63 protein-coding genes, 3 pseudogenes, 1 CRISPR repeat array and 1 riboswitch (1 of these 68 only partly in view) are annotated in these 54,630 nt (G+C 50.2%); of the genes and pseudogenes, 32 read left to right on the top strand and 34 right to left on the bottom strand.

What is annotated here, in order from left to right:
* Positions 1–189 carry the 3' portion of a hypothetical protein gene (locus ABWQ15_RS05240; protein WP_353907749.1) on the top strand. 33 nt of this gene lie to the left of the window's left edge, so 189 of the gene's 222 nt are visible here — the last part of the coding sequence; its start codon lies beyond the left edge, outside the window; its stop codon occupies positions 187–189.
* Positions 126–602 (top strand): nucleotidyl transferase AbiEii/AbiGii toxin family protein, encoded by a 477-nt coding sequence (locus ABWQ15_RS05235; protein WP_353907748.1) that lies wholly within the window; start codon positions 126–128, stop codon positions 600–602. Before ABWQ15_RS05240 ends, ABWQ15_RS05235 begins: the two co-directional genes overlap by 64 nt.
* A gap of 302 nt (positions 603–904) precedes the next feature.
* Here ABWQ15_RS05235 and ABWQ15_RS05230 read toward each other — a convergent pair whose 3' ends face one another.
* The 3 genes from ABWQ15_RS05230 to ABWQ15_RS05220 are packed head-to-tail and all read right to left on the bottom strand — an operon-like array spanning position 905 to position 2,060.
* Complete coding sequence (locus tag ABWQ15_RS05230; RefSeq protein WP_353907747.1) at positions 905–1,354, bottom strand: hypothetical protein; 450 nt, start codon at positions 1,352–1,354, stop codon at positions 905–907.
* Positions 1,338–1,571, bottom strand: coding sequence for a helix-turn-helix domain-containing protein (locus ABWQ15_RS05225; RefSeq protein WP_353907746.1), 234 nt, complete (start codon positions 1,569–1,571; stop codon positions 1,338–1,340). The genes ABWQ15_RS05230 and ABWQ15_RS05225 overlap by 17 nt, the downstream gene beginning before the upstream one ends.
* A gap of 9 nt (positions 1,572–1,580) precedes the next feature.
* The gene (locus ABWQ15_RS05220; protein WP_353907745.1) at positions 1,581–2,060 is read right to left on the bottom strand and encodes a DUF2975 domain-containing protein; all 480 of its coding nucleotides are present in this window, start codon (positions 2,058–2,060) and stop codon (positions 1,581–1,583) included.
* A 159-nt stretch (positions 2,061–2,219) separates the two neighbouring features.
* On the opposite strand from ABWQ15_RS05220, the gene ABWQ15_RS05215 reads away from it, so the two are divergent.
* The gene (locus tag ABWQ15_RS05215; RefSeq protein ID WP_353907744.1) at positions 2,220–4,037 is read left to right on the top strand and encodes a VirD4-like conjugal transfer protein, CD1115 family; all 1,818 of its coding nucleotides are present in this window, start codon (positions 2,220–2,222) and stop codon (positions 4,035–4,037) included.
* 14 nt (positions 4,038–4,051) lie between these two features.
* Positions 4,052–4,321, top strand: coding sequence for a helix-turn-helix domain-containing protein (locus ABWQ15_RS05210; RefSeq protein ID WP_353907743.1), 270 nt, complete (start codon positions 4,052–4,054; stop codon positions 4,319–4,321).
* Between the two features lie 172 nt (positions 4,322–4,493).
* Here the strand turns inward: ABWQ15_RS05210 and ABWQ15_RS05205 are convergent, their stop codons facing one another.
* The 7 genes from ABWQ15_RS05205 to ABWQ15_RS05175 all read right to left on the bottom strand — a co-directional run bounded on the left by ABWQ15_RS05205 (position 4,494) and on the right by ABWQ15_RS05175 (position 9,558).
* A complete protein-coding gene (locus ABWQ15_RS05205; RefSeq protein WP_353907742.1) occupies positions 4,494–4,817 on the bottom strand; it encodes a helix-turn-helix domain-containing protein in 324 nt (107 codons plus the stop codon).
* A gap of 243 nt (positions 4,818–5,060) precedes the next feature.
* Positions 5,061–5,375: a hypothetical protein gene (locus tag ABWQ15_RS05200; RefSeq protein ID WP_353907741.1), complete on the bottom strand. Its 315-nt coding sequence runs from the start codon at positions 5,373–5,375 to the stop codon at positions 5,061–5,063.
* A gap of 169 nt (positions 5,376–5,544) precedes the next feature.
* Complete coding sequence (locus ABWQ15_RS05195; RefSeq protein WP_353907740.1) at positions 5,545–6,204, bottom strand: Crp/Fnr family transcriptional regulator; 660 nt, start codon at positions 6,202–6,204, stop codon at positions 5,545–5,547.
* A gap of 39 nt (positions 6,205–6,243) precedes the next feature.
* A complete protein-coding gene (locus tag ABWQ15_RS05190) occupies positions 6,244–6,540 on the bottom strand; it encodes a hypothetical protein (protein ID WP_353907739.1) in 297 nt (98 codons plus the stop codon).
* 25 nt (positions 6,541–6,565) lie between these two features.
* Positions 6,566–6,781: a heavy-metal-associated domain-containing protein gene (locus ABWQ15_RS05185; RefSeq protein WP_275717844.1), complete on the bottom strand. Its 216-nt coding sequence runs from the start codon at positions 6,779–6,781 to the stop codon at positions 6,566–6,568.
* A gap of 126 nt (positions 6,782–6,907) precedes the next feature.
* The gene (locus ABWQ15_RS05180) at positions 6,908–8,788 is read right to left on the bottom strand and encodes a heavy metal translocating P-type ATPase (protein ID WP_275717845.1); all 1,881 of its coding nucleotides are present in this window, start codon (positions 8,786–8,788) and stop codon (positions 6,908–6,910) included.
* An 86-nt stretch (positions 8,789–8,874) separates the two neighbouring features.
* Positions 8,875–9,558, bottom strand: coding sequence for a Crp/Fnr family transcriptional regulator (locus ABWQ15_RS05175; protein ID WP_275717846.1), 684 nt, complete (start codon positions 9,556–9,558; stop codon positions 8,875–8,877).
* 102 nt (positions 9,559–9,660) lie between these two features.
* On the opposite strand from ABWQ15_RS05175, the gene ABWQ15_RS05170 reads away from it, so the two are divergent.
* From ABWQ15_RS05170 to ABWQ15_RS05120, 11 genes are all read left to right on the top strand, one after another.
* A complete protein-coding gene (locus ABWQ15_RS05170) occupies positions 9,661–10,839 on the top strand; it encodes a 2-hydroxyacyl-CoA dehydratase family protein (protein ID WP_275717847.1) in 1,179 nt (392 codons plus the stop codon).
* Positions 10,840–10,888: 49 nt separating this feature from the next.
* Positions 10,889–11,287, top strand: coding sequence for a hypothetical protein (locus tag ABWQ15_RS05165; protein WP_275717848.1), 399 nt, complete (start codon positions 10,889–10,891; stop codon positions 11,285–11,287).
* Positions 11,284–11,997 carry a 4Fe-4S binding protein gene (locus ABWQ15_RS05160; RefSeq protein WP_275717849.1) on the top strand — a complete coding sequence of 238 codons (714 nt, stop codon included), beginning with the start codon at positions 11,284–11,286 and terminating at the stop codon, positions 11,995–11,997. The genes ABWQ15_RS05165 and ABWQ15_RS05160 overlap by 4 nt, the downstream gene beginning before the upstream one ends.
* A complete protein-coding gene (locus tag ABWQ15_RS05155) occupies positions 11,997–13,229 on the top strand; it encodes a 2-hydroxyacyl-CoA dehydratase subunit D (RefSeq protein WP_275717850.1) in 1,233 nt (410 codons plus the stop codon). Before ABWQ15_RS05160 ends, ABWQ15_RS05155 begins: the two co-directional genes overlap by 1 nt.
* Positions 13,230–13,233: 4 nt before the next feature.
* On the top strand, positions 13,234–14,088 hold the full coding sequence (locus tag ABWQ15_RS05150) for an acyl-CoA dehydratase activase (protein ID WP_275717851.1): 855 nt from the start codon (positions 13,234–13,236) through the stop codon (positions 14,086–14,088).
* Positions 14,089–14,152: 64 nt separating this feature from the next.
* Positions 14,153–14,242, top strand: a riboswitch (cyclic di-GMP riboswitch).
* 504 nt (positions 14,243–14,746) lie between these two features.
* Positions 14,747–15,196 carry a sigma factor-like helix-turn-helix DNA-binding protein gene (locus tag ABWQ15_RS05145; protein WP_275717852.1) on the top strand — a complete coding sequence of 150 codons (450 nt, stop codon included), beginning with the start codon at positions 14,747–14,749 and terminating at the stop codon, positions 15,194–15,196.
* Positions 15,197–15,386: 190 nt separating this feature from the next.
* Positions 15,387–15,632: a helix-turn-helix domain-containing protein gene (locus tag ABWQ15_RS05140; RefSeq protein ID WP_187035190.1), complete on the top strand. Its 246-nt coding sequence runs from the start codon at positions 15,387–15,389 to the stop codon at positions 15,630–15,632.
* Entirely contained in the window at positions 15,613–17,598 is a 1,986-nt protein-coding gene (locus tag ABWQ15_RS05135) for a TerB N-terminal domain-containing protein (RefSeq protein ID WP_353907738.1), read from the top strand. Before ABWQ15_RS05140 ends, ABWQ15_RS05135 begins: the two co-directional genes overlap by 20 nt.
* Before the next feature lie 13 nt (positions 17,599–17,611).
* The gene (locus tag ABWQ15_RS05130; RefSeq protein ID WP_353907737.1) at positions 17,612–18,949 is read left to right on the top strand and encodes an ATP-binding protein; all 1,338 of its coding nucleotides are present in this window, start codon (positions 17,612–17,614) and stop codon (positions 18,947–18,949) included.
* Positions 18,946–21,126: a DEAD/DEAH box helicase gene (locus tag ABWQ15_RS05125; protein WP_275717856.1), complete on the top strand. Its 2,181-nt coding sequence runs from the start codon at positions 18,946–18,948 to the stop codon at positions 21,124–21,126. Before ABWQ15_RS05130 ends, ABWQ15_RS05125 begins: the two co-directional genes overlap by 4 nt.
* Before the next feature lie 21 nt (positions 21,127–21,147).
* Entirely contained in the window at positions 21,148–21,453 is a 306-nt protein-coding gene (locus ABWQ15_RS05120) for a hypothetical protein (protein ID WP_275717857.1), read from the top strand.
* A 71-nt stretch (positions 21,454–21,524) separates the two neighbouring features.
* Here ABWQ15_RS05120 and ABWQ15_RS05115 read toward each other — a convergent pair whose 3' ends face one another.
* The 14 genes from ABWQ15_RS05115 to ABWQ15_RS05050 form a co-directional block, all read right to left on the bottom strand.
* Complete coding sequence (locus ABWQ15_RS05115) at positions 21,525–21,884, bottom strand: NifB/NifX family molybdenum-iron cluster-binding protein (RefSeq protein WP_275717872.1); 360 nt, start codon at positions 21,882–21,884, stop codon at positions 21,525–21,527.
* A gap of 61 nt (positions 21,885–21,945) precedes the next feature.
* Complete coding sequence (locus tag ABWQ15_RS05110; protein ID WP_275717858.1) at positions 21,946–22,278, bottom strand: CGGC domain-containing protein; 333 nt, start codon at positions 22,276–22,278, stop codon at positions 21,946–21,948.
* Between the two features lie 24 nt (positions 22,279–22,302).
* Positions 22,303–23,139 carry a P-loop NTPase gene (locus tag ABWQ15_RS05105; protein WP_353907723.1) on the bottom strand — a complete coding sequence of 279 codons (837 nt, stop codon included), beginning with the start codon at positions 23,137–23,139 and terminating at the stop codon, positions 22,303–22,305.
* A 12-nt stretch (positions 23,140–23,151) separates the two neighbouring features.
* Complete coding sequence (locus tag ABWQ15_RS05100) at positions 23,152–23,982, bottom strand: MBL fold metallo-hydrolase (protein ID WP_353907736.1); 831 nt, start codon at positions 23,980–23,982, stop codon at positions 23,152–23,154.
* Positions 23,939–24,856 (bottom strand): ATP-binding protein, encoded by a 918-nt coding sequence (locus ABWQ15_RS05095; protein WP_353907735.1) that lies wholly within the window; start codon positions 24,854–24,856, stop codon positions 23,939–23,941. The genes ABWQ15_RS05100 and ABWQ15_RS05095 overlap by 44 nt, the downstream gene beginning before the upstream one ends.
* Positions 24,834–25,709 (bottom strand): nucleotide-binding protein, encoded by an 876-nt coding sequence (locus ABWQ15_RS05090; protein ID WP_353907734.1) that lies wholly within the window; start codon positions 25,707–25,709, stop codon positions 24,834–24,836. Before ABWQ15_RS05090 ends, ABWQ15_RS05095 begins: the two co-directional genes overlap by 23 nt.
* A complete protein-coding gene (locus tag ABWQ15_RS05085) occupies positions 25,699–26,064 on the bottom strand; it encodes a NifB/NifX family molybdenum-iron cluster-binding protein (RefSeq protein ID WP_353907719.1) in 366 nt (121 codons plus the stop codon). The genes ABWQ15_RS05090 and ABWQ15_RS05085 overlap by 11 nt, the downstream gene beginning before the upstream one ends.
* Positions 26,039–26,443, bottom strand: a complete 405-nt coding sequence (locus ABWQ15_RS05080) for a DUF134 domain-containing protein (RefSeq protein WP_353907718.1) — start codon at positions 26,441–26,443, stop codon at positions 26,039–26,041. Before ABWQ15_RS05080 ends, ABWQ15_RS05085 begins: the two co-directional genes overlap by 26 nt.
* Before the next feature lie 60 nt (positions 26,444–26,503).
* Entirely contained in the window at positions 26,504–26,776 is a 273-nt protein-coding gene (locus ABWQ15_RS05075) for a DUF5320 domain-containing protein (RefSeq protein ID WP_275717865.1), read from the bottom strand.
* Between the two features lie 462 nt (positions 26,777–27,238).
* Positions 27,239–27,634 (bottom strand): arsenate reductase ArsC, encoded by a 396-nt coding sequence (locus ABWQ15_RS05070; RefSeq protein WP_275717866.1) that lies wholly within the window; start codon positions 27,632–27,634, stop codon positions 27,239–27,241.
* Between the two features lie 21 nt (positions 27,635–27,655).
* Positions 27,656–28,000: a thioredoxin family protein gene (locus tag ABWQ15_RS05065; RefSeq protein ID WP_275717867.1), complete on the bottom strand. Its 345-nt coding sequence runs from the start codon at positions 27,998–28,000 to the stop codon at positions 27,656–27,658.
* Positions 28,001–28,035: 35 nt separating this feature from the next.
* Positions 28,036–28,797 (bottom strand): DUF2703 domain-containing protein, encoded by a 762-nt coding sequence (locus tag ABWQ15_RS05060; RefSeq protein WP_275717868.1) that lies wholly within the window; start codon positions 28,795–28,797, stop codon positions 28,036–28,038.
* Positions 28,798–28,810: 13 nt separating this feature from the next.
* Positions 28,811–29,818: a permease gene (locus tag ABWQ15_RS05055; protein ID WP_442868024.1), complete on the bottom strand. Its 1,008-nt coding sequence runs from the start codon at positions 29,816–29,818 to the stop codon at positions 28,811–28,813.
* An 84-nt stretch (positions 29,819–29,902) separates the two neighbouring features.
* Positions 29,903–30,229, bottom strand: a complete 327-nt coding sequence (locus ABWQ15_RS05050; RefSeq protein ID WP_275717870.1) for an ArsR/SmtB family transcription factor — start codon at positions 30,227–30,229, stop codon at positions 29,903–29,905.
* A gap of 390 nt (positions 30,230–30,619) precedes the next feature.
* Between ABWQ15_RS05050 and ABWQ15_RS05045 the strand changes: the two genes are divergently transcribed.
* Positions 30,620–31,060, top strand: a complete 441-nt coding sequence (locus tag ABWQ15_RS05045; RefSeq protein ID WP_275717871.1) for a thiamine diphosphokinase — start codon at positions 30,620–30,622, stop codon at positions 31,058–31,060.
* A gap of 106 nt (positions 31,061–31,166) precedes the next feature.
* Here the strand turns inward: ABWQ15_RS05045 and ABWQ15_RS05040 are convergent.
* Positions 31,167–31,967 (bottom strand): annotated as a pseudogene (locus ABWQ15_RS05040) (IS110 family transposase); the annotation flags it as partial.
* Here ABWQ15_RS05040 and ABWQ15_RS05035 point away from each other — a divergent pair.
* The 12 genes and pseudogenes from ABWQ15_RS05035 to ABWQ15_RS04980 all read left to right on the top strand — a co-directional run.
* A pseudogene (locus tag ABWQ15_RS05035) lies at positions 31,897–32,388 on the top strand (type IV secretory system conjugative DNA transfer family protein); the annotation flags it as partial. The pseudogenes ABWQ15_RS05040 and ABWQ15_RS05035 overlap by 71 nt on opposite strands.
* A gap of 8 nt (positions 32,389–32,396) precedes the next feature.
* On the top strand, positions 32,397–33,371 hold the full coding sequence (locus ABWQ15_RS05030; protein WP_353907733.1) for an MFS transporter: 975 nt from the start codon (positions 32,397–32,399) through the stop codon (positions 33,369–33,371).
* A 584-nt stretch (positions 33,372–33,955) separates the two neighbouring features.
* Positions 33,956–34,405 carry an RNA polymerase sigma factor gene (locus tag ABWQ15_RS05025; protein ID WP_353907732.1) on the top strand — a complete coding sequence of 150 codons (450 nt, stop codon included), beginning with the start codon at positions 33,956–33,958 and terminating at the stop codon, positions 34,403–34,405.
* A gap of 364 nt (positions 34,406–34,769) precedes the next feature.
* Positions 34,770–35,222: a MarR family winged helix-turn-helix transcriptional regulator gene (locus ABWQ15_RS05020; RefSeq protein ID WP_353907731.1), complete on the top strand. Its 453-nt coding sequence runs from the start codon at positions 34,770–34,772 to the stop codon at positions 35,220–35,222.
* Positions 35,223–35,251: 29 nt separating this feature from the next.
* Complete coding sequence (locus tag ABWQ15_RS05015) at positions 35,252–36,637, top strand: MATE family efflux transporter (protein ID WP_353907730.1); 1,386 nt, start codon at positions 35,252–35,254, stop codon at positions 36,635–36,637.
* Between the two features lie 551 nt (positions 36,638–37,188).
* Complete coding sequence (locus ABWQ15_RS05010; protein WP_353907729.1) at positions 37,189–37,452, top strand: hypothetical protein; 264 nt, start codon at positions 37,189–37,191, stop codon at positions 37,450–37,452.
* The gene (locus ABWQ15_RS05005) at positions 37,425–37,637 is read left to right on the top strand and encodes a sigma factor-like helix-turn-helix DNA-binding protein (RefSeq protein WP_353907728.1); all 213 of its coding nucleotides are present in this window, start codon (positions 37,425–37,427) and stop codon (positions 37,635–37,637) included. The genes ABWQ15_RS05010 and ABWQ15_RS05005 overlap by 28 nt, the downstream gene beginning before the upstream one ends.
* A 187-nt stretch (positions 37,638–37,824) precedes the next feature.
* Positions 37,825–38,070, top strand: a complete 246-nt coding sequence (locus ABWQ15_RS05000) for a helix-turn-helix domain-containing protein (protein WP_187035190.1) — start codon at positions 37,825–37,827, stop codon at positions 38,068–38,070.
* Positions 38,051–40,036, top strand: a complete 1,986-nt coding sequence (locus tag ABWQ15_RS04995; RefSeq protein ID WP_353907727.1) for a TerB N-terminal domain-containing protein — start codon at positions 38,051–38,053, stop codon at positions 40,034–40,036. Before ABWQ15_RS05000 ends, ABWQ15_RS04995 begins: the two co-directional genes overlap by 20 nt.
* 13 nt (positions 40,037–40,049) lie before the next feature.
* Positions 40,050–41,387: an ATP-binding protein gene (locus ABWQ15_RS04990; RefSeq protein WP_353907726.1), complete on the top strand. Its 1,338-nt coding sequence runs from the start codon at positions 40,050–40,052 to the stop codon at positions 41,385–41,387.
* Positions 41,384–43,564 (top strand): DEAD/DEAH box helicase, encoded by a 2,181-nt coding sequence (locus tag ABWQ15_RS04985; protein WP_353907725.1) that lies wholly within the window; start codon positions 41,384–41,386, stop codon positions 43,562–43,564. Before ABWQ15_RS04990 ends, ABWQ15_RS04985 begins: the two co-directional genes overlap by 4 nt.
* Before the next feature lie 21 nt (positions 43,565–43,585).
* The gene (locus ABWQ15_RS04980) at positions 43,586–43,885 is read left to right on the top strand and encodes a hypothetical protein (RefSeq protein WP_353907724.1); all 300 of its coding nucleotides are present in this window, start codon (positions 43,586–43,588) and stop codon (positions 43,883–43,885) included.
* Between the two features lie 75 nt (positions 43,886–43,960).
* On the opposite strand, the gene ABWQ15_RS04975 is transcribed toward ABWQ15_RS04980, so the two are convergent.
* The 9 genes from ABWQ15_RS04975 to ABWQ15_RS04935 form a co-directional block, all read right to left on the bottom strand.
* The gene (locus ABWQ15_RS04975; RefSeq protein WP_353907830.1) at positions 43,961–44,320 is read right to left on the bottom strand and encodes a NifB/NifX family molybdenum-iron cluster-binding protein; all 360 of its coding nucleotides are present in this window, start codon (positions 44,318–44,320) and stop codon (positions 43,961–43,963) included.
* 61 nt (positions 44,321–44,381) lie between these two features.
* On the bottom strand, positions 44,382–44,714 hold the full coding sequence (locus ABWQ15_RS04970) for a CGGC domain-containing protein (protein ID WP_275717858.1): 333 nt from the start codon (positions 44,712–44,714) through the stop codon (positions 44,382–44,384).
* Between the two features lie 24 nt (positions 44,715–44,738).
* Positions 44,739–45,575: a P-loop NTPase gene (locus ABWQ15_RS04965; RefSeq protein ID WP_353907723.1), complete on the bottom strand. Its 837-nt coding sequence runs from the start codon at positions 45,573–45,575 to the stop codon at positions 44,739–44,741.
* 12 nt (positions 45,576–45,587) lie between these two features.
* Positions 45,588–46,418 (bottom strand): MBL fold metallo-hydrolase, encoded by an 831-nt coding sequence (locus ABWQ15_RS04960; protein WP_353907722.1) that lies wholly within the window; start codon positions 46,416–46,418, stop codon positions 45,588–45,590.
* Positions 46,375–47,292 (bottom strand): ATP-binding protein, encoded by a 918-nt coding sequence (locus tag ABWQ15_RS04955; RefSeq protein WP_353907721.1) that lies wholly within the window; start codon positions 47,290–47,292, stop codon positions 46,375–46,377. Before ABWQ15_RS04955 ends, ABWQ15_RS04960 begins: the two co-directional genes overlap by 44 nt.
* Complete coding sequence (locus tag ABWQ15_RS04950; protein ID WP_353907720.1) at positions 47,264–48,145, bottom strand: nucleotide-binding protein; 882 nt, start codon at positions 48,143–48,145, stop codon at positions 47,264–47,266. Before ABWQ15_RS04950 ends, ABWQ15_RS04955 begins: the two co-directional genes overlap by 29 nt.
* On the bottom strand, positions 48,135–48,500 hold the full coding sequence (locus tag ABWQ15_RS04945) for a NifB/NifX family molybdenum-iron cluster-binding protein (RefSeq protein WP_353907719.1): 366 nt from the start codon (positions 48,498–48,500) through the stop codon (positions 48,135–48,137). Before ABWQ15_RS04945 ends, ABWQ15_RS04950 begins: the two co-directional genes overlap by 11 nt.
* On the bottom strand, positions 48,475–48,879 hold the full coding sequence (locus ABWQ15_RS04940) for a DUF134 domain-containing protein (RefSeq protein ID WP_353907718.1): 405 nt from the start codon (positions 48,877–48,879) through the stop codon (positions 48,475–48,477). Before ABWQ15_RS04940 ends, ABWQ15_RS04945 begins: the two co-directional genes overlap by 26 nt.
* 60 nt (positions 48,880–48,939) lie before the next feature.
* On the bottom strand, positions 48,940–49,215 hold the full coding sequence (locus ABWQ15_RS04935) for a DUF5320 domain-containing protein (RefSeq protein ID WP_353907717.1): 276 nt from the start codon (positions 49,213–49,215) through the stop codon (positions 48,940–48,942).
* 876 nt (positions 49,216–50,091) lie between these two features.
* Between ABWQ15_RS04935 and ABWQ15_RS04925 the strand changes: the two genes are divergently transcribed.
* The 4 genes and pseudogenes from ABWQ15_RS04925 to ABWQ15_RS04910 all read left to right on the top strand — a co-directional run.
* Positions 50,092–50,478, top strand: a complete 387-nt coding sequence (locus tag ABWQ15_RS04925) for a recombinase family protein (RefSeq protein WP_353907716.1) — start codon at positions 50,092–50,094, stop codon at positions 50,476–50,478.
* 11 nt (positions 50,479–50,489) lie between these two features.
* The gene (locus ABWQ15_RS04920; protein WP_353907715.1) at positions 50,490–50,645 is read left to right on the top strand and encodes a hypothetical protein; all 156 of its coding nucleotides are present in this window, start codon (positions 50,490–50,492) and stop codon (positions 50,643–50,645) included.
* A 192-nt stretch (positions 50,646–50,837) separates the two neighbouring features.
* The gene (locus ABWQ15_RS04915; protein WP_353907714.1) at positions 50,838–52,466 is read left to right on the top strand and encodes a recombinase family protein; all 1,629 of its coding nucleotides are present in this window, start codon (positions 50,838–50,840) and stop codon (positions 52,464–52,466) included.
* 424 nt (positions 52,467–52,890) lie between these two features.
* Positions 52,891–53,013, top strand: a pseudogene (locus ABWQ15_RS04910) (sigma factor-like helix-turn-helix DNA-binding protein); the annotation flags it as partial.
* Positions 53,014–53,415: 402 nt separating this feature from the next.
* Positions 53,416–54,587: a CRISPR direct-repeat array (repeat unit 33 nt; unit sequence ATTTCAATCCACGTCCCTCGCGAGAGGGACGAC).
* Between the last annotated feature and the right edge of the window lie 43 nt (positions 54,588–54,630).

The raw sequence follows: 54,630 nt of genomic DNA, 5'->3' as shown, positions 1-54,630 counted from the left end.
CGGAACATGGCGAAAGACAAAAGCATCAATGCGCAGATCATTCTCCGGAACTTCATGCTGGAGCGTCTGCTGGAACGGATTTCTCTGTCCCCTTACCGGGAGAACCTGATCCTGAAGGGCGCGGCATGCTGGTCGCGGCCATGGTGGGACTGGACACCCGTGCTACCATGGACATGGACACCACGCTGAAGGGATACCCACTGACTGAGGAATCCGTCCGCTCCGTTTTTACGGATATTCTCGCCGTCCCGGTTGAGGATCACGTGACCCTCACGCTGAAAAAGCTGGAGGAAATCCACGACGAAGCGGAATATTCCGGCATTCGCGTCATGCTGGAAATGCTCCTGGACGAAACAAGGCAGACCCTCAAGGTTGACATTACAACCGGCGACCCCATCACACCGGCCGCGGTCGATTATTCCTTTAGGCTGCTGTTCGAAGATCGGAGCATTCAAATCAAGGCATACAATCTGGAAACAGTGCTTGCAGAAAAGCTGGAAACCATCTTCTCCAGAAGTACCGCCAACACCCGCATGAGAGATTTTATGACGTGTACGTTTTATGGCACACGCGAAGAAGCGATATCAGTCTTCCTGTCCTGAAAGAAGCGTTTGAGCGAACGGTCAGGAAAAGAGGAAGCGATTTTCTACTACGTGGCGGCATTCGGGAAGGGACGGAGGCGCTGTCCGGCAGCAAGGAAATGCAGGAGCTATGGACACGCTATCAGAAAAAGTATTCCTATGCCGACGACATTGCCTAGGAGGATGCCGTTGCCGCGGCAAAGGAACTGTATGAGAACGCCATGGCTGTGACAGAAAAGTAAGAAACAGAAATTATACATAAGGAAACCGCCGAAGAGCCTGAAAAAACTCTCCGGCGGTTTTCTTATGGACATACAGGCTTTCTAAGGTCTCCATCCTACGAAAACGCAGGTGATTTTATTATCCTTGTCCGCGTCCGAGTAAAAAAGCACGGTGTATTGCTTGGTATAGACGTAATAATGGGAGAGCTTCGAGTCCGTCAAATCCGTATACCACTCGTCGCCGAAGGTATGGTCCTTCGCGTCCTCCGACCAGCCGTCACCGATCATGCCGTCAAAATCGGCGGCATCCACAGTAAACAGCATATGAACGCTGAAATCCTGCCCCGGCTCGTAATACCCCTTCAGGTAGGCTGCGGATTTCGGAATGGTGATGCTGTACTCATCGTTTAGGGTCTTGAGCCATTTATCGCTGAACCCATCCTTGATCTCGGACGGAGAGAATGCTTTATCGATAATGTCTGTGCAGCCGCAGAGCGAGAAAAGGATACCTGCGCTCAGTATCATAACCAATATTTTAGTCAGTCTTTTCATCGCACCCGTTCCTCCTGTATTCCAAAATGTCTCCGGGCTGGCAGTCAAGCGCGGCGCACAACTTTACCAGAGTTGAAATCTTCAACGCCTTTGCTTTTCCGTTTTTAAGAATGGAAATATTAGTGATCGTGATGCCGACACGGTCCGCCAGCTCCGTAACGCTCATTTTTCGCTTGGCAAGCATGACGTCGATATTGAAAATGATCTCGTCCTCCATGTGCCCTCCTTATATCGTCAGGTCGCTTTCTTCCTGAAGGTCCGCGGCTTTTCTTACGAGATGGGACAGAGCGGCCGAAACAGCGGAAATGGCGATTCCGATGACCAGTACGATCAGGGACATCAGCACGATTCCCGGATGGTTCATATCAAGGAGCCAATACACGATGTTCATGACAAAGAAAAAACCGGTGTCTGCCACAGTTAATACCGCGATCCGTTTCAGCAATTTAGCGTTTTCTACGGAAAAAGAGCGATTTCTCCCAATGTTCCCGGCAATCCTCCATCCGAAAGCCAGCACGATATAGCAGGGAATGCCCGTAACCCATATCAAAATCATCCAGGACAGATAGCAATGCGCAAATTCGGGATAGCTTGCCACCAGTGACTGCCCAAGGGACGGGATTACCCATGCGTAAACAAGCAAACCGCATAAGCCGACGACGATAATAATGCATTTCAACCATTTTGACAAAGAGGACTGATTCACAGGTAATACCTTCTTTCCGACGCTTCCTTGTACTGATATCCACAATTATAGTCATCCATTATTCGCATGTCAACCATTATTTGTCGTAACACGATAAATAATGGTATGGATTCTCACTTTACAATTTAGGCTTTTATAAAAAATACGGAGGTGATCTCATTGCAAGCATCCCAAATTATCACCCTGATCGCAGCCGGACTCACCATGTTCGGCGTGATCGGCTTTTTATCCTTTCTGGCCCATTACTACACCCTGAACGGCATCAAGTCCAAGACCGTGGGCGACGGCCAGCACGGTACGGCGCGCTGGGCAACCAAACAGGAAATTAAAAAGACCTATACGGAAGTCAGATTTGAGCCGGAAAAATGGCGCAAGGGAGAAAACCGGCCCACAGCGCAGGGATTGGTGGTCGGCTGGCGAAAAGCGTCCCTGTTCGATAAAACGGCTCCCCATGGCTACGCGCTGGTGGATGACGATGATATCCACTGTCTGATGATCGGTGCGGCAGGTGTCGGCAAGACCGCGAATTTCCTCTATCCGAACCTCGAATACGCCTGTGCCTGCGGCATGTCTTTCATCACCACCGATACGAAAGGCGACCTCTACCGCAATTACGCGGGAATCGCAAAGGATGATTACGGTTACCATGTGGCGGTCATCGACCTGCGCAACCCCACCCGCTCGGACGGCAACAATCTGCTCCATCTGGTCAACCGGTACATGGATCTGTATCTTAAAAACCCGGAGAACTTGGCGTATAAAGCCAGAGCGGAGAAATATGCCAAAATCACAGCAAAGACTATCATCAACTCCGGAGGTTTCGACACTGCTTCGGCCGGACAGAACGCTTTCTTCTACGATGCGGCCGAGGGGCTTCTGACCTCTGTCATCCTGCTGATTGCCGAATACTGCGAGCCGAAGCAGCGGCACATCGTGTCGGTGTTCAAGCTCATTCAGGATCTGCTGGCGCCTAGCGGCGTGAAGGGCCGGACGCTTTTCCAGATGCTTCTGGCGCATCTGCCCGACGAGCACAAGACCAAATGGTTCGCCGGCGCCGCGCTCAACACGGCGGAGCAGGCCATGCAGAGCGTCCTGTCCACGGCGCTCTCCCGGCTTAACGCTTTTCTGGATTCCGAGCTGGAGCAGGTGCTGTGCTTCGACACCGCCATTGACGCGGAAAAATTCTGCACGGAGAAAAGCGCCGTCTTCCTCGTCATGCCGGAGGAAGACAACACGAAGTATTTCATCATTTCGCTGATCGTTCAGCAGCTCTATCGGGAAATTCTTTCGGTGGCCGACGAGTACGGCGGCAAGCTGCCGAACCGGGTGATGATGTTCCTCGACGAGATAGGAACCATCCCAAAAATTGAGTCGGCCGAGATGATGTTCTCCGCCAGCCGGTCGCGCCGCGTGTCTATCGTCGCCATCATCCAGAGCTTTGCGCAGCTGGAGAAAAATTACGGCAAAGAGGGCGCCTCCATAATAATTGACAACTGCCAGGACACCGTGTTCGGCGGCTTCGCCCCCAACAGCGAGTCGGCGCAGATTCTCTCGAAAGCCCTTGGTAATCAGACCGTCATGAGCGGCTCCATCAGCCGCGGGAAGAACGATCCCAGCCAGTCCCTGCAGATGATCGAGCGGCCGCTGATGACGCCCGACGAGCTGAAATCCATGCCCAAGGGCCGGTTTATCGTCACAAAGACAGGGGTTTACCCGATGCGTACCCGGCTGAAGCTGTTCCTCGAATGGGGCATCACCTTCGGCAAACCATATGAGATCGCGGAGCAATCCGCCCGAAAGGTGGAGTACGCGAACCGGCACTCACTTGAGGAAGAAATCATCCGGCGCAACGCCGCGTGCGAAGCCGATCCGGAGGAAAAGGTGGAACCCGATTCTTCTGCCTCCGCCGGTATCCAGCATACCCCCGCACTGGAGCATAAGGTGCCGGAGCAGCAAAAGCCCTCGATACGGATATAGCGGGAGGCGATTCAATGAGCTATTTTTCCTCGCTTTATTCCTCGGTGCTGCCCCACCGGGCAAGGGCGGTGTATATGTATCTGCGCGATCGGGCCGACCAGGACGGCAAATGCTATCCGGCGATTGGTACCATCGCCAGGGAACTGAAGCTGTCCCGCAGCACCGTTAAACGCGCGATTGCCGACCTTGAAAAAAGCGGTTACCTGCGCAGGGAGCAGCGCTGGCGGGAAAACGGCGGCAAGAGCAGCAACATGTTTTATCTGACGAAGGCTGATTCCAGTTAGCGCCGAAAAACGGACGTTCCTCCAAGGGGGAGGTCTGTCCATACGCTGGACTGTGGTACGGTTCATGGTGAACCGTCAGTGAAGGTCCCACTCTAACAGAAAGCTAACGTCAGAGAAAAACAATCTACTCTACGGGAAAGGGCCATCTCCCCGTAAGAAGATGACCCTTTGCTCATTTCGTGTCCAGCAACGCCTTGACGGTTGCTGTAACAACCTGAAGATCCCGCTCGTCACACAGCTGAATCATGTGAATGATGTGTTCCTTTTTCTTATCTGTGTGTTTAATTTCAGGATAGAAGATGGTATCCGCGGATATTTTCAAGGCGCGAATGAGCTTAAACAGCACTTTTACTCTCGGCAATTTATTCTCATTTTCAATTGCCATGATATACCGCGTCGTGATCCCGGTTTGTTCGGCAAGAGCGTCCTGTGTCATTCCAGTAGCCAGTCTTGCGTCTTTGATCGTCTGGCCAAAGTTATTCAGTAGTTCCTCCACTGTCAGTTCACCTCCAAGGAAATTTTACCGTGGAGGAAGAAAAAAGAGAACGAACTGATGATGACGGTTATGGCGAATTATTTATCAAGGACTTGCTTCCCTTTGCTCTCCCGCACATACTTAATGGGAGTATTTATTGCAGCTAGACCATGTGTATGAGCGATTCCATGTCTTACCGACATTGTGTACCTTTGATGTTGCTTTTTAACTTTATAAAATCGTAATAGCAAAAGCTTTAGGCCATTACACCGCTGACAATATCGCATCAATCTGCGACAGAGCCTTATAGGCGTTCTTATATGCTGGGCAAGCATCTGATGGAATTGCATAGTTTCTTGTGAGGCTTCTGAGTTTTTCCAATAAGGCCGTTGCTCTGCCAGTATCCATACCATCTTCAAGTACGGCCTGCAGTTCGTCTGTTACCTGTTTAACTTCCATCAACTCCGGATGTTTCGCCCCATGTATTTTCTGCACTTTCGGTAGAAACATATTCAGTGTCTTAAACGATTTCTGTACAGATTTCGAGCAGTTCTTTAAATGATTTGATCTTCCAAACATCTATTGTCCTTCTTTTCCTTTTTTCTCATTATACTGGAGACTTTCGCCGCTTACCTTGATTTATATCAAGTTTATAATTTTTAAAAGAAGAGGCAGAAGCCATAAACATTCGTGGCTTCTGCCTCGAAACCATGTTGCTCCTGTTTGCCAGATAGGTATAATCCGCCTATTATAAGACGTTTTCCAATGCATCTTTCTGTAAGAGGCGTATGTTTTTCCCCGACCGTCCCAGAAATCCATCATCTTCAAACTGTCGCATTCGTCTTGAAAGGGTCTCGGGTGTGGTAGCTAAAAATGCTGCTAACTCCTTCATAGACAGTGGAAGTACAAATGTATCCGCCCCGGCGACCTTTGACAGGTCAATTAGGTAGGAAGCTAGTCTTAACGCGACACTTTCCGTCGCTGTGCGGGTAGTCAACTGGTCCGCCTCTGCCAGCTTGCGGCTGTATTCTTCCAGCAGCTTGACACTGATAGCAGGATATTGTATGAGCAGCTCCATGAATTCCTCACGCCCTATGACACACGCCTCAATATCTGTCAGTGCTTCCCCAAAACTGTTCGGATTGCTGGAGCCAAATAAGGTGTCTTCTCCTATAACACTTCCAGGCTCCAGTACACGAAGCAACTGTTCCTTCCCAGAACCCGAAAGCTGATAAACTTTGATCCTGCCTTTTGCAAGGATAAATAATCCACATGATTTATTGGGAGAATAGATAATTTCTCCTTTTGCATAACAGCGGTGTTGCATGATTCCGCTGATTTTCTCCAGGTTTTCGTGACTTAAGTGATTGAAAATCGGCACATTCTCTGCACATACGTGTCCTGACATTTTTTCCCTCCATTCCGAAAACGTTTTGGCGAGGTTCTTTTAAGCAGCTTTGCTTATATTTTCTGTAAGCTTTGCCAAAAGCTCATAGGTTCTACAAAAAGTAGCACATGCATCTGCGGGAACCATAAAACTTCCTGTTATGGATTTCAGTTCATCTAACAGCTTAGCCATTTCTTCACTGCTTTTACCGGATTTTGCGCCTTTAAGAATGTCTGAATAAATTTCTCCCACTCTGGAAAGCTCCGGATGGTTTCCAGAGTGAACGCGCTGTACGACTGGTAAGATCTTGTTTAATTCCTTTACATCGCTGCTATTTACAATTTCCTGATATGTCATGTTAACTCTCTCTTATCTTTTATTCTTATGAAAGTTTCAATACTTCATAGCCGATACTTCTGACAACCTCGGCGAGCTTTTCAGGTTCCGTTGTCTGTTCATCGTACTGCACCTTGGCTTTACTGGAGTTGAACAAGATGGACACGGAATCCACTCCCGGAGCATTCTTCAGTACGGCCTCGATTTTCTGTGCACACATAGGACAGACCAGTTCGCCCAACTGCATGGTACATTTTTTCATATTAAATTCGCTCCTTTTTCATTGATATCATGATTTTAACATGGGTTGCTTATCAAATACTTGATGCAGATCAACTTTTTACAATCCATGATTTAAACTGCGCTTTTTCCATGGACTCATAACCCTTCATGATTTCTTTGTTCTATGAAGAAGCCGCATAGCATTCAGGATGACCACCAGGATACTTGCTTCATGTATAAACATGCCGCTTGCCATGCGGATATATCCGGCAAAAAGTCCCGCTAAAAGCAACAGCACCGTACCGACGGCAATCACGATATTCTGTTGCAGGACACTGACTGTTCTTTTTGCCAGCTTTATCGCCACCGGGATGCTCTCAAGGTTGGAGCGCATCAGAACCACATCCGAGGTTTCCACAGCCACATCTGTTCCGCCTCCCATGGCAATTCCTGTGTCAGCTGCAGCAAGTGCCGGGCTGTCATTAACGCCGTCCCCTACGAATGCAACGATTCTGCCTTCTCTTTGCATCTTCTGTATTACAGAAAGCTTGTTCTCCGGCAGAAGTTCTGCCTGCACTTCATCTATTCCAATCTCTGCTGCAACTGCTTCTGCTGTCTTACGATTATCTCCCGTGAGCATCACTGTCTTTTTGATGCCCAGACGCTTTAGATTTGCAATCGTTTCTGCTGCGCCATCCTTAATCTTGTCAGAAATAGCAAACAATAATAAAATCTTTTCATTCTCAGAAATCAGAACTGTGGATGCGCCATTCCTTTGTGCCTCTTGTAAATCTCGCTGCTGTTCCTTTGTCAGGGTGATTCCCTGTTCCGTCATCATCCGTTTGCTGCCTGCTATTATGACATTTCCATCTATGTCAGCACGAACTCCAAATCCTTTCAATGTCTCACTGGCAACCGCTTTTTCCACTGTAACATCCTGCTTCTTTACATAATTCACAATTGCCTTTGCCAGCGGATGATCGCTTGTACTTTCTAAGGCTGCCGCCAACTTCATAGCACCTGGAATATCTTCTGTGTAGCTGTAAACATTTGTCACATCAGGATGACCTGTAGTAAGTGTTCCTGTCTTATCAAACAGGAAGGTATCCACCTTGGCGAAGGTTGTCACGCTGTCACCGCCTTTTAACAACACACTGTCTCTCGCACCGCGGCCGATACCAGCCACGTTGGCTACCGGTGCCCCAATGACCAGGGCTCCCGGACATGCAAGGACAAGAACGGTGATCGCTGTATCCAGGTTACGGGTAATGAGCAGAACAAGTGCTGCAATTACAACGACTGCGGGTGTATACCATTTGGCAAACCTGTCAATAAATCGTTCCACCGGGGATTTCGCATCCTGTGCCTCCTCCACCAGTGCAATAATCTTGGAAAAGGTGGTATCCTCCCCCACACGGGTTGCACGCATCTGTAAGATTCCACTGTCAAGGATGGTTCCGGCATAGACCTGATCTCCAACCACCTTATGAATTGGAACGGATTCGCCGTTGATGCTTGCCTCATTCAGATACCCTTCTCCGAATTCGATGATACCATCAACGGCTACCTTTCCACCAGTCTTGACCAGCAGCAGGGTATCCTCTTTCACCTCATCTGCATCAATCTCCTCTGGTTCAGCTGTCTGGCTCTCCAATCTCCATGCAGTGGCGGGTGCCATCTCTGTAAGCATCCGGATGGCACTGCGGGTCTTCTGCAACGTACGCTGTTCCAGGTATGTTCCGAATTGGAAAAGAAATGTCACGATAGCTGCTTCGCTGTACTCTCCGATAAACAGTGCGCCAAATACTGCAATGCTCACTAAAACTTCAATGCCAATGGCTTTCATCCTCAGTCCTGTGATTGCCCGGAAGAAGATTGGCAATCCTGCTAGCACTGTGGCAACGAGATAACAAATGATTGTGGCTGTTCTCATATTTGTCAGTCGTTCTGCCAGATACCCTAAGACTGTCAGTATGCCTGCTGCAAATGTAAAAGGTGTCGTATACTTTTTAAGGAATTGATTCAGTTTTCGATTCCATTTACTCATGTGTATCTACCTCCTAACTGTCTGAATCGTAGCAGATCCTGTCAGGGAAGTAATTGACGTGTGTCAAAAAACTTATCTTCTTTGTGTCATGAGTCGATATGCAGTTGGCTCAGCGAATCAACATCAATGATTGTAATCTGTGTGGGATCATAGGTGATTAGGCCGTCTTTCCTCATTTTATTCAGTTCTCTTGACAGAGATGGCCTTTGAACCCCTATTTTTTCAGCCAGTTCTTTTTTGGTCATATTCAATTTAATTGTTGCGGATTTTTGAGCGTGGTATTCGTAAAGCAAAAACTCAATAATGCATTGTCGAATTGTCTTTAACGTTAATACTTTAATTTTGCCTGTTAAAATAAGCGTTTTGTCGGATACGGACTGGAGAAAACCCTTCAGAAACTTACTGTTATCCTGGCATAGCTTTAAAATCAATTCTTTCTTGATCTGGAGAATTTCCGCGTCACATTTGGCGGTGATTGTCATGGGATAAAAATTCCTGTGTGAAAACAAAAGGTTTTCTCCCATAACCTCGCCGGCAGAAAAACTGCAAATCGTGAGCAGATCCCCATTCGAATCAATTTTTTGTACCGAAACAGCCCCATTTAAAATGATGTCGAGGTTTTCACATTTTTCGTTCTGAAGATGTACCACGGAATCTTTGGAATAAGTTCTGATATGGTAAAGATTGTTTTGAAACAATTTATCCAACTCATCAGTAGAGAAGCAGTTAAACAGATCAACCGTTTCAAGTATCGAAAATAAATTATCCAAAATAGCACACCTTTCTTCAAAGGAGTAACCGTGGTTACTCCTTTCACTTTTGTTTTTGATTATAATACATAAGTATCAAAGATGAAAGGGGCCTTAAATGTTTTGGATAAAAAATATGAGAATCAGATTCTGAAATCGATGGATGCCGTGCGCGAAAAAGCACCAGATATCCCGCTTGATTATTTTTTTGATATCTGGAAGGGATTCTGGTTTGGTGAACAAAAGGCAGAAATGCCGTCCATAGCGGTATTGGGGACCGGTATTCCCGAATTATATATCCGAGCTGCCGGTGCGAACCCGCAATTTCTGCTTGGCGGTAATTACTTTACGGATCAATATGCGGAACAGGTGTTTCCGCAGATTTCGGACCCTGTATTGAAATCTGCAAGCAGCATTCTCTTTTCCGGGCAGCTTGCCCGCATGAGGGATATCATCGCCATGGTCGTGCCGGTGAGCAACGCCGACACGCGCAAAGTCCTGCCTTATTTAAAGGATTTGGGGCATCCGGTGATCGTGGTGGAGGAGGAGCCGTTTCTGAATTCAAAAGCCACCCTGCGGTTTCAGTCGTCACAAATGGATTTTGTTATGGAGCTGCAAAAGCTCACACATCGGCCGGTCACCGCCAAGAGCATACGAACTGCCGCGAAGCAGATCACCAGCGCGCATCATGCCCTCCGTTGCCTGAAGGCTATGGACATTCCGCAAATCGCAAAGGATTTTATCAATCAGACCTATTATCTTGCTCCTGACATTCATGAATGGACTGACCACGTGAATGGATTGGCCAAAGAAAATTTGAAACCGATGTCCGAAAACCGGTCTCGTCTGCTTCTGATCGGATCGCCGATCTTTTTCCCTAATGCCAAAATTCCGTCCGTACTACATAATGTTGGTATCCGCGATTATGAGAATCTCTGCGGAATCCCCGATCCGGAGGATTATACGGAGCTTATGAAGCGTGATCCTTCCTCACTGAATTCAATGTTCAGGGAGCTACATGAAATTCATTACAGATCGGCACGAAACGATATTGCCCGCGTGCTGTGTTCTGATACCTCTTTCCTGCAAAACACTGGAGGCGTAATCTACCATCTTCTCAAGGGACAGCTCATGTATGCTTATGAAGCGGAGCGGATCGAAAAAGCCGCGATCAGAGCGGGGATTCCGTTTGTCTGCATTGAAACGGATTATACGAATGCCGATACCGAACAGATCAGAATTCGCCTGGAAGCGTTTTCTGAACTGCTGATGCAGACCGGAAGACTGTCCGCGGTAGTATAAAAATGAATATTCATCAGCTTAAAAACTCAAAACGATCAAGGAGGAACTTATGTCATTCAGCTTTCTTTTACAAGAACTGCATCAAAAGACTGTGGAAAAGAAAAAAGCGGCAAAAGCGCACCGCGGAATTATGACCGTCGTGATAGCAGCCGCTCTTGTCACAATCGTATTTTTCGCTGTCAAAACAAATCTTGCGCGGAGCCCGGCAGTCGGAACCTCAGCGCACGCAAGCAATATAACACAAAACGCCGGGAGTGCGGCCCAGCCAAACGGCGGTAATCAAACCGAAACCGCTATGCAGGCAAAAACACTTAAGCGCATCGAAAATGTTGCCTCTATTTTTGGTATTGCTGTATTGACATCGGGAGGCATGATAATCTATTACAAAAAAAAGAAAAACCGCATTGAACCGCTTCCGGTACTGCAGAGTGAGGGGGAGACACATTGAAACAGCGTAAAATTACGGCTTTCCGTATCATGTGTCTACTGATTGCCGTTGTCGCACTCGTTTTTCTGGGAAGCGGATACCGGATTATTATTTTGTTGCTCAGCATCTTCAGCGCTCTGGTTTTTGGGCGTCTCTGGTGCGGCTATGTCTGCCCGCTGGGCTTTTATCAGGAACTGCTGTCAATGCTTCGGAAAAGGCTGCATATCCCAACATTCCATGTGTCATTAAAAGCAAAGTCCTATTTGCGTCCGCTGAAATGGATCATACTTGTGTATTTTCTGGCTAGTGTTTTGTTTTTTGGAATGCGCCCGGTTATGTACATACGGCCCGACCTTTCCTTCAGCAGCGCGGATATGAGTATTTATAAAATCATCATCGTAGGCGTCGTGACGGGAATTTGCTTTTTGAAAGAACGGGCGTTCTGTAAATACTGCCCGTTAGGGACACTCCGAGGCTTTGTCAATAAAATCAGTTTCGGAAAAATAAAAAAAGACAGCACTGCGTGTACACACTGCCGTGCTTGTCTTGAATGCTGCCCCATGGATATCCGTTCCATTTATGAGGAACGCAGCAAATCCGATATCACTCACTCAGACTGTATTTACTGTATGAAGTGCATTGAGGCATGCCCGGAACAGGATGTGCTTTCCTTTACCTTGTTCGGGAAAACGGTATTGTCATCCAAACGGAATATAAAGCAGGTGAAATAATGGAAGATCGTACATTGGAACGTTATAAGAGAAATATTTCGCGCGTGTCCGCAGGCTCCCTGAAACAGTTGACATCCTCGCGGGATATTCCTGAGGGGCTTGGATATTTCACTGATGTCCTCAGAAAAACATTTGTCGATTTTGAGAAGGATGACAACGAGTACATTGGCAGCTACTGCGTGATGGTGCCGGATGAAATGATATACGCGTTTGGTTACAGGCCGCTTCGCTTATGCGCTGGGCACAGCGTTGCGGCAATGATCGGAGACGAGATTGTCCCGCGTGACGCCTGCCCGGTTTTGAAAGCAACCGCCGGTTTTCACGCAATGCGCGTCATGCCAATCTATCAGCAGTGCAAGTTTGCGGTGCTGCCGATGACCTGCGATGGCAAACGAAAGAGCGCGGCGCTTTTGTCGCAGTACCTTCCGGTTATCCCTTTGCCGCTTGAGATGGATAAGTCGGAGGATCGTTTTGCGCAGAATTTGCAAAACATGCACGCGCTCATGAAAAGTATTTCCAAAGAAACGGGCCGCAGGTTTTCCAACCGAAAACTGATCGAATCATGCAAAAGCATTAATGCGGCACAGCAAGAAGCATACAAACTATACGCTCTGCTCTCATCTGACAATCCGTCTGTCATGGGTTCACAGGTTATGGCTGTGCTTAACAGCTATTGCTATGATACACCGGAAAGCTGGACGCAGCATGCGAAAATGCTGAATGCCGGACTCTCTCACAAAGCGGCTGTAATGCAACCGCTTAAGAGGAAAAAACCGCGTATCTTTATTGCGGGCTCTCCCATTACATTTCCAAACTATAAACTGCCGTTTTTGATGGAAAGTCTGGGGGCGCAGATCGTCGGAGACGAGACGTGTATGGCGGGGCGGCTTTTATATGACCCGGTTGTTCCTGACGATTACAGTACGGATGGTATCTTGCGTGCGCTTACGGCACGATATGTCTGCGCATGTACGTGCCCGGTATTCGAGCAGACGGATGACCGTCTCAGCAGTCTCACAGAAAAGTTGCGTCAGACGAAGGCGGAGGGCGTTATCTATCATATCCTGCGCGGCTGTACGCCTTACGATTTCGAGCTGTCAATGGTGGAACAGCTGGCGGAAAAATTGAATATTCCGGTTCTGCGTGTTGAAACTGATTTTTCCGCCGAAGATGCCGAACAGGTGAAAATCCGTCTGGAAGCGTTTGTTGAATTGATAGAGCAAAGGAGATAAATACATGGGAAACTATTATGTGGGACTGGATGCCGGTTCAACTTACCTGAAAGCGGCATTAATAAAGGATAACCGTGTTTTAGGTGCGGAACTCCTTCCGACGGGCATCGACTGCGAAGAAACCGCGGCGAAGCTGCTTGAAAAAATCTATATGGATGAAGGTATCACACGCGATAATATCGCCGTAATCACCGCAACCGGATACAGCAGGCGCAGTATCGGCCTTGCGGACGCTACGATTTCAGAAATCACCGCTCATGCCTGCGGTGTACAGCTGACGGCCCCCGAAAATGTGCACCCGCGTCTGATTATTGATATCGGAGGCCAGGACAGCAAGATCATCAGCCTTGGTCTCGATGGACATATCGTGAATTTTACAATGAACGATAAATGCGCCGCTGGAACAGGAAAATTTCTGGAGGTTGTGGCTGATCTTTTGGAAACCACAATCGATCAGATTGCTTCACTTGCGAAAGAGAGTACTGACCCCTGCCAAATCAACAGCACCTGCGCCGTTTTTGCCCAGACGGAAGTGATCTCTCTCCTTGCTCAAAAGAAGAGCCGGAATGACATCCTTGCCGGTATGCACATCTCCATGGCAAACCGTATTGCCAAACTGGCACGCAAATATAAATCGGACGGTGATGTGTTGATGACCGGAGGCGGCGCTAACAATGACGCTCTTCGATCAGCTCTGGAAGATGAACTGATGTGCGATATTTACAAGGCAAATTATCCACAGTTCAACGGTGCAATCGGGGCTGCTTTAATTGGCATGCAGAACGCTGAAAAGGAATTTAAAAGTTATGAGGAAACTGAAAATCATAAGGGCACTATCCAGAAGTTTACTGGTAGGTGATGTAAAGGCAGCGCTCCATGTACTAGAATGTACCGGGGCAAGCCGGTGATATTCAGTAACAAAATAATGATAAGGGCAAACTTGTCGAAAGACTGGGACGCAAAGCCAAGGATCTAAAGCGTTTAAATAACGCTATGACAGCCTGGTTGCAAAGAATGTCCTGAGTCTGTCCTTTTGACAGGATCAGGGCATTCTTTGCAATGTACATTGGAACGGAAAAATTAAGAACATGGCGCTACCCGCCAACAAAAAAAACGTGAGTTTGGCGGGTCTATTCTTATGCCTGAATAAACACGTACCCTCCAGACTTGCAGGTTTGGAGGGCTTTTCTATGCGCATTCGATATGCTCTGAACTTCAGGCGGCCGCTCGGTAACAGCGGCCGAGCGTGATGTAGCGGACTACAATCTGCTGCACATCGCTTTTCTAACCGGTAGCTTGTCAAAAAAAGCCTGTGCTTTTCAAGGGAGCAACGCGGGCAGCAATACGAACCACCAGAGCAGGTAGAATATGAAATAATTTACAGGGGCGAACCTGTGGGCAACCATGCTCACAAGTACGCTCCTGTTTTGTTGTTTGCAGCTATACCGCGCTGCCGGGCTCCGCCGCTTGTTCTTCATTTCCGGATTTCAACAATCACGAAATGGAGGACAAGCCTTATGGCAAAGTATCAGAAAAGAACGGATTACCATGCGAAATATCCCGGTGTGAGCAAAGAAATCATTGAGGTCTTGGAGAAAAGCGACCGACAGATGGAATATTTGCAGTATGACATCAAAGTCGAGCGATGCCGGATCGATTCTGTGAGCGGCGCCGTTACATATCTCCCCAGCAGGGAGGACTCCTATGAACGGCTTCTGGAGGAAAACAAGCAGTTTATCGCCGCTGGCGAGGGCGTGGACGATGCCGCAATCAAGACCGTGATGATCGAAAAAATGCTGACCTGCCTCAAGCAGCTCAGCACGGAGGAACAGAAATTGATCACTGCTCTGTTTTTCAAAGGCAAAAGTGAGCATCAGGTGTCCAGAGAAATCGGCATCGCCCAACGAACCATTCATGACCGGAAGATAAAAATTCTGGCGAAGTTAAAAAAACTTATGGAAAAGTAAAAAAAATTTTCTGCTTGTCCCCCTTGCTCAACATAGAAATGAGTGAGGGGGACATCTCCACAATTCCATAGGCTCATATGAATACTGACTGTGACATCATCTCGGATTTTTCTTTGATTTCTCCCAAATATATTTGAGAATTCGACAGTTACGTTGTATAATGTGAATATCCAAATTTAGGGGGATGTCTATGTCTGTTAGCTATAAAAAATTATGGAAACTGCTCATCGATCGTGATATTAAAAAGAAAGATCTGTGTGTTTCGGCCGGCATCAGCCCATCCTCGCTTGCCAAGCTGGGGAAAAGCGAAAATGTCAATACGGATATTCTCGTAAAAATCTGCAACGCGTTAAATTGCGATGTGTCCGATATCATGGAGGTCAAGCCAGTATCCACAGAAAAGGAGGAATCCGAGAATGAAAAGCACAGCTCCTAAGCTGCCCGGAAAGTTCTGCAGGGTGCTCTCCTTTATTCCCTGGATCAATTGGCTTTCCGTGCTTTATATCGGCATCGTGAATACTAACGCACTGCATATTATCTGCGGGATTGTTTATGCGGTTGTAACCTTCGCGGTCCCATCCACAGCGCCGTTCCTTTGGATTGTCGGGATCGTTCAGTATATTTTTGCTTACAGGAGCATCAGAAAGCGGATGGCTTCGGCCGGGGTGTCTTCCGCCAGTCCGCAAGAAAAGGCCAATATCCATTCCCCATCACCGACGGCCCCCGGCTTTTCCGACATGGTGCTCCAGGGGGAGCCGGAGAAAAAACAAGCCGTTCCCGCAAGGCCGCAGTATTCCGCTTCTACAGTCCGGGTTTCGATCCATGATCCGCATGAAAAGTTCTTTGCGGATATGAAAAGGTTTGCACAGAAGGATGGAAAAGAAGTCCCATTTGTGCCGTTTATGTCTTATTGGCCGACTTACGACAGTATGAACAAAAGCCAGCAGGCATGGTACTTCTACTGGCGTTCTCAGGTCCGCCAGAGAAATTACATTGACACGGATCTGTCGTACATTTTCGTACTGATTTATGAGCTGCTCAGCGGAACCGGATGGGAATCCCCGCGGGACGGCTATGAAAAGCTCAAGCGGGTATGGAACGCCTACCGGGAGAGATTTCCCGCGCTGGACCGTTATCTGGGAGATTGGATATTTGACTTCGCCCGACAGTATGAACTTACAGACTTTTCCCTTTCAGAGCAGGAGAACCCTCACGCATCGCCCTCGGCTAAAACGGATCTGATGATTGCCCGGCATGCGTCCGAGGTTCCATTGAAGCTCTCTTTTTCTCTCATTGACGCGCTGTGCGACTATTCCATCGTCAGCAGCAAGTTCTATAAAGACGGCAATCAGGAACTGATGCGGGAGGCTATCCCTCGGGTTGTGGCTCTTGCCGACGCCGCTCTTCAAAAGAAGACGGGAAAGGGCATCCTGGATACCTATGGTCCGACCCGAGCAAAAAAGCAGGAATACTATGCGTTTGCAAGCGCGGTATGCCCCCAGGCAAATCAAAAAATAGCCTTCACGGTTAAGGGCTATTCCGCTTATCCAAAGTTGCGCGCTTACATCAACGAGCTGGTTCGCTACGGCGAAAACTCGCTGAGAAACCTATGCGGATGCCGGGGCCGTCTTCGCGGGATTACGCTGGACCCGGAAACCTCAAAACTGATCGACAGTTTCCTGACAAAAGAGTATGGCAATCGACAGAGAACCGATTTATCAGAGGAAAAGCCCACGAAGGTCGTCTTGAATTTTGAAAATATTAACACGCTGCGGGAAGAATCGGATGCCGTGCGGGAAGCACTCTCAGTGGAAGAACCAGAATCCAAAGCAGAAAAGGCTTTACTGACCGATGTGAAAGAGGTCACCTCGATTTATCTGGCGCTGTCGCCTGAGACGCGAGGCCTTCTGGACCTCTTGCAGAAAAGCGCATGGGAGGCTCCTTCCCAGCCGGGGGACGAAGCTTTGATTCAGGAGATCAACCGGCAGTCGGAACGATATCTGGGGCGCGCGCTTCTGGTCGTGGAAAATGCCGATATTATCGCAGAGGACGATTACCGGGACGAGCTTGCCTACATTTATGAAAATCCGCCCGCGATACCGGCGGAGGAAGCCCGGACAAAGTGCTTCGACGCATCTCTCCTGCCGGAAGAATTCCGTGACTTTATGGAAGCGCTCTCGCCGGAGCAGGAAAAGGCTCTATTCGCTGTGACCGCGTCCGTTGACTCGCAGCCGGAACTGGAAAAAATCGCAGAGGAAGCGCTGACCATGCCGCAGATTCTTCTGGACGACATTAATGCGGCGGCCATGCAATATCTGGGGGATATTCTGATTGATACCGCCGAGGAATCGCCGCATATTCTGGACGAATACGCGCCGGCTTTGAAAAAATCAATTGCTTAGGGGGAACGTTATCATGCAGACCGTAAAGATCAGCCGCCGGGAATCCGGCGCGCTTCTCAATTCTCTGATTGCCGGAGTCGTGCCGCGCGTCGGGCTTCGGCACATCGCTGTCGGACGGCAGAAAGAGGTAGGCGCTTTTTTACAGGATTTATCCACAATTGAAGACGGAGGCGCGTCTTTCCGCCTTGTGACTGGCCAGTACGGCAGCGGCAAAAGCTTTCTGCTTCAGATGATCCGAAATAATGCCATGGAACGGAATTTCGTTGTCGCGGATGCGGATCTTTCCCCTGAACGCAGGCTGACCGGCACGAAGGGACAGGGCCTGGCAACCTATCGTGAGCTGATGCAGCATCTTTCGATTCTGACACGACCGGAGGGCGGGGCGCTGGAGGCGATTCTGCAGAAATGGATCAGTTCCCTGCAGGCGGCCGTCATTCAGGAAAGCGGCTTGCATCCCGGCGATCCGGGAATGGTTGACGCCGTCAGCGGCAAAATCGCGGCGGTCATGGCGGAGCTTTCCGAAATGGCCTATGGCTTTGCTTTTTCCACGGTGATCGAAGCCTACTGGCGCGCAATGAAAACCGGGCAGGAGGAACAGAAGCAGTCGGCGCTCCGCTGGCTGAGAGGCGAGTACACAACAAAAACGGAAGCGCGGCAGAACCTTTCGGTGGACTGCATCATCGACGACCAGAGCTGGTATGATTTTCTGAAGCTGTTCGCACTGTTCGCGGTAAAGGCGGGCTATCAGGGACTGCTCGTCTTTCTGGACGAGGGCGTCAACCTCTATAAGATTACCAATAAGCAGGCCAGAGACAGCAACTATGAAAAGATCCTGACGATCTTCAACGACACCATGCAAGGCAAAGCTCGGTACATTGGCGTTTTCATGAGCGGAACGCCGCAGTTTGTCTATGACGAACGCAGAGGCTTGTTCAATTATGAAGCACTGCGTTCCCGCCTGGCGGACAATCAGTTCAGTGCAAGCGGCTATACCGATTATTCCGGACCGGTGATCAAGCTCAACCAGCTGACCCCCGAGGAAATCTATCTTCTGCTGGAACGCCTTTGCGAGCTTCACAGCTGCCATTACAATTATACCTGCCCGCTTGGGCAGCGGGAGCTTACCACGTTTCTGAATGCGGTCGTTTCCCGTATGGGAGCGGATCAGCTCCTGACGCCCCGTGAGGTGACAAGGGACTTTCTCGGCCTTTTGAATATCCTCCATCAGAATCCGGAGCTGAGCTTCGATACATTGGTGAATGAGAAGGGCTTTTCCGTCCAGAGCGCCGAGCAGAACCCGGAAGAAGTGCCGGACAAAGAGGACAAGCTTTTTGCGGAATTTGACATATGAGCGGGACCGCGTTCGAGCGCTACGCGCCGTTTATTCAGGAATACATCTACCGGAAACGCTGGACGGACCTGCGCGAGGTACAGACGGAGGCCTGCTCCGCGATTCTTGACACGGACGATCACGTTATTATTGCTTCCGGCACGGCGTCGGGCAAGACGGAAGCTGCTTTTTTCCCCATCCTGACCACTCTGTACCATCACCCGTCGAACTCCGTTGGCGTTTTGTATATTGGGCCGCTGAAAGCCCTGATCAATGACCAGTTCGAGCGGCTGAGCGGTCTATTGGAGGACAGCGGTATCCCGGTCTGGCCGTGGCACGGGGATGTTTCGCAGTCCATGAAGCAGCGCGCACTGAAAGAGGCACAGGGCGTCTTGCAGATTACGCCGGAATCGCTGGAAGCCCTGCTTATGCTTCGTCCGGCAGAGACGGCCCGCCTTTTTGGGGACCTGCGCTTTGTTGTCATCGATGAGATTCACGCCTTTATGGGAACGGATCGCGGACTGCAGGTGCTGTGTCTGCTGGCCAGACTGGAGAAAATCGCGGGCTGCCACCCGAGACGCATCGGCCTGTCCGCCACGCTGAACGACTATGAACCCGCGCTCCGGTATCTGGCGGCTGGGACGAACCGCCATGCGCAAGCCGTTGGTATCAAACATCATGGACGCACGATCTCCCTCTGTGCCGATAGCTTCCTCTTGCCTCACGACCCGGAAGAAGCGGAAAAGGTCATGGAGGAATACAATTCTTTTCTCTATGATAACTGCCATGACAAAAAGTGCCTGATTTTCACGAACAGTAGGGGCAGCGCCGAAAAGGTCATCGCCGACATGAAGGAGATTGCGCGCAAAAAGCATAAAAAAGACGTTTTCTTTGTGCATCACGGCAGCGTTTCCGCCGCGCTGCGGCAGGAAGCGGAAGCCGCCCTGCGTGACCGGGAGGGCCCGACCGTCGCCGCCGCCACGCTGACGCTGGAGTTGGGTATCGACATCGGAGATTTGGATTCCACCATACAGATCGGCGCGCCTTACTCCTGCACCAGCTTTGTCCAGCGTCTGGGACGTTCCGGACGGCGCAGCGGAAAGTCGCAGATGATGTTTCTGGAACTGCTGGAACCGTCGGAACGGAATATTTTTGAACAGCTGCCATGGACGCTTCTGCGGGCGATTGCCATCATCCAGCTTTACCTTGAGGAAAGCTGGGTGGAGCCGTTCACCCTGAAGCCAAAGCCGTTCAGCCTTCTTGCGCATCAGACGCTGAGCACCCTGATGACCTACGGAGAGCTCAGTCCGCCGGAACTAGCCCGGCGCGTCCTGCTTCTTCCCGCCTTCCAGAAGACGATCACCCAGGAGGAATACAGGCTGATTCTTCGCTATATGATTGCTGAGGATTACCTGCAGCGTGTGGAAAACGGGGCAATTATCGTAGGTATCCGTGGCGAGCGGATTACCAACCATTATTCATTCTACGCTGTTTTTCAGGATGAACAGGCTTACCATGTGCAAAGCAAGGAAGGAGAAATCGGCACTCTGGACAGCTGCCCGACAGCGGGAGAGGTTTTCGTTTTGGCCGGACGAACTTGGAAAACGCTTGATGTCGATATGGAGCGGAAAATCGTATATGTCACCCCGGTGAGAAATAACCGGATTCCCAGCTGGAACGGAAGCGGAGGGCATATCCACACCAAGATCGTTCAGAGAATGAAAAAAGTTTTGGAAGAAGACGTCTGCTATCCGTACCTGACACCCAGGGCGCAAAAGGTTTTGGAAGCTGCCCGCTCTATGGCAAGAGAGTCCGGGATGCTGGAAAGCAGCATTCTCCCGTGCGGGGAAAACTCCTTCTATTTCTGCCCATGGGTAGGCTCAATGACAATGAAAACCATCAAGTGCCTGCTCAACTGCGGACTCAAGGAGCCGCTTCAGATCTACTCCGTTTTTGGGGGCGACCATTACCTGCAGATCACCAGCGGCTTTTCAGGGACCGAACTGTTCCGGAGAATGGCGGAGCTGTCCATTGACATGGACGACCCGGACATGGTTTTGCCGGAGAATCAAATCCCACAGGTAGATAAATACGACGCCATGATTCCGGGAGAACTGCTTCGCAGCGCTTTTTTGCATAATGAGCTGGATCTGGAGTCGGCAATTGATGTTTTAAAAGATGTGAAAACCGACAGTTAGTACCGAGGTGATAAAAACAATATGAAATCGGCAATTACTCAGAATACCTATGATGAAGTTTCACGCCTGGTGGAATGCGCCTTAAGCGCTGACACAAAAAAGCAGGCGGAACAATATACAAAGCGGCTGGAGTTTTTACGTTCCTCCGACGGATATGGTGGATACGTAAATTGTGTTTTGGGCGACTTGATCGCGTCGACAAAACGCGCGTCCGGGAAAGTGGCTGACAAGGAAAGATTGAGCAGTTTCGCACGTACTGATCTTTATAAATTGGAAGGTCAGATCAACAATTCTGCCGATAGCGAAAATGCGAACGGCGGGAATTGACGTACAGGCAAAAAGGGAAGCAGTACCATTGTGTGCTGCTTCCCTTTTTACAAGAAATTGATTATGGCTTTTTACTCGCCGCACTCGTCATGGTGCTGGTGTTCATGGCATACGCTGCCGGTGGATTTCAGATCACCCTTCAGGTAGCGCTCCGCCGCCGTCCTCGCGTCCCCGGAAGCGCCGGTGACAACCTCGACATCCCGCTCGTTGAAAATATCCACCGCACCCTGTCCCATACCGCCGCTGATAATGACCCTCACGCCCTTATCTGCAAGGAAGTTGGGCAGAAAACCGGGCTTGTGGCCGGGATTGTCCACGGATTCCTCTTTTGTAATCTTGTTGTTTTCCACATCATATAGCATAAAATTGACACAGTGACCGAAATGCTCCGTCACATTTTTGCCTTCGGCGGCAACCGCAATTCTCATCATCATTTTTTCCTCCGATTCATTTAATTTAGATAATTGTAAAGTCTTAACGCTTCTGTAAATACTAATGGGTATAATCGAAATACCTTATAGATTCAGGTAGATCTTTTTGGATCAGATCTTTCATCTTTTTTGCGAAAGGGCAGGGATAGCCAATTGGGTTGCCGCGCTGAATGCATGAGGCAAACACAATTGTATCGGCACCCCGTTTTACGAGTTCCCGTGCACGTAAAACGGCTTTTTTTCCGGGACATCCTCCACAATTGATAAAGCCGATGATTTCAAGTTCCTCTTCTGTGTTCTCAAATGCACCTTTCTTTTCCCGAATAAACTTAAAATCTGTCGTTCCGGGGCAAAAGTCCTCAGTTTGCATGCATCTGATGATTCCAAGTTTCATACGATACCTCCTTTCTCAAACGGCTCATTTTAAAATACTGGCCAGCAGCTCGCCAGCGGCGTCAAACCAGCTTCCGTCAAACAGCTCGATCATTCCGGCGTCACAGGCGGCAGAGATTTTCGGGTCGATTGGCAGCTTTGCCAGCACTTTCAGGCTGTGCTTTTCGGCAATCTCGTCAACATGACTTTCACCGAAAATATGGTAGTCCTTTCCGTTATCCGGGCACCGGAAATAGGACATGTTTTCTACCAGCCCCAGCACGGGAATTTTCATCATCTCCGCCATTTTCAGCGCTTTGGAGACGATCATGGACACCAGCTCCTGCGGCGAGGTTACGATAACAATGCCGTCCACGGGGATGGACTGGAAAACCGTCAGGGGAACGTCGCCGGTTCCGGGCGGCATATCAATAAAGAGAAAATCCAAATCGCCCCAAATCACATCTGTCCAGAACTGTTTCACGGTATTGCCGAGAATCGGGCCGCGCCAGATTACCGGATCGGTGTCGTTATCCAAAAGCAGATTGACGGACATAATTGCAATGCCGGTTTTGCTCTGCCTGGGGTACAGCCCTAAATCGCTTCCCTCGGCTTTTCCACGGATGCCAAAGGCTTTGGGAATAGACGGCCCTGTCACGTCCGCGTCCAGTACGCCTACCCGGTATCCCAGCCGCTGCATGGTGACCGCCAGCATCGCGCTGACCGAGGATTTTCCGACGCCGCCCTTTCCGCTGACAATGCCGATTACTTTTTCGACATGGCTCAGCTCATTAAGCGCCGCCCGAAAATCATGCTTTTCTTCCTTGCGGTCAGCGCAGTCCTCGCCGCAGTTTCCGCAGTTGTTGTCACAATTTTCACTCATATTCTTCACCTCTTACAGATTAATTTCCAATCGGCTTCCTGCCGATAAGTAGCCGATCTGATTCCCCATCACAGCCTTTAGCCGCAGATAAGCCTCCCGACCGGTACAGTGACAGGTGTAGTACCGCGCGCCGGTTTGCAGAAGCTCCCGCGCCAATGCGTCCACAGACTCCGGTGCTTCGCTTTTCCCGGAACCGCGGCTGTGAAGATGAAAACCGCCGACCACAATGTCGGGAAAGCGCCCGTGATCCGATTCAAACTGCCGGACAATATTGAGAATCCCACGATGGGCGCATCCTGCAATCAGAAGCGCGCGCCCGTTTTGCCAGATCACGAGATTGTGTTCATGGGAAAAATCGTCCGGCAAAAATGCTTCACCCGCTTTCCGGTACAGCTCCGCATTGCCGGAGGGGGCGGGCGTTACCTCCCGAACCACCGAGAACAGCTCCAATTCCTCGTCGATCTTCTGACGCTGCCCGCAGAACACGAAACGTTCATTGGGCAGGAGCGTCGTGTCAAGGCCGATATATGCCTTGTTTCCGTCCGGTCGGTCAGCATAATGCGGCTCAAAGGCCTGTTCCCGTACGTACACCTTGGCACGGCTGTTTTTATCCAAAAAGGTTTTCAGCCCCCCGCCGTGGTCATAGTGCCCGTGGGATAAAACGGCAGTGTCCACCACCGAAAGCTTCACGCCCAGCCGGGCAGCATTTTCCGCAAACAGGCCACTGGCTCCGGTATCAAACAGCAGACGGTGCTTTCCCGTTTCCACATACAGACTCAAGCCATGCTCACATCCGAATTCATCCGATGCCGCCGTGTTCTCCGACAGCACTTTTATGATCATGCTGTTTCGCCTCCTTCCAAAGCAGTTCCATCACATTTTCATAGACCTTTCTTACCGCCCGGCCGGAGGGAATGTCCAGCTCCGCGATGCTTTTGCCGCTGTTAATCGCTTTCACCGCCTCTGCGTCAAAGGGGATTACCCCGGCAAAGGGAATCCCCCTTGCCCGGCAAAATGAGAGTATCTCCTCCGTTTTAGCAGGATTGACATCGGCCTTGTTGACGCACACCGCTGTTATTACGTGAAAGGACTCCGCCGTTTTCACAATGCGCTCCATATCACTGATGCCGGAGAGGGACGGCTCCGCCACGATCAGCACCATGTCTACGCCGCTGATGGAGGCGATCACCGGGCAGCCGATGCCGGGGGAACCGTCGATCACCGCCAGCTCCACGTCTTCGGCGGCAGAACCCATCCGGCGCTTCACCTCAGTTACCAGCTTTCCCGAGGTGCCGCTGCCCATACTTAGCTTTGCCGTAGAGAAAACATGCATATCACCCCTGTACAGTGCCAGTTCTCCCGCTATGGCAGGCTCCATGAAAACAGCGCCTGCCGGACAGACCGCCGCGCAGACCCCGCAGCCCTCGCAAGCAAAGGGTTTCACCCGAAACGGGGTTCCGGCTTTGATCGCGTCAAAACGGCAATGTGAAAGGCACTCGCCGCAGCCGATACATTTGGCGGTATTAATACGGGCTTTGGGCATTCCAAAGTAGTCGGATCGCTGGGGGGCACTGCTCCAATGGGAAATCAGATGCAGGTTCGGCGCGTCCACATCGCAGTCGGCATAGGCTTTTGCCTTTGAAAGAGAAATAAATGCCCCGGCGACGGTGGTTTTCCCCGTGCCGCCCTTACCGCTAAGAATCAGAAGCTGCTTCATGCTGTGCCTCCTTTCCGATCCGCTCAAGCAGGGAGCCAAAGAGTTCCCGGTACCGTTGGTTTTCCCGCGCGGCAATGTTTCCTTCCGAGTTCAGCGCGCCCAGCTCGGGATCAAACGGGATGCGACCGAGAATGGGAACTTGATGCTCCAGACAGAATGCCTCCGAAGGATTTTCGCCTTCCTGACATTTGTTCAGCACCGCACCGAAGGGCTTATGAAACAACGTCACCAGCTCATAAACCATCGCCAGATTGTGCGCGCCGAACACGGTTGGCTCCGCCACCAGAACACAGAAGTCCGCATCTCGGATACTCTCCATCACGGCGCAGGCGCTGCCGGGCGGGCAGTCGATGAAAACAGGGCTTTCTCCGCCGCTTGGAATTTTCCCCAGCAGGCGCTTAATTACCGGAATGCCGGAGGCTTCCCCAATGTTCAGCCGCCCGGTAAACACGTCTACATGGCCCGATCTGCCAGAGGAAACCGTTCCCACCGCCTTGTCCATCTCCCGGATCGCCCCGGCGGGACAGAGCAGGGCGCACCCGCCGCAGGAATGGCATACCTCGTCAAACAGCATCGGATGATTGTCTGCAAAGGCCAGCGCGTGAAACGCGCAGAACTCCACGCATTTCCGGCAGCCGGTGCAAAGGTCCGTATCAATTTGGGGGATTTTGACCGCAACAGTTTCTTCCCCCGGCTTCTCGGGCTTAAAAAACAGATGGCCGTTGGGTTCTTCCACGTCGCAGTCTAGATACACCGCTTCACCGGCCGCCGCCGCGAGGTTGACCGACACCAGCGTTTTTCCCGTGCCGCCCTTACCGCTGAGCACCGCGACGGTCAGAGGCTTATCCGCCATGACCGTGAAAGCCCGCGTGGAACTCCGAAAGCGGCGAAAGCTTTCCCTCAATCAGTGCATCAATATTTTTCTTCGCCGTTCCGTCCACGGAGCGGTAAACTTTTATATTTGCGCTGCTTAGTACCTTTTCCGCGTTTTCCCCGCACCGGGGCGTGATTAAAGTATCCGCGCCGCTGTCCGCCAGAAGCTGAGCCGCAGCAATCCCCGCCCCGCCGGAGCTTTCCGCCGCGCTGTTGGGGAGCCATTTGCTCTCATTCGTATTTGTATCATAGAGCAGGAAATACGGCGCGCGTCCAAAAGACGGACATACACCGGATTCCAGCTTCTGCTCATTCATGGGAATCGTGATTTTCATGAGTGTCCTCCGTTTCGTTTTCCATATTTTCAAAGTGCCTGCCGCACCGGTGACGACGGCATCCGGCTCCGCCGCAGCCGTGCCCCTGCCCATCGCAAAGGCGATATTCGCCGCCCTCGATCAACAGCACCTTGCCGTTCACCAGCGATTGCGCCAGCTTTTTTCGAGCGCTGTCGTAAATTCCCTGCACCGTGGTGCGGGAAATATCCATCTGCACCGCGCATTGCTCCTGCGTAAATCCGTCCACATCAATCAGCCGTATAGACTCAAATTCATCGACCGTCATAATAACGGTATCGTTCGACGGAACGTCCAACGGACCAAACCGGCTGCTTTCAGGGAGGCAGCAGACCTTTCTCCACTTTCTTGGTCTTGGCATCGTTTCACCTCGTTTCAAAGCAGAAATGACCGGAGCGTCCCCCGGTTGTTTCTGCTTGCCTTACAGACTTTCCAGCTGCCTGTCAATGTCCGCAAGACGGTTCTTTAGCGTGTTCTTCTGCAACTGAAGAAGTTCTTTGCGATGATTCGCCGTCATTTCCTCATCGGCAGAAAACATCCGAAAGCCGCGGCCAAAGCCTCTCCTGCAGGCCATACCGAGTCCAAGACCAAGTCTGGCACCTCGGGCGAGATTTCCAGCCCCGGAGCAGAGGCCAAGGCCCCTTCCGGTCATTGCGCCGGCACCCATAGGGCCGGTTCCGTTTCTTCCTGGCATTTTGTTCACCTCCTTATAGTTTCGGACATATGTCGCTTACAAAACTATTATAACCAGTTTCGGGCATATGTCAACAATAAGGACGAAAATTTTGAAGCGGGCGGCAGAATTCAGAATTCATGCAATGCACATTACGCTTACATGGAGAAGTGTAGAAAGAATAACAGTAAAAACCATGATGCGTGGTATGCACAAGCCCTGAAAAGGCATAGTACTAGCATCGTCTCAAGACGTCGAACGACTGTCAACCTCATTACACGTCTTACAGCCGATTAACGGGCAACCTTCGCGAGTCCTATTCCTACGCAAGTAATGTGATTGTCAGTTTCTCCGTTTCGATACGAAATAACGAAAATACTGTAAGCGTTTGGTTTCACCAGCAAAGCAGGTGGTTTTATGCGCTGAAGCCACAATCAAAAGGTCGACAGTTCTTTATAAGCTGTCGACCTTCTAATTCTATCTCTATTCTAACGATTCGGCTAATTTCAAAATCTTAGTTTCAATTGACTGAATTTCAGAAAGAAATTCTTCATCACTTTTCCCTGTCGGATCGGGCAGTCCCCAATCCTCACGGCGCTTACACGGCAGATACGGACATTCCACACTGCAGCCCATTGTAACAACCACATCCACGGGAGGGAGTGCCTTAAGCAGCTTCGGACGCTGATTTTGTTCCATATCAATTCCATAGAGTTGCTTCATAAGGCGAACCGCATCGGGGTTTATGCGGTCTTTAAGTTCCGTGCCAGCGGAATAGCTTTCAAAGATATCGGCGGCAAGGTGCTTTCCCAGTGCCTCGGCGATCTGACTTCGACAAGAGTTATGGACGCAGATAAAGGCTACCTTTGATTTACTCATCTAAAACCGTCCTACTAAAATTCATCTGACTTTTTGCAGAATCTTCACAACTTCCTCGGTCTTTAATACCTTGCCGTAAGAAACTACCTTTTCGTCTATCACAAGGGCGGGTGTTGACATTACGCCATAGGCTGCGATCTGTGAGAAATCGGTCACATGGTCAATCGTCGTATCCATGCCGAGTTGCTCCAGCGCTGCTTTGGTAGCCGCTTCAAGCTGGTTGCATTTTGCGCATCCGCTTCCAAGTACCTTCACGCTCGCACCCTCGGTTTTAGCGTTTTCAGCCTTTGTCATGCTTTCCGCATCGCAGTTTCCTCCGCAGCAGCAAGAGGACGTTTCTTCCTTTTTCTTTCCAAACAGTGACATATTCATTACGCTCCTTTATCAATTGATGTTACTGGTTAGCAGCAATTGCTCCCGCAGGAACATGCTGATTTACTGGCTTTCCCCTCATAAAAAGTTTTCAGATTGTCCGGCAGTTTATAGTCGCCGCAGGAACAATCACCTGTTGTTCCAAATATGGTTTTCAGAATTGCCTCGGCAAGCATCTCTTTGGGAGGCACTTCATAACTTTCCCTATTGTATTCAAATATTCGGCAGTCAACATCAGTTCCGCTGATTTCGCTGCAGCATCCGCAACTGTTCTCTTTCACAAACCCGCAAATATCCTGACCGTTTACACGGATCGTCGGAGAGGAAAGAAACCTAAACCGTTCGGCAAACTCCGCCGTCTTCATCTCGATCTTGTTATACTCAATATCAAAACCGGCAAGCCGCAGCGCGGGGGTAAGCGTCTCCATTACTTCATCAAGCACAGTGTCCGTTCCGATGCAGCGGTTACAGGTATGCAAATCAAGATAGAGATACTCAACGACAATCTTCTTTTCAGAAGATGTGTCGCATCCGCAGGAACAGCCGTCTCCCTCAGATTCCTGTGCGCCGTTCGGCGGTGTCCAGCCGGTATCGTCGCCAACAAAGGTAATCGCACCAACCGGACAGCTGTTCCCGCAGCCGTGACAATGGTCAATGCAGGCCTCCGGATTTTTTATGACGGGTGACGGAGCCTTTGAGGGATCATAGACACCGTGAGGACACGTTGCACTACAGGTGCCGCACTCCGCGCAGGTGAGATAATCAATAACTGGATACCATGTCTTTGCCATAATACTTTCCTCCCTATATGATAAATGCCTGAATCGTGTTAAAGAAGTAGCCTACAAGAATAATGCCTATGGTACAGATACCGATGAACAGCGCCAGCAGCTTCGGCTTGACTGCTTTGCGGAGCATGATCATGGACGGCAGTGACAGCGTGGTAACGGCCATCATAAATGAAAGTATCGTGCCAAGCTGCGCCCCTTTGTATAACAGTGCCTCCGCAATCGGAATGGTGCCAAAGATGTCGGCGTACATTGGAACACCGATCAGGGTTGCCAGAACAACGCCAAAGGGATTTTTGCTTCCCAGAACAAGTGAAACCCATTCTTCAGGAATCCAGTTGTGGATAATTGCACCGATGCCCACGCCTATTAAAATATAGGGAAACACCTTTTTGAAGGTGGACAACATCTGCTCCTTAGCATAAACCAACCGGTCTTTTTTGGTCAGGTCCGGCGATTCAATGTCCACGCTGCCCGCTGACAGGATAAAGCTCTCAACATACCGTTCCATATGCAGCTTCTCAATAATCGTGCCTCCGACGACTGCGACGATTAGACCAACAATTACATAAATAATTGCTACCTTTGCGCCGAAAATGCTCATCAGCAGAAGCAGCGATCCGAGATCCACCATTGGGGAAGATATCAGGAACGAAAACGTTACCCCAACCGGAAGCCCTGCGGATGTAAACCCAATGAACAGCGGTATAGAGGAACAAGAGCAGAATGGTGTTACCGTACCAAGGAGCGCCGAAATGCAGTTTGCCCAAACACCATGGAAACGACCGAGAATCCGTTTACTGCGCTCCGGTGGGAAGTAACTTTGGATATAACTGATGAGAAAAATCAGCGAGCACAGAAGTATCGTAATTTTAATAACATCGTACAAGAAAAATTCAATGCTCCCGCCCAGCCGTGCCGACGTATCAAGTCCAATAGCGGATAGGCCTCTTCCAATCAGCCCATCCAGCCACTTCATGGCAAGGATCTGATACTGGAAGAAATCCCAAATTGCTTTTAGCATTTGCACTGGATAAAAACCTCACTTTCGATAAAAGGACAATCACATCAAATTATTTTGATGTATTCAGTTCTTAAAAAGCCATCGTCAGGATGGCTTTTTCGATGCGCAACAGATTTTTTCTTCTGTAACTGCGTTCGGCTTTGTCAGTTTTTTGAGTAGAGTACCGGCATAGGCGCTGCCTTTTTCACTAATTTTGTAATGCGTCCACTTGCCTTCCTGCCGACTCTCCACAATACCCGATTCAACCAGAATCTTCATGTGATAGGAAAGCCCCGACTGCCCCAAGTCTAACTGTTCCAACAGAACGCAAGCGCATTTTTCCCCTTCGCGCAAAAGCTCAAGTATTCTAAGGCGTTTTTCGTCGCAAAATGCTTTGAACACTTTTGCTTGTTCTTCATAAATGGTTGCCAAATTATCGCCTCATATCAAAATTATTTGATATGTTATTAGTATATGCGTCAAATCAAGTTTTGTCAATATAAAGATGTTCCTTTTTGATTAATACCATCTTTTTACAAACTTGTAAGCAATTATGCACAAGGTATTCTCTACTGTAGTTCGTCAAAAAGGCCTATGCTTCTTATGGGCAACGACGCCAACTACAACTACAGGTAAAATATAAAATAATTTACAGGGGTATATCTGTGGACAACCATGCTCACAGGTACGATTCTGTTTTATTGTTTGCGGCTATACCACGCTGTCGGGCTCCGCCGCTTGTTCTTCATTTCTGGATTTCAACAATTACGTAATGAAGGACAGGCCCTATGGCGAAGTATCCGCAGCGGAAACGTAATTACCATGAACACTGAAAAAGACGATACGGATACATTTGCCGCCGCGCGTAAAGGGATTAAAAGGGGCTACCGCATTTTCCACATTTATTGCGGGACGGGCGGTAGGCTGGAGCATACGGTTGCCAATATGCAGTTGCTGGCATATCTGGCGCAGAGCAACAGGAAAGGCTTCCTATTTGATCAGGACAGAATCATCACCGCGATTACGAATAGCAGCATGAAATTCCACCAGCACCCTACCGGCTACGTTTCCGTGTTCTCACATTCGGAAAATTCGACGGGGGTATTTCTCAAAGGGCTGAAATATGAGCTTGATAATGCTACTTTGACAAACACCTCCCCCATTGGCGTGAGTAACGAGTTTATCGGAAAAGAAAGCATAATCACCGTAGAAACCGGCACATTGCTTATTGTGTTTCCACGCGAAATAAAGACTAACTATTAAAAGTCAAGTCCCAAAATGAGGAGGGATGCAAAAAGGCCAGATAGTTCAAAAAGGATATAGCAAAGCAGACGTCCGTCAAGCCGCCATGCAGGCTATTGAGAGAAAATTATGCTGCCAGATGGTAAGGCTCTCCGGATTTCTCCAAGGCGTAAATGAGCCGCACCAGTTTCTTGGCGGCGTGAGAGATGGCAACATTGTAGTGCTTGCCCTCGGCGCGTTTTTTAGCGAGATAAGCAGCAAAGGTCGGATCCCAGTGGCAAACATACTTGGTGGCATTGAAAATGGCAAATCGCAGGTACCTGGAGCCGCGCTTCTCCATATGGGCATAGCAGTTTGTGAGCTGCCCGGATTGGTATGTGGATGGCGACAGTCCGGCATAGGCCAGCACTTTGTCGGGGGAATCGAAACGGGAGAAGTCGCCCACCTCGGCAAGTATCATGGCCCCCATTTGAGTACCAATGCCGGGTATGGTGACAATGGGTGAGGAAATTTCATCCATAATGGTCTGGATTGCGGTTTCAACTTCTTCAATCTCAGCGTCCAGTTCCCGAATGAGGTGGATGGTATGCCGAAGCTCCAGCGACTTTGCCGGCAGTACGGAACCAATCGACGCTTTGGCAGCCTCACGGATTTCCACAGCTACATCCCGCTTGTAACGCCCTTTGGACGCTTCAAGCAGGAGAGCTTTCAACCGTGTAAGGTGCGCTTCGGCAACCTGCTTGGCCCCCGGAAACTCAGCCAACAAAGCGTAGACAGAGGCCATATGGAGTGACGGCACCAGCTTTTCCAACTCTGGGAACAGAATGCATACCAGCCTGGCAATGGAGGATTTCAGCTTAACCTCGGTCATCCTTCTGCTCGCGGAATTCTGCCCTCCGGAGAAGCGCCATATCGTCTCCGTCTTCAAGCTGATTCAAGACCTGCTCGCACCGAGCGGCGTGAAGGGCAGGACTCTGTTCCAGCTGCTGATGGCGCATCTTCCGGACGACCACAAGACAAAATGGTTCGCGGGCGCGGCACTCAACAGCGCGGATATGGCGATGCAGAGCGTCCTTTCCACGGCACTTTCCAGGCTCAACGCATTCCTGGATTCCGAACTGGAGCAGGTCCTGTGTTTTGACACTGCGATCGACGCGGAAAAGTTCTGCAACACTAAGTCCGCGATATTTTTGGTGATGCCTGAAGAGGATTCCACCAAATACTTCATCATCAGCCTGATCGTCCAGCAGCTCTACCGCGAAATCCTTGCCGTGGCCGACGAACACGGCGGCAAACTGCCCAACCGTGTCATGATGTACCTTGATGAGATAGGGACCATTCCCAAAATATCGGTTGGATGCTGGACAACGGGAAACGGAAAGCGATCTTGGTTGTCGGTATCTGCGGACTAATCCTTATGCCTGTGGGATATATGTGTGTTTCTGTGCTCTTCCTCGCGTTCGTTTGCAGAATGGTACACGGGGCCTCCTTAGCCTGCTCCAATACATCCACCAGTACCATTGCCACCGATATCATTCCAAAACAGCGCTTTGCCGAGGGCATGGGCATGTTCGGCATGGCTACGGCACTGGCGACCTCTTGCGCTCCTGCTTTGGGGTTATATCTGATGGACAATATGGGTTTTACCACACTGTTTCTCTGCTCTGCAGGTTCCGCGGTTATTGCGCTAATCATATTTCTGCTTCTTAAGGTACCCCGAGTCGAGGCTGTAAAGAAGCCTTTGAGCTTCAAGGCACTGATTGACAAAGATGCGCTTCCGGCATCAAGTGTAATGCTGGTATTTCTGCTCACTTTTGGCGCACTTGAGAACTTTCTTGCCAAGTATGCCCGTGATAACGGCCTCCCGACCGGCGGTATTTATTTTGCGATAATGTCCTGTATGCTTTTGCTGGTACGTATCACGGTCGGAAAAGTGGCGGACCGGAAAGGGGAAGGCCTTTTCGTCTACTCTTGTAACGCCGCCATGTTTGCCGCTTTTCTGTTGCTGGCCTTTCATCCAAATACCGTCGCCTTTATCCTGTCTGCCGTATTGGCCGGTTATGGTTTCGGCGGGCTCGAACCCGCACTACAGTCTATGGCCGTACACATTGCTCCTCCTGAGAGGCGCGGCTCAGCTAACTCCACCTTCCTCTGCGCTTATGATATTGGAATTGGCATAGGCGGCGGTATTGCAGGGTTCTTAATTACCTACTGTGGCTATAATCAAATGTTCGCTATTCTTTCTTTATCCAACATTATGTCAGTTATTTTGTACGTCGTTTGGGGAAGAAAGCATCCCTCTTCCTTCTCATATGTAAAACATTGCAAATAACTGGATGACGCTTATGGCGGTGATCTCATTTTTACTTTGATAATATTAGCAAAGGTATGTAAACACAATGACAGTCTGGTTGCCGTGAAGTGCGTGTCAGACCTGCCCTTTTTGCGGCAGATCTTTTCGTAAACAAGTAAAAAAAGAAAGGCGCTACCGTCCCAATAAAAAAAGCGTGAGTTTGGCTGGGCTGTTTTCCATGCTTGAATAAGGCGATATCTTAACCATCCAAGCTCACCAGTTTGGAGGGCTTTTCTATGCGCATTCAACATGCCTTGAACTTCAGGCGGCCGCTCGGTAACAGCGGTCGAGCGTGATGAAGCGGACTACAATCTGCTACACATCGCTTTTCTAACCGGTAGCTCGTCAAAAAAAGCCTGTGCTTTTCATGGGAACAGCGCAGGCAGCAACACGAACCATCAGAGCAGATAAAATATGAAATAATTTACAGGAGCATACCTGTGGGCAGCCATGCTTACAGATACGCTCCTGTTTTGTTGTTTGCAGCTATACCACGCTGCCGGTCCCCGCCGCTTGTTCTTCATTTCCGGATCTCAACAATCACGAAATGGAGGACAAGCCCTATGGCGAAGTATCAGAAAAAGACAAATTACCAAGAGAAGTATCCCGGCGTGAGCAAAGAAATTATTGAGATTTTAGAAAAAAGCGACCGTCAGATGGAATACCTGCAGTATGACATCAAAGTCGAGCGATGCCGGATCAATCCTGTCAGCAGAACTATTACTTATCTCCCCAGCCGGGAGGATTCCTACGAACGGCTTCTGGAGGAAAACAAACAGTTTCCCTCTGCTGAAGAAGATGTAGACGATGCCGCGATTAAGGCCGTGATGATCGAAAAAATGCTAACCTGCCTCAAGCGTCTCAGCCCGGAAAAACAGAAGTTGATTACCGCTCTGTTTTTTGATAATAAAAGCGAGCATCAGGTGTCCAGAGAAACTGGTGTTCCACAGCGGACCATTCACGACCGAAAGATAAAAATCTTGGCGAAATTAAAAAGACTCATGAATGAATGAAGCTCTCGGCTCCCCCTCGCTGCATAAAGGCGAGGGGGAGCTATCCTTTGGAGGTGATAGTAAAATAGGAACAATGACAATTAGTATTGTTCGTATGGTAATGTAGAACGTGGCGAGTGCGGCACAACTCCGAGGAACACCTGAACATGACGTGGGGTCAAAACGTTTGCTGGTTTGATTGGGAAATTACTTTTTTCATTAAGGAAAAAGTAATTATTTTTTTATGCTCACCATCTAAGATAACCCTATCGAATAAGCATTTTAAAACATGCCCTATCAGATTTTCGTCTTGACAACCGTTCGATTTTGAACTATAATTTTACATGTTCAAAATCGAACACTAAGGTGCGTGAGGTAATTACATATGAAAAACAATTTTTGGAACATGCTCAAAGAAGTTGAAAGCGCCTATAATTTTCACCGCAGAAAAGTTATGAGCAAATATTCTCTCTCGGCAATAGAAGTAGATGTTATGTTGTTTCTTGCAAACAACGGCGGCCTTAATACGGCTGCCGATATTGTATCTGTACGAAAAATATCCAAATCTCACGTCTCACTGGCGACAGACGAGCTTTATAAAAAAGGGTACATTTGCAAAAAAGTAGACTCGGCGAATAGAAAGCGGATTTGTTTGTTTATTACTCCAAAGGCCGACGAGGTAGTCCGTTATGGGCAAGAACAACAGGAAGAATTCATGAAAAAGATCGGTGACGGGTTTTCGGAAGATGAGAAAAGGCAGTTCTTCGACTCTTTTGATCGAATCATTGATAATGTCCACCGCTTCTACAACGTGAAGCCGAAAGAATCAACGGACTGATGGAAAGACAAAAGAAACGGAGGACAATTATGGAAAAGGCACATAATGAAGATAAGAGTTTTCTCGGTACAGAACCAATCAGGCCGCTTATGTTTCGCCTTTCTGTACCAGCAATTCTTGCCCAACTGATCAATGTTCTATACAACATTGTGGATCGTATCTACATCGGCCATATGCCAGAGGTTGGCGGGTTGGCGCTTACCGGTCTGGGCGTGTGCACACCGCTCATTATCATCGTGTCGGCTTTCGCCATGCTGGTTGCGATGGGAGGAGCGCCCAATGCTTCCATTGAGATGGGCAAAAAAAACGACGAGGGAGCCGAGCACATTATGGGCAGCTGTGTTGCCTTGCAGCTTGTAATCTCCGCTGTGCTTACCGCAGCCCTGCTAATTTGGAACCGACCCTTGCTTTTAATGTTTGGGGCCAGTGAAAACACCATCGGCTATGCATCCCAGTACATGAACATCTATGCGATTGGTACCGTCTTTGTACAATTAACCTTGGGCATGAATGCATTTATCACGGCGCAGGGTTATGCAAAAGTAAGCATGTACACGGTTTTGATCGGGGCAATCTGTAATATTATCCTTGACCCAATCATGATCTTCGGCATGAACATGGGGGTGCGCGGAGCAGCTCTGGCGACAATCATATCTCAAGGAATCAGTTGCGTGTGGGTAATTCATTTTCTCACTTCCCCGAAAAGCAGCATCAAGCTCCGGATGAAAAATATCAGATTTGACAATGTCCTTCTGTCCTGCGTAGCACTGGGTGCAGCTCCGTTTATAATGCAGGCAAGCGAAAGCATCATTTCTATCTGCTTCAATTCCTCCTTGCTGAAATATGGCGGAGATATTGCCGTGGGTGCCATGACGATTCTGAGCACTGTGATGCAGTTTGCCATGCTGCCGATGCAGGGTTTTGCGCAAGGTGCTCAGCCGATCTCCAGCTACAACTTTGGTGCTCACAATTCAGCTCGTGTCAAGCAGACCTTTCGACTGCTTTTGATCTGTTGCTGTACCTATTCCGTATTGCTGTGGGTTGCCGTGCAGATATTTCCGCAGGTTTTTGCCTCATTATTTACAAATGATACCGCAATGGTGGCGTATACTAAAAGTGCATTACGTATCTACGCCGGTGCCATGTTTATTATGGGCGTTCAGATAGCCTGCCAGATGACCTTTATCTCCCTCGGGAATGCCAAGACTTCAATTTTCGTAGCAGTATTCCGAAAATTTATCATGTTGGTCCCACTCATCTATCTTCTCCCCATGCTGCTACCTGATAAGACAGTAGCCGTGTATCTTGCCGAACCGATTTCAGATACTGCTGCGGTGATCTGTACTGGTATTGTGTTTGCGAAAGAATTCAGAAAAGCGATAAAAAAGTTGGATGAAGGCCCGCACGACAATTGAGATGAATTATGCCGACCTTCAATACTGAAAAAGGAACTGGACTTGGGCTGATCATTGCCAAGGGAGATATACAGCTATTAGATGGTGTTTTTTCACGCGGCGCAATTCGTTTGTTTCGATCAAATTAAAAAAAGCGCTACAAAAAAGCGTGAGTTTGGCGGGTCTATCTTCATGCCTGAATAAGCAATACCGTAACCCTTCAAGCTCACCAGTCTGGAGGGTTTCTATGTCTGCTCAATTTACCATGAATTTCAGGCGACCGCTATTAAGTAGCGGTCGAGCGTGATGCAACGGATCACAATCCGCTACACACCGCTTTTCTAACCGGTAGCTCGTCAAAAAAACCTGTGCTTTTCAAGGAAACAGCGCGGGCAGCAGCACGAACTATCAGAGCAGGTAAAAATGAAATAACTTACAGGGGCGAACCTGTGGGCAACCGTGCTCACAAGTACGTTCCTGTTTTTTTGCTTGCAGTTATATCATGCTGCCGAGTTCCGTCGCTTATTTTTCATTTTCAGATTTCAACAATCACGAGATGGATGACAGACACTATGGCAAAATATCAGAAAATAACGGATTATCAAGCAAAATATCTCGATGTGAGCAAAGGGATCATCGACGTTTTGGAGAAAAACGACCGCCAGATGGAGTACCTGCAGTATGACATCAAGGTCGAACGGCACCGAATCGATTCCACCAGCGGAACTTTACATATCTCCCCAGCCGGGAGGACTCTTATGAACGGCTTTTGGAGGAAAACAATCAGTTTGTCGCCGCTGGCGAGGGTGTGGATGATGCCGCAATCAAGACCGTGATGATCGAAAAAATGCTGATCTGCCTCAAGCAACTCAGCACGGAGGAACAGGAATTGATCACTGCTCTGTTTTTCAAAGGCAAAAGTGAGCATCAGGTGTCCAGAGAAGCTAGTATTCCGCAGCGGACCATTCATGACCGGAAGATAAAGATCCTGGCGAAGTTAAAAAAACTTATGGAAAAGTAAAAATTTTTCTGCTGGCCCCGTGCTCAACGTGGAAATAGGTGAGGGGGCCAACTTCTCAATTCCACAGGCTCATGTATATGCGGATTTGTGACATCATCTCGGATTTTTCTTTGATTTCTCCTAAATTTATTTGAGAATTCGACACTAACGTTGTATAATACGAATATCCAAATTTAGGAGGGTGCCTATGTCTGTTAGCTATAAAAAGCTGTGGAAACTGCTTATCGACCGTGATATAAAAAAGAAGGATCTGTGTGTTTCGGCCGGTATCAGCCCCTCCTCGCTTGCCAAGCTGGGGAAAAGCGAAAATGTCAATACGGATATTCTCGTGAAAATCTGCAACGCGTTAAATTGCGATGTGTCCGATATCATGGAGGTCAAGCCAGTATCCACAGAAAAGGAGGAATCCGAGAATGAAAAGCACAGCTCCTAAGCTGCCCGGAAAGTTCTGCAGGGTGCTCTCCTTTATTCCCTGGATCAATTGGCTTTCCGTGCTTTATATCGGCATCGTGAATACTAACGCACTGCATATTATCTGCGGGATTGTTTATGCGGTTGTAACCTTCGCGGTCCCATCCACAGCGCCGTTCCTTTGGATTGTCGGGATCGTTCAGTATATTTTTGCTTACAGGAGCATCAGAAAGCGGATGGCTTCGGCCGGGGTGTCTTCCGCCAGTCCGCAAGAAAAGGCCAATATCCATTCCCCATCACCGACGGCCCCCGGCTTTTCCGACATGGTGCTCCCGGGGGAGCCGGAGAAAAAACAGGCTGTTCCCGCAAGGCCGCAGTATTCCGCTCCCACAGTTCGGGTTTCAATCCATGATCCGCATGAGAAGTTCTTTGCGGATATGAAAAGGCTTACCCAGAAGGACGGGAAAGCAGTTCCCTTTGTTCCCTTCATGTCTTATTGGCCGACTTACGACAGTATGAACAAAGGCCAACAGGCGTGGTATTTCTACTGGCGTTCCCAGATCCGCCAGGGAAATTACATTGACACGGATCTGTCGTACATTTTCGTGCTGATTTATGAACTGCTCAGCGGAACCGGATGGGAAACCCCGCGGGACGGCTATGAAAAGCTCATGCGGGTTTGGAACGCTTACCGGGAAAGATTCCCCGCGCTGGACCGTTATCTGGCAGATTGGACCTTTGACTTTGCACAACAGTACGAACTCACGGACATTTCGCTTTCGGAAAAGGAGAACCCTCACGCCTCGCCTTCGGCTAAAACGGATCTGATGATTGCCCAACATGCGTCCGAGGTTCCATTGAAGCTCTCTTTTCCCATCATCGACGCGCTGTGCGACTATTCCATCGTCAGCAGCAAGTTCTATAAAGACGGCAATCAGGAACTGATGCGGGAGGCTATCCCTCGGGTTGTGGCTCTTGCCGACGCCGCTCTTCAAAAGAAGACGGGAAAGGGCATCCTGGATACCTATGGTCCGACCCGAGCAAAAAAGCAGGAATACTATGCGTTTGCAAGCGCAGTATGCCCCCAGGCGAATCAAAAAATAGCCTTCACGGTCAAGGGCTATTCCGCTTATCCAAAGCTGCGCGCTTACATCAACGAGCTGGTTCGCTACGGCGAAAACTCGCTGAGGGGTTTGTGTGGATGCCGGGGCCGTCTTCGCGGGATTACGCTGGACCCGGAAACCTCAAAACTAATCGACAGTTTCCTGGCAAAAGAGTATGGCAATCGGCAGAGAACCGATTTGTCAGAGGAAAAGCCCGCAAAGGTGGTTCTCAATTTTGAAAACATTAACACGCTGCGGGAAGAATCGGACGCCGTGCGGGAAGCGCTTTCTGTGGAAGAACCGAAAGGCAAAGCAGAAAAGGCTTTGCTGACCGATGTGAAAGAGGTCTCCTCGATTTATCTGGCACTGTCGCCTGAGTCGCGCGGTCTTCTGGATCGCTTGCAGAAAAGCGCTTGGGAGGCTCCTTCCCAGCCGGGGGACGAAACTCTGATTCAGGAGATCAACCGGCAGTCGGAACGGTATCTGGGGCGTGCGCTTCTGGCCGTGGAAAATGCCGATATTATCGCAGAGGACGATTACCAGGACGAGCTTGCCTATATTTATGAAAATCCGCCTGCGATACCGGCGGAGGAGGCCCGGACAAAACGCTTTGATGAATCTCTCCTGCCGGAAGAATTCCGTGACTTTATGGAAGCGCTCTCGCCGGAGCAGGAAAAGGCTCTATTCGCTGTGACCGCGTCCGTTGACTCGCAGCCGGAACTGGAAAAAATCGCAGAGGAAGCGCTGACCATGCCGCAGATTCTTCTGGACGACATTAATGCGGCGGCCATGCAATATCTGGGGGATATTCTGATTGATACCGCCGAGGAATCGCCGCATATTCTGGACGAATACGCGCCGGCTTTGAAAAAATCAATTGCTTAGGGGGAACGTTATCATGCAGACCGTAAAGATCAGCCGCCGGGAATCCGGCGCGCTTCTCAATTCTCTGATTGCCGGAGTCGTGCCGCGCGTCGGGCTTCGGCACATCGCTGTCGGACGGCAGAAAGAGGTAGGCGCTTTTTTACAGGATTTATCCACCATTGAAGACGGCGGCGCGTCTTTCCGCCTTGTGACCGGCCAGTACGGCAGCGGCAAAAGCTTCCTGCTGCAGATGATCCGCAATAACGCCATGGAACGGAATTTCGTTGTCGTGGACGCGGACCTTTCCCCGGAACGCAGACTGACCGGCACGAAGGGACAGGGCCTTGCAACCTACCGGGAGCTGATGCAACATCTTTCGATTCTGACCCGGCCGGAGGGCGGGGCTCTGGAGGCAATTCTGCAGAAATGGATCAGTTCTCTGCAGGCGACCGTCATTCAGGAAAGCGGCTTGCATCCCGGCGATCCGGGAATGGTTGACGCCGTCAGCGGCAAAATCGCGGCGGTCATGGCGGAGCTTTCCGAAATGGCCTATGGCTTTGCTTTTTCCACGGTGATCGAAGCCTACTGGCGCGCAATGAAAACCGGGCAGGAGGAACAGAAGCAGTCGGCGCTCCGCTGGCTGAGAGGCGAGTACACAACAAAAACGGAAGCGCGGCAGAACCTTTCGGTGGACTGCATCATCGACGACCAGAGCTGGTATGATTTTCTGAAGCTGTTCGCACTGTTCGCGGTAAAGGCGGGCTATCAGGGACTGCTCGTCTTTCTGGACGAGGGCGTCAACCTCTATAAGATTACCAATAAGCAGGCCAGAGACAGCAACTATGAAAAGATCCTGACGATCTTCAACGACACCATGCAAGGCAAAGCTCGGTACATTGGCGTTTTCATGAGCGGAACGCCGCAGTTTGTCTATGACGAACGCAGAGGCTTGTTCAATTATGAAGCACTGCGTTCCCGCCTGGCGGACAATCAGTTCAGTGCAAGCGGCTATACCGATTATTCCGGACCGGTGATCAAGCTCAACCAGCTGACCCCCGAGGAAATCTATCTTCTGCTGGAACGCCTTTGCGAGCTTCACAGCTGCCATTACAATTATACCTGCCCGCTTGGGCAGCGGGAGCTTACCACGTTTCTGAATGCGGTCGTTTCCCGTATGGGAGCGGATCAGCTCCTGACGCCCCGTGAGGTGACAAGGGACTTTCTCGGCCTTTTGAATATCCTCCATCAGAATCCGGAGCTGAGCTTCGATACTTTGGTGAATGAGAAGGGCTTTTCTGTCCAGAGCGCTGAGCAAAACCCGGAGGAAGTGCCGGACAAAGAGGATGAGCTCTTCGCGGAATTTGACATATGAGCGGGACAGCGTTTGAGCGCTACGCGCCGTTTATTCAGGAATACATCTACCGGAAACGCTGGACAGACCTGCGCGAGGTGCAGATGGAGGCCTGCTCCGCAATCCTTGACACAGACGATCACGTCATCATCGCTTCCGGCACGGCGTCGGGCAAGACGGAAGCCGCTTTTTTCCCCATCCTGACCACTCTGTACCATCACCCGTCGAACTCCGTTGGCGTTTTGTACATCGGGCCGCTGAAGGCCCTGATCAACGATCAGTTCGAACGGCTGAGCGGTCTGTTGGAGGACAGCGGTATCCCTGTTTGGCCGTGGCACGGGGATGTTTCGCAGTCCATGAAGCAGCACGCACTGAAAGAAGCACAGGGCGTTTTGCAGATTACGCCGGAATCGCTGGAAGCCCTGCTCATGCTTCGTTCGGCGGAGGCGGCCCGCCTTTTCGGGGATCTGCGGTTTGTTGTCATTGATGAGATTCATGCCTTCATGGGGACGGATCGTGGACTGCAGGTGTTGTGCCTGCTGGCCAGACTGGAGAAAATCGCGGGTTGCCGTCCGAGACGCATCGGCCTGTCCGCTACGCTGAACGACTATGAACCCGCGCTTCGGTATCTGGCGGCTGGGACGAACCGCCATGCACAGGCCGTTGGTATCCGTCATCATGGACGCACGATCTCCCTCTGTGCCGACAGCTTTCTTCTGCCTCACGACCCGGAAGAAGCGGAAAAGGTCATGGTGGAATACAATTCTTTTCTCTATGATAATTGCCATGACAAAAAGTGCCTGATCTTCACAAACAGCAGGGGCAGCGCCGAAAAGGTCATCGCCGACATGAAAGAGATCGCGCGCAAAAGGCAGGAAAAAGACATTTTCTTTGTACATCACGGCAGCGTTTCCGCCGCGCTGCGGCAGGAAGCGGAAGCCGCCCTGCGCGACCGGGAAGGCCCGACCGTCGCCGCAGCCACGCTGACGCTGGAGCTGGGCATCGACATCGGTGATTTGGATTCCACCATACAGATCGGCGCGCCTTACTCCTGCACCAGCTTTGTCCAGCGTCTGGGACGTTCCGGACGGCGCAGCGGAAAATCGCAGATGATGTTTTTGGAGCTGCTGGAGGCGTCGGAGCGGAATGCTTTTGAACAGCTGCCCTGGACGCTTCTGCGGGCGATTGCCATCATTCAACTTTACCTCGAGGAAAGCTGGGTGGAGCCGTTCACCCTGAAGCCGAAGCCGTTCAGCCTTCTTGCGCATCAGACGCTGAGCACTCTGATGACCTACGGAGAGCTCAGCCCACCGGAACTGGCACGGAGCTGCCTGCTTCTTCCCGCCTTCCGGAAGACGATCACACAAGATGAATACAGGCTGATTCTTCGCTATATGATCGCTGAGGATTACCTGCAGCGTGTGGAAAACGGGGCAATTATCGTAGGTATCCGTGGCGAGCGGATTACCAACCATTATTCATTCTACGCTGTTTTTCAGGATGAACAGGCTTACCATGTGCAAAGCAAGGAAGGAGAAATCGGCACTCTGGACACCTGCCCGACGGCTGGAGAGGTTTTCGTTTTGGCCGGACGAACATGGAAAACGCTTGATGTCGATATGGAGCGGAAAATCGTATATGTCGCTCCGGTGAGAAACAACCGGATTCCCAGCTGGAACGGAAGCGGAGGGCATATCCATACCAAGATCATTCAGAGAATGAAAAAAGCTCTGGAAGAAGACGTCTGTTATCCGTACCTGACACCCAGGGCGCAAAAGGTTCTGGAAGCCGCCCGCTCTCTGGCAAGAAAGTCCGGCATGCTGGAAAACAGCATCCTCCCGTGCGGGGAAAATTCCTTCTTCTTTTGCCCATGGGTTGGCTCAAAGACAATGAAAACCATCAAGTGTCTGCTCAGTTGCGGACTCAAGGAGCCGCTTCAGATCTATTCCGTTTTTGGGGGCGACCATTACCTGCAGATCACAAGCGGCTTTTCCGAAACCGAATTGTTCCGGAGAATGGCGGAACTGTGCATTGACATGGACGACCCGGACATGGTTTTGCCGGAGGATCAAATACCACATGTGGATAAATATGACGCCATGATTCCGGGAGAACTGCTTCGCATCGCTTTTTTGCATAACGAGCTGGATATAGAGTCGGCAACTGATGTTTTGAAAGATGTGGAAACCTGCAGTTAGTGCCGAGGTGATAAAAACAATATGAAAACGGCAATTACTCAGAATACCTATGATGAAGTTTCACGCCTGGTGGAATGTGCCTTAAGCGCTGACACAAAAAAGCAGGCGGAACCGTTTACAAAGCGGCTGGAGTTTTTACGTTCCTCCAGCGGATATGGAGGATATTTAAATTGTGTTTTTGGTGACTTAATCTCGTCGACAAAACACGCGTCAGGGAAAGTGGCAGACAAGGAAAGATTGAGCAGCTTCGCACGTACTGATCTTTATAAATTGGAAGGTCAGATCAGTAATGCCACTGATGAAGGAAACGATACATATTAGGACTGGCCATAAAGTCAAAAATGAGAAGCAGTACTGGTGCTGCTTCTCATTTTATAAGAAATTGATTATGGCTTTTTACTCGCCGCACTCGTCATGGTGCTGGTGCTCATGGCATACGCTGCCGGTGGATTTCAGCTCGCCCTTCAGGTAGCGCTCCGCCGCCGTCCTCGCGTCGCCGGAAGCACCGGTCACGACCTCGACATCCCGTTCGTTGAAAATATCCACCGCGCCCTGTCCCATGCCGCCGCTGATAATGACCTTCACGCCCTTATCCGCAAGGAAGTTGGGGAGAAATCCTGGCTTGTGGCCGGGATTGTCCACAGATTCCTCTTTCGTAATCTTGTTGTTCTCCACATCATACAGCATAAAGTTAACACAGTGACCGAAATGCTCCGTCACATTCTTGCCTTCGGCGGCAACTGCAATTCTCATCATCATTTTTTCCTCCGATTCATTTAATTTAGATAATTGTAAAGTCTTAACGCTTCTGTAAATACTAATGGGTATAATCGAAATACCTTATAGATTCAGGTAGATCTTTTTGGATCAGATCTTTCATCTTTTTTGCGAAAGGGCAGGGATAGCCAATTGGGTTGCCGCGCTGAATGCATGAGGCAAACACAATTGTATCGGCACCCCGTTTTACGAGTTCCCGTGCACGTAAAACGGCTTTTTTTCCGGGACATCCTCCACAATTGATAAAGCCGATGATTTCAAGTTCCTCTTCTGTGTTCTCAAATGCACCTTTCTTTTCCCGAATAAACTTAAAATCTGTCGTTCCGGGGCAAAAGTCCTCAGTTTGCATGCATCTGATGATTCCAAGTTTCATACGATACCTCCTTTCTCAAACGGCTCATTTTAAAATACTGGCCAGCAGCTCGCCAGCGGCGTCAAACCAGCTTCCGTCAAACAGCTCGATCATTCCGGCGTCACAGGCGGCAGAGATTTTCGGGTCGATTGGCAGCTTTGCCAGCACTTTCAGGCTGTGCTTTTCGGCAATCTCGTCAACATGACTTTCACCGAAAATATGGTAGTCCTTTCCGTTATCCGGGCACCGGAAATAGGACATGTTTTCTACCAGCCCCAGCACGGGAATTTTCATCATCTCCGCCATTTTCAGCGCTTTGGAGACGATCATGGACACCAGCTCCTGCGGCGAGGTTACGATAACAATGCCGTCCACGGGGATGGACTGGAAAACCGTCAGGGGAACGTCGCCGGTTCCGGGCGGCATATCAATAAAGAGAAAATCCAAATCGCCCCAAATCACATCTGTCCAGAACTGTTTCACGGTATTGCCGAGAATCGGGCCGCGCCAGATTACCGGATCGGTGTCGTTATCCAAAAGCAGATTGACGGACATAATTGCAATGCCGGTTTTGCTCTGCCTGGGGTACAGCCCTAAATCGCTTCCCTCGGCTTTTCCACGGATGCCAAAGGCTTTGGGAATAGACGGCCCTGTCACGTCCGCGTCCAGTACGCCTACCCGGTATCCCAGCCGCTGCATGGTGACCGCCAGCATCGCGCTGACCGAGGATTTTCCGACGCCGCCCTTTCCGCTGACAATGCCGATTACTTTTTCGACATGGCTCAGCTCATTAAGCGCCGCCCGAAAATCATGCTTTTCTTCCTTGCGGTCAGCGCAGTCCTCGCCGCAGTTTCCGCAGTTGTTGTCACAATTTTCACTCATATTCTTCACCTCTTACAGATTAATTTCCAATCGGCTTCCTGCCGATAAGTAGCCGATCTGATTCCCCATCACAGCCTTTAGCCGCAGATAAGCCTCCCGACCGGTACAGTGACAGGTGTAGTACCGCGCGCCGGTTTGCAGAAGCTCCCGCGCCAATGCGTCCACAGACTCCGGTGCTTCGCTTTTCCCGGAACCGCGGCTGTGAAGATGAAAACCGCCGACCACAATGTCGGGAAAGCGCCCGTGATCCGATTCAAACTGCCGGACAATATTGAGAATCCCACGATGGGCGCATCCTGCAATCAGAAGCGCGCGCCCGTTTTGCCAGATCACGAGATTGTGTTCATGGGAAAAATCGTCCGGCAAAAATGCTTCACCCGCTTTCCGGTACAGCTCCGCATTGCCGGAGGGGGCGGGCGTTACCTCCCGAACCACCGAGAACAGCTCCAATTCCTCGTCGATCTTCTGACGCTGCCCGCAGAACACGAAACGTTCATTGGGCAGGAGCGTCGTGTCAAGGCCGATATATGCCTTGTTTCCGTCCGGTCGGTCAGCATAATGCGGCTCAAAGGCCTGCTCCCGCGCGTACACCTTGGCACGGCTGCTTTTATCCAGGAAGGTTTTCAGCCCCCCGCCGTGGTCATAGTGCCCGTGTGATAAAACGGCAGTGTCCACCGCCGAAAGCTCCACGCCCAGCCGGGCAGCATTTTTCGCAAACAGGTCGCTGGCTCCGGTATCAAACAGCAGACGGTGCTTTCCCGTTTCCACATACAGACTTAAACCATGCTCACATCCGAATTCATCCGATGCCGCCGTGTTCTCCGACAGCACTTTGATGATCATGCTGTTTCGCCTCCTTCCAAAGCAGTTCCATCACTTTTTCATAGACACTTCTCACCGCCCGGCCGGAGGGAATGTCCAGCTCCGCGATGTTTTTGCCCCTGTTGATCGCTTTTATCGCCTCTGCATCGAAAGGAATTGTGCCAGCGAACGGGAGGTTTCTCTCGCGGCAAAACGCCCGGATTTCTCCCGTCTTGGCAGGATTGACATCGGCCTTGTTGACACAAACCGCCGTTTTTGTCCGGAAGGTTTCCGCCGTTTTCACAATGCGTTCCATGTCGCTGATGCCGGAGAGGGACGGCTCCGCCACGATTAGCACCATGTCTACGCCGCTGATGGAGGCGATCACCGGGCAGCCGATGCCGGGGGAACCGTCGATCACCGCCAGCTCCACGTCTTCGGCGGCAGAACCCATCCGGCGCTTCACCTCAGTTACCAGCTTTCCCGAGGTGCCGCTGCCCATACTTAGCTTTGCCGTAGAGAAAACATGCATATCACCCCTGTACAGTGCCAGTTCTCCCGCTATGGCAGGCTCCATGAAAACAGCGCCTGCCGGACAGACCGCCGCGCAGACCCCGCAGCCCTCGCAAGCAAAGGGTTTCACCCGAAACGGGGTTCCGGCTTTGATCGCGTCAAAACGGCAATGTGAAAGGCACTCGCCGCAGCCGATACATTTGGCGGTATTAATACGGGCTTTGGGCATTCCAAAGTAGTCGGATCGCTGGGGGGCACTGCTCCAATGGGAAATCAGATGCAGGTTCGGCGCGTCCACATCGCAGTCGGCATAGGCTTTTGCTTTTGAAAGATAAATGAATGCCCCGGCGACGGTGGTTTTCCCCGTGCCTCCCTTACCGCTGAGAATCAGAAGTTGCTTCATGCCGTGCCTCCTTTCCGATCCGCTCCAGCAGGGAGCCAAAGAGTTTCCGGTACCGTTGGTTTTCCCGCGCGGCAATTTTGCCCTCCGAGTTCAGCGCGCCCAGCTCGGGATCAAACGGAATGCGCCCGAGAATGGGGATCTGATGCCCCAGACAGAATGCCTCCGAAGGATTTTCGCCTTCCTGACATTTGTTCAGCACCGCACCGAAGGGCTTATGAAACAACGTCACCAGCTCATAAACCATCGCCAGATTGTGCGCGCCGAACACGGTTGGCTCCGCCACCAGAACACAGAAGTCCGCATCTCGGATACTCTCCATCACGGCGCAGGCGCTGCCGGGCGGGCAGTCGATGAAAACAGGGCTTTCTCCGCCGCTTGGAATTTTCCCCAGCAGGCGCTTAATTACCGGAATGCCGGAGGCTTCCCCAATGTTCAGCCGCCCGGTAAACACGTCTACATGGCCCGATCTGCCAGAGGAAACCGTTCCCACCGCCTTGTCCATCTCCCGGATCGCCCCGGCGGGACAGAGCAGGGCGCACCCGCCGCAGGAATGGCATACCTCGTCAAACAGGATCGGATGACCTCCCACAAAGGCCAGCGCGTGAAACGCGCAGAATTCCACGCATTTACGACATCCGGTGCAAAACTCCGTATCAATTTGGGGGATTTTGACCGCAACGGTTTCTTCCTCTGGCTTCTCAGGTTTGAAAAACAAGTGGCCGTTAGGTTCCTCTACGTCGCAGTCCAGATACACCGCTTCACCGGCTGCTGCCGCGAGATTGACCGACACCAGTGTTTTTCCCGTACCGCCCTTGCCGCTGAGCACCGCGACGGTCAGAGGCTTATCCGCCATGACCGTGAAAGCCCGCGTGGAACTCCGAAAGCGGCGAAAGCTTTCCCTCAATCAGTGCATCAATATTTTTCTTCGCCGTTCCGTCCACGGAGCGGTAAACTTTTATATTTGCGCTGCTTAGTACCTTTTCCGCGTTTTCCCCGCACCGGGGCGTGATTAAAGTATCCGCGCCGCTGTCCGCCAGAAGCTGAGCCGCAGCAATCCCCGCCCCGCCGGAGCTTTCCGCCGCGCTGTTGGGGAGCCATTTGCTCTCATTCGTATTTGTATCATAGAGCAGGAAATACGGCGCGCGTCCAAAAGACGGACATACACCGGATTCCAGCTTCTGCTCATTCATGGGAATCGTGATTTTCATGAGTGTCCTCCGTTTCGTTTTCCATATTTTCAAAGTGCCTGCCGCACCGGTGACGACGGCATCCGGCTCCGCCGCAGCCGTGCCCCTGCCCATCGCAAAGGCGATATTCGCCGCCCTCGATCAACAGCACCTTGCCGTTCACCAGCGATTGCGCCAGCTTTTTTCGAGCGCTGTCGTAAATTCCCTGCACCGTGGTGCGGGAAATATCCATCTGCACCGCGCATTGCTCCTGCGTAAATCCGTCCACATCAATCAGCCGTATAGACTCAAATTCATCGACCGTCATAATAACGGTATCGTTCGACGGAACGTCCAACGGACCAAACCGGCTGCTTTCAGGGAGGCAGCAGACCTTTCTCCACTTTCTTGGTCTTGGCATCGTTTCACCTCGTTTCAAAGCAGAAATGACCGGAGCGTCCCCCGGTTGTTTCTGCTTGCCTTACAGACTTTCCAGCTGCCTGTCAATGTCCGCAAGACGGTTCTTTAGCGTGTTCTTCTGCAACTGAAGAAGTTCTTTGCGATGATTCGCCGTCATTTCCTCATTATTAGCAGAAAACCTCCGAAAGCCGCGGCCAAAGCCTCTCCCGCAGGCCATACCGAGCCCAAGGCCGAGTCTGGCGCCTCGGGCGAGATTTTCAGCCCCGGAGCAGAAGCCAAGTCCTCTTCCGGTCATTTCACCGGCACCCATAGGACCGGTTCCGTTTCTTCCTGGCATTTTGTTCACCTCCTTGTAGTTTCGGACATATGTCGCTTACGAATACTATTATAACCAGTTTCGGGCATATGTCAACAATAAACACGAAAATTTTGAAGCGGGCGGCAGAATTCATGCAATGCACATTACGCTTGTATGGAGAAGTGTAAAAAGAATAACAGTAAAAACCACGCGTTGAATGCGTGTGATATGCACAAGCCCTGAAAAGGCATAGTACTGCTCTGTTTTTCAATGATAGAAGTGAGCATCAGGTGTCCAGAGTAACCGGCGTTCCGCAGCGGACCATTCATGACCGGAAGATAAAAATCCTGGCGAAATTAAAAAAACTTATGGAAAAGTAAAAATTTTTCCGCTCAACCCCCTCGCTCAACGGGTAAGTAAGTGAGGGGGTTTTTCTATTCCCTCGTTGTTCCTTGAAAATTTTATATCCGGCAACATAAATACATGATCTGTCCGGCCGTGATGAGCGGCAGCGACAATGACGGGCGCGCCAAGACTACCTGCGGATGGGTGACAGACATCCGTCAAACCGATGGCATCGAAGGCGACGAGCGGCAAGGCCCGGTTATAAAGCAGCCCGTGGTGGGCTGTTTCGCAATGAAACGGACAGTGCTAACGCTACTTCCGTCCAGCCACAGACTCAAGCAATGGGGACGGCTCGGTGAGAACCACGGAGAGGTGAAATCCCTATGGCGTTTGCTTAACCGGCAAACCGTTTATGTTGCCGCCCTAGCTTCGGGAAGCAGTGCCGAATAGAAGCATTGAAATGAAGAACAAGCAGATTTTTTGATCTTAGAAACTGCGCGGCAGGACAAATGCCCTGCCGCGTCCTTGTGAGATCAAACCGCATTAACAAAGAACGGAGGTAAAATATAAATGGAACAGAAAAAAAGAGCATGGCTGTATTGCCGCATTGACGCGCCGGAGGATGCCCATGGTATGCTGAAGGGCCAACAGAAGGAACTCTATGGCTATGCGGAACAGTTGGGTCTCATCGTTGTCGGTTGTTCCGAAGATTTGGGAAGCGGCCTGAAATATGATCGTCCAGGCCTTATTGAAGTCCAGCATGCCGCCGAGCAAGGGAAAATGAACGCCTTGCTGGTAAAACAACCGACTCGTCTCAGGAAAGACTCGGCTCAAACGCTGGATTTTCTCCGTAAGCTGAAGCAGTTGGATATAAGGCTCTATTCGCCATTAGAAGGTGAAATCAGAATGTCCAAAGATATTGATGCGGTCCATGGGTTTACCCTGGACGTGGAATAGGAGGCTTCGCTATGAAAATAACTCAGCAGGATAAAAAAACAGAATCCATAAAAGTCCAAATAAACGGGATACCTGTCACATTGCTTTTTGCTCCGGAGCCGAACAGAGAAGCAGCTGACTTTATAAAAAAGGCATTGATAAATGCTTATGTAATTAGGACTGCGTAATTTCAAAACATAACTTAAAGGCGGTTTTTTCTAATGCTAATATGCGAAAAACCCAGCTATTTATATAGCTTTCTCCTGCTTTGTGTGAGATAATGTCGTTGGCGAAAAAGCCAACTGCTCCTTGACAATTGAATATATCAAGTGTCCGGTCTCTCACACAAAACACCAATTATATGAGAGGACGGATACAAAATGGCTGAAAGAGTTTATTGTTTATACAGAGTTTCTACTGCCAAACAGGTAGACCACGATGAGCAGAATCAGGCTGATATCCCTATGCAGAGGAAATCATGCCGTGAATTCGCAGAGCGTATGGGTTGGACCATCGTTCGTGAGGAACAGGAAACCGGCGTTTCCGGATATAAGGTCAGCGCAGCGGATCGCGATAAACTTCAACTTATTAAAGAGCATGCGGAAAAAGGTAAATTTGATATCCTGCTGGTATTTATGTTTGACAGACTCGGCAGAAAATCTGACGAAACGCCTTTTGTTGTGGAATGGTTTGTTAAAAAGGGCATCCGGGTATGGAGCGTTAACGAGGGTGAACAACGCTTTGAGTCCCATACGGATCGCTTAACAAACTATATCCGATTCTGGCAGGCCGACGGAGAAAGCCAGAAAACCTCCATAAGAACCAAGACTGCTCTTGGACAGATGGTTCAGGAGGGGCGCTTCCGCGGTGGTACAGCCCCATATGGCTATCACCTTGAGAAAAGCGGTATTCTAAACAAGCGCAAACACGAGGTCAACAAGCTGGTCATTGATGAGGAAGAAGCTGAAGTTGTACGCATGATGTTCAATCTATGCGTATCGGCCGGGTATGGTCGCTGGCGGCTTGCCATGTTCCTTAACGATAAAAGCATCAAAACCCGTAACGGAACCAACTGGCACGATGCTTCTGTAGGCGCAATTCTTCACAACGTAATGTATAAAGGCATTCTTCGCAGCGGATCGACTTACTCCGACCCTTTTCAGGAACTCCAAATCATTGATCCAAGCACTTTTGATCTCGCGCAGAAGCTTATGGCTGAACGCACAAATGAAAAAAATCAGGAAAGGACAGCTCCGCTGAATACTGCGGGTCAATCGCTTCTTTCCGGAAACGTATTCTGTGGGCATTGCGGAGGGCGCCTGGTTCTAACCACCAATGGGAAAGTGGTCAAGCTTGCAAACGGTGAAAGAAAGGGCGTCAAGCGCATTCGCTACGTCTGCTATAACAAGACGCGGCGCCGCCTTGACTGCGATGGTCAAACCGGTTATACTATGCATATTCTTGATGATGCAGTAACTCAGGTACTGCATCAGATTTTCGACCGCATGTCTTCCGCTTCTGACAACGTGATTCTCGGGAGCACAGAAGATCGCCGCATGGCTGAACTGCGGACAGAAGTTAAAAGGGCCAAAGCCGAGAGCAGCAAAGCAACCACGGAGTATGAATCTATAAAAGCCGAAATGGTGAAAGTTGTTCTTGGAAAAAGCAATATGCCCAAAGATGTTCTGACCGAGGTTGTAAATGAGTGCCGCGATAAGGTCATAGCCACCAGCGAACGGTTGACTGCGTTAACAACTGAGTTGGAACGTGGCAATGCAAGGGTCAGCGAAATGAAGTCTGAGCTTTCTCGCATCCGCACGTGGTCGGAGATTTTCGATGACAGCGATATGGAAGTCAAGAAGATGATTGCGAACTACATCATCAAGAGGGTTAACGTATTCAAAGGCTATAAACTGGATATTGAGCTGAACCTAAATGTGCAGCAGTTTTTAAATGGTCTTGATAGCATCAGCGACGATAAGGAATCGCGCCCTGCGGTGGCGTCGTAAAACGCTACGATTCAAATAAACTCTCTACAGCTGAGTAAATATATCCATATAAGTGGGGTTGGGTTTTGTGGTGGTGCATACCCGATACTTCGGGAGAGCGCTTGACTGGCAGTCAAGAGGTCAGCGGTTCGATCCCGCTATTCTCCACCATCATTCAAGAGAGTGCAATGAAAACTCGTTTCTGAAAAGAAACGAGTTTTTGCTTTATGCGGCAATCGAAATAATATCCATGCCGAGACTGAATTGTTCAAAGTCAATGTTGAAGTCGATATGTAGCTTCTAATTTCGGTATACGTCTATCCGCTTGATCAGACAGTTGACGATCATTGCATATTCGGCAACACTTGAACACCGCGCCGGGAGACTTGCCGCGAGAAGTCGGAGGAATTAAACTCTCGTTATAGAAATACCGGGAGGCACGGCAATGAGGAGGACGGACGTGGAAAGGACAAAAGAGATACTCAGACTACATGATGAGCTCGGGCTGAGCCAGCGGGAGATCGCCGCGGCAACGGGCTGCTCGCTTGGGACAGTGTCCAGTACTCTGTCGAAGGCGAAAGTGGCTGACATCACATATCCGGTTGAGATGACGGCAAAGCAGTTGGGCTCGGTCCTGTATCCGCCAAAGGACGGGACCGGCAAAGAAAAACATTCCGAGCCGGACCTGAAGAATATTTACCGCGAAATGCAGCGCAAGGGCGTGACGCTGCTTTGGGAGGAGTACAAGACAGCCCACCCGGACGGGCTCATGTACACACAGTTTTGCCAGTGGTACCGGGATTTTCGGAAGCAGAACGACGTTTATATGCGTAAGCAACACAAAGCCGGCGAACGGCTGGAAACAGACTGGGCCGGACTGACGCTGTCATACGGCGAGGGACAGAAAGCGTACTTCTTCGTGGCGGCCCTGCCGGCCAGCGCGTGCCTGTATGTGGAGCCGTTCCGAGACATGGAAATCCACGTCCCTCGCGAGAGGGACGACGCATCGGATCACGACCGCAGTGGCTACACGGGAATTTCAATCCACGTCCCTCGCGAGAGGGACGACCGCTATGCATGCTCTATGTCACTCTCAAAGAGTATTTCAATCCACGTCCCTCGCGAGAGGGACGACTCGGCGGAGGAATTACGGTAGCAAAAACTGTTAAGGATTTCAATCCACGTCCCTCGCGAGAGGGACGACGGCGGTACCACGCGCAAGACTCGTTTTTCTCATAGTTATTTCAATCCACGTCCCTCGCGAGAGGGACGACAAGATGGTTGGAGCCTGACGGCTTACTATTGCTTATTTCAATCCACGTCCCTCGCGAGAGGGACGACGTTTCCAAGGCATTTAAGTCTGTCCACCCGAGAGGATTTCAATCCACGTCCCTCGCGAGAGGGACGACGTTACGTTCAGCTCCGCCGGTACGGTATGCTGCATTTCAATCCACGTCCCTCGCGAGAGGGACGACAGAACATACCCATTTGGTTTTGCAGGATAAAATCATTTCAATCCACGTCCCTCGCGAGAGGGACGACAGGCTATCAGGATCAATGCCGCTCATTTCAGCCAATTTCAATCCACGTCCCTCGCGAGAGGGACGACGAGCACCGGCTACGGCAACGCAGGTTATCAGTGAATTTCAATCCACGTCCCTCGCGAGAGGGACGACAACAGGCCAGCAACAGCAATTAAAGAAAGATAAATTTCAATCCACGTCCCTCGCGAGAGGGACGACATCACAAGCTGGGCCTTTGGGATGTTGTACTTCTTATTTCAATCCACGTCCCTCGCGAGAGGGACGACAGAACTACTCGGCGCAGGTCCTGAAAGCCAACATATTTCAATCCACGTCCCTCGCGAGAGGGACGACGGAGATTTTGCAGAGATCGGGGAGGAAGACGGGATTTCAATCCACGTCCCTCGCGAGAGGGACGACTATCTGCTTCTTCATGAAGCAAAAAGTTTGGATATTTCAATCCACGTCCCTCGCGAGAGGGACGACCAAACGGTCAGCTTGAAGCCTTGATTGCTGAGTTATTTCAATCCACGTCCCTCGCGAGAGGGACGACTCTGATTCGGTAACGCCATATTCAACCAGAGGTATTTCAATCCACGTCCCTCGTGAGAGGGACGACACAAGCGCGGGAAACGGCGGCTTGACTTATGGCATTTCAATCC

The organism is Oscillibacter sp., assembly GCF_040505565.1.
Lineage (GTDB): Bacteria > Bacillota > Clostridia > Oscillospirales > Oscillospiraceae > Oscillibacter.
Note: the sequence above shows the minus strand (reverse complement) of the source record. Positions and strands in the feature narration are given on the sequence as shown.

Excerpts from the sequence above, each read along its gene's own strand:
- ABWQ15_RS05235 (WP_353907748.1), top strand. The coding sequence starts at position 126 with ATGCTGGTCGCGGCCATGGTGGGACTGGACACCCGTGCTACCATGGAC.
- ABWQ15_RS05230 (WP_353907747.1), bottom strand. The coding sequence starts at position 1,354 with ATGAAAAGACTGACTAAAATATTGGTTATGATACTGAGCGCAGGTATC.
- ABWQ15_RS05225 (WP_353907746.1), bottom strand. The coding sequence starts at position 1,571 with ATGGAGGACGAGATCATTTTCAATATCGACGTCATGCTTGCCAAGCGA.
- ABWQ15_RS05210 (WP_353907743.1), top strand. The coding sequence starts at position 4,052 with ATGAGCTATTTTTCCTCGCTTTATTCCTCGGTGCTGCCCCACCGGGCA.
- ABWQ15_RS05200 (WP_353907741.1), bottom strand. The coding sequence starts at position 5,375 with ATGTTTGGAAGATCAAATCATTTAAAGAACTGCTCGAAATCTGTACAG.
- ABWQ15_RS05195 (WP_353907740.1), bottom strand. The coding sequence starts at position 6,204 with ATGTCAGGACACGTATGTGCAGAGAATGTGCCGATTTTCAATCACTTA.
- ABWQ15_RS05190 (WP_353907739.1), bottom strand. The coding sequence starts at position 6,540 with ATGACATATCAGGAAATTGTAAATAGCAGCGATGTAAAGGAATTAAAC.
- ABWQ15_RS05185 (WP_275717844.1), bottom strand. The coding sequence starts at position 6,781 with ATGAAAAAATGTACCATGCAGTTGGGCGAACTGGTCTGTCCTATGTGT.
- ABWQ15_RS05180 (WP_275717845.1), bottom strand. The coding sequence starts at position 8,788 with ATGAGTAAATGGAATCGAAAACTGAATCAATTCCTTAAAAAGTATACG.
- ABWQ15_RS05165 (WP_275717848.1), top strand. The coding sequence starts at position 10,889 with ATGTCATTCAGCTTTCTTTTACAAGAACTGCATCAAAAGACTGTGGAA.
- ABWQ15_RS05155 (WP_275717850.1), top strand. The coding sequence starts at position 11,997 with ATGGAAGATCGTACATTGGAACGTTATAAGAGAAATATTTCGCGCGTG.
- ABWQ15_RS05150 (WP_275717851.1), top strand. The coding sequence starts at position 13,234 with ATGGGAAACTATTATGTGGGACTGGATGCCGGTTCAACTTACCTGAAA.
- ABWQ15_RS05145 (WP_275717852.1), top strand. The coding sequence starts at position 14,747 with ATGGCAAAGTATCAGAAAAGAACGGATTACCATGCGAAATATCCCGGT.
- ABWQ15_RS05140 (WP_187035190.1), top strand. The coding sequence starts at position 15,387 with ATGTCTGTTAGCTATAAAAAATTATGGAAACTGCTCATCGATCGTGAT.
- ABWQ15_RS05135 (WP_353907738.1), top strand. The coding sequence starts at position 15,613 with ATGAAAAGCACAGCTCCTAAGCTGCCCGGAAAGTTCTGCAGGGTGCTC.
- ABWQ15_RS05130 (WP_353907737.1), top strand. The coding sequence starts at position 17,612 with ATGCAGACCGTAAAGATCAGCCGCCGGGAATCCGGCGCGCTTCTCAAT.
- ABWQ15_RS05125 (WP_275717856.1), top strand. The coding sequence starts at position 18,946 with ATGAGCGGGACCGCGTTCGAGCGCTACGCGCCGTTTATTCAGGAATAC.
- ABWQ15_RS05120 (WP_275717857.1), top strand. The coding sequence starts at position 21,148 with ATGAAATCGGCAATTACTCAGAATACCTATGATGAAGTTTCACGCCTG.
- ABWQ15_RS05115 (WP_275717872.1), bottom strand. The coding sequence starts at position 21,884 with ATGATGAGAATTGCGGTTGCCGCCGAAGGCAAAAATGTGACGGAGCAT.
- ABWQ15_RS05110 (WP_275717858.1), bottom strand. The coding sequence starts at position 22,278 with ATGAAACTTGGAATCATCAGATGCATGCAAACTGAGGACTTTTGCCCC.
- ABWQ15_RS05105 (WP_353907723.1), bottom strand. The coding sequence starts at position 23,139 with ATGAGTGAAAATTGTGACAACAACTGCGGAAACTGCGGCGAGGACTGC.
- ABWQ15_RS05100 (WP_353907736.1), bottom strand. The coding sequence starts at position 23,982 with ATGATCATAAAAGTGCTGTCGGAGAACACGGCGGCATCGGATGAATTC.
- ABWQ15_RS05095 (WP_353907735.1), bottom strand. The coding sequence starts at position 24,856 with ATGAAGCAGCTTCTGATTCTTAGCGGTAAGGGCGGCACGGGGAAAACC.
- ABWQ15_RS05090 (WP_353907734.1), bottom strand. The coding sequence starts at position 25,709 with ATGGCGGATAAGCCTCTGACCGTCGCGGTGCTCAGCGGTAAGGGCGGC.
- ABWQ15_RS05085 (WP_353907719.1), bottom strand. The coding sequence starts at position 26,064 with ATGAAAATCACGATTCCCATGAATGAGCAGAAGCTGGAATCCGGTGTA.
- ABWQ15_RS05080 (WP_353907718.1), bottom strand. The coding sequence starts at position 26,443 with ATGCCAAGACCAAGAAAGTGGAGAAAGGTCTGCTGCCTCCCTGAAAGC.
- ABWQ15_RS05075 (WP_275717865.1), bottom strand. The coding sequence starts at position 26,776 with ATGCCAGGAAGAAACGGAACCGGCCCTATGGGTGCCGGCGCAATGACC.
- ABWQ15_RS05070 (WP_275717866.1), bottom strand. The coding sequence starts at position 27,634 with ATGAGTAAATCAAAGGTAGCCTTTATCTGCGTCCATAACTCTTGTCGA.
- ABWQ15_RS05065 (WP_275717867.1), bottom strand. The coding sequence starts at position 28,000 with ATGTCACTGTTTGGAAAGAAAAAGGAAGAAACGTCCTCTTGCTGCTGC.
- ABWQ15_RS05060 (WP_275717868.1), bottom strand. The coding sequence starts at position 28,797 with ATGGCAAAGACATGGTATCCAGTTATTGATTATCTCACCTGCGCGGAG.
- ABWQ15_RS05055 (WP_442868024.1), bottom strand. The coding sequence starts at position 29,818 with ATGCTAAAAGCAATTTGGGATTTCTTCCAGTATCAGATCCTTGCCATG.
- ABWQ15_RS05045 (WP_275717871.1), top strand. The coding sequence starts at position 30,620 with ATGAACACTGAAAAAGACGATACGGATACATTTGCCGCCGCGCGTAAA.
- ABWQ15_RS05030 (WP_353907733.1), top strand. The coding sequence starts at position 32,397 with ATGCTGGACAACGGGAAACGGAAAGCGATCTTGGTTGTCGGTATCTGC.
- ABWQ15_RS05025 (WP_353907732.1), top strand. The coding sequence starts at position 33,956 with ATGGCGAAGTATCAGAAAAAGACAAATTACCAAGAGAAGTATCCCGGC.
- ABWQ15_RS05020 (WP_353907731.1), top strand. The coding sequence starts at position 34,770 with ATGAAAAACAATTTTTGGAACATGCTCAAAGAAGTTGAAAGCGCCTAT.
- ABWQ15_RS05015 (WP_353907730.1), top strand. The coding sequence starts at position 35,252 with ATGGAAAAGGCACATAATGAAGATAAGAGTTTTCTCGGTACAGAACCA.
- ABWQ15_RS05010 (WP_353907729.1), top strand. The coding sequence starts at position 37,189 with ATGGCAAAATATCAGAAAATAACGGATTATCAAGCAAAATATCTCGAT.
- ABWQ15_RS05000 (WP_187035190.1), top strand. The coding sequence starts at position 37,825 with ATGTCTGTTAGCTATAAAAAGCTGTGGAAACTGCTTATCGACCGTGAT.
- ABWQ15_RS04995 (WP_353907727.1), top strand. The coding sequence starts at position 38,051 with ATGAAAAGCACAGCTCCTAAGCTGCCCGGAAAGTTCTGCAGGGTGCTC.
- ABWQ15_RS04990 (WP_353907726.1), top strand. The coding sequence starts at position 40,050 with ATGCAGACCGTAAAGATCAGCCGCCGGGAATCCGGCGCGCTTCTCAAT.
- ABWQ15_RS04985 (WP_353907725.1), top strand. The coding sequence starts at position 41,384 with ATGAGCGGGACAGCGTTTGAGCGCTACGCGCCGTTTATTCAGGAATAC.
- ABWQ15_RS04980 (WP_353907724.1), top strand. The coding sequence starts at position 43,586 with ATGAAAACGGCAATTACTCAGAATACCTATGATGAAGTTTCACGCCTG.
- ABWQ15_RS04975 (WP_353907830.1), bottom strand. The coding sequence starts at position 44,320 with ATGATGAGAATTGCAGTTGCCGCCGAAGGCAAGAATGTGACGGAGCAT.
- ABWQ15_RS04970 (WP_275717858.1), bottom strand. The coding sequence starts at position 44,714 with ATGAAACTTGGAATCATCAGATGCATGCAAACTGAGGACTTTTGCCCC.
- ABWQ15_RS04965 (WP_353907723.1), bottom strand. The coding sequence starts at position 45,575 with ATGAGTGAAAATTGTGACAACAACTGCGGAAACTGCGGCGAGGACTGC.
- ABWQ15_RS04960 (WP_353907722.1), bottom strand. The coding sequence starts at position 46,418 with ATGATCATCAAAGTGCTGTCGGAGAACACGGCGGCATCGGATGAATTC.
- ABWQ15_RS04955 (WP_353907721.1), bottom strand. The coding sequence starts at position 47,292 with ATGAAGCAACTTCTGATTCTCAGCGGTAAGGGAGGCACGGGGAAAACC.
- ABWQ15_RS04950 (WP_353907720.1), bottom strand. The coding sequence starts at position 48,145 with ATGGCGGATAAGCCTCTGACCGTCGCGGTGCTCAGCGGCAAGGGCGGT.
- ABWQ15_RS04945 (WP_353907719.1), bottom strand. The coding sequence starts at position 48,500 with ATGAAAATCACGATTCCCATGAATGAGCAGAAGCTGGAATCCGGTGTA.
- ABWQ15_RS04940 (WP_353907718.1), bottom strand. The coding sequence starts at position 48,879 with ATGCCAAGACCAAGAAAGTGGAGAAAGGTCTGCTGCCTCCCTGAAAGC.
- ABWQ15_RS04935 (WP_353907717.1), bottom strand. The coding sequence starts at position 49,215 with ATGCCAGGAAGAAACGGAACCGGTCCTATGGGTGCCGGTGAAATGACC.
- ABWQ15_RS04925 (WP_353907716.1), top strand. The coding sequence starts at position 50,092 with ATGGAACAGAAAAAAAGAGCATGGCTGTATTGCCGCATTGACGCGCCG.
- ABWQ15_RS04920 (WP_353907715.1), top strand. The coding sequence starts at position 50,490 with ATGAAAATAACTCAGCAGGATAAAAAAACAGAATCCATAAAAGTCCAA.
- ABWQ15_RS04915 (WP_353907714.1), top strand. The coding sequence starts at position 50,838 with ATGGCTGAAAGAGTTTATTGTTTATACAGAGTTTCTACTGCCAAACAG.